Source organism: candidate division WOR-3 bacterium (assembly GCA_016934535.1).
In the GTDB taxonomy this organism is placed as follows: domain Bacteria; phylum SDB-A; class SDB-A; order SDB-A; family SDB-A; genus JAFGIG01.
Genome location: JAFGSQ010000056.1, coordinates 57,672 through 107,601, shown reverse-complemented (window position 1 = coordinate 107,601; position 49,930 = coordinate 57,672). Strand labels below are relative to the sequence as shown.

44 protein-coding genes and 1 tRNA gene (1 of these 45 running past the window's edge) are annotated in these 49,930 nt (G+C 43.5%); 33 read left to right on the top strand and 12 right to left on the bottom strand.

Annotated features, from left to right (window positions below; all coding sequences use genetic code 11):
* Window positions 1–8: 8 nt before the first annotated feature.
* The 6 genes from JXL83_08600 to JXL83_08575 all read right to left on the bottom strand — a co-directional run bounded on the left by JXL83_08600 (window position 9) and on the right by JXL83_08575 (window position 5,688).
* Window positions 9–81 (bottom strand) — tRNA-Gly (locus tag JXL83_08600).
* 42 nt (window positions 82–123) lie between these two features.
* Window positions 124–897, bottom strand: coding sequence for a hypothetical protein (locus JXL83_08595; protein MBN2364176.1), 774 nt, complete (start codon window positions 895–897; stop codon window positions 124–126).
* Entirely contained in the window at window positions 884–1,627 is a 744-nt protein-coding gene (locus tag JXL83_08590; protein ID MBN2364175.1) for a hypothetical protein, read from the bottom strand. Before JXL83_08590 ends, JXL83_08595 begins: the two co-directional genes overlap by 14 nt.
* Before the next feature lie 14 nt (window positions 1,628–1,641).
* The gene (locus tag JXL83_08585; protein MBN2364174.1) at window positions 1,642–3,093 is read right to left on the bottom strand and encodes a hypothetical protein; all 1,452 of its coding nucleotides are present in this window, start codon (window positions 3,091–3,093) and stop codon (window positions 1,642–1,644) included.
* Window positions 3,090–5,300 carry a type I DNA topoisomerase gene (gene topA / locus JXL83_08580; protein ID MBN2364173.1) on the bottom strand — a complete coding sequence of 737 codons (2,211 nt, stop codon included), beginning with the start codon at window positions 5,298–5,300 and terminating at the stop codon, window positions 3,090–3,092. The genes JXL83_08585 and topA overlap by 4 nt, the downstream gene beginning before the upstream one ends.
* Window position 5,301: 1 nt before the next feature.
* Window positions 5,302–5,688, bottom strand: a complete 387-nt coding sequence (locus tag JXL83_08575; GenBank protein ID MBN2364172.1) for a hypothetical protein — start codon at window positions 5,686–5,688, stop codon at window positions 5,302–5,304.
* A 151-nt stretch (window positions 5,689–5,839) separates the two neighbouring features.
* Here JXL83_08575 and JXL83_08570 point away from each other — a divergent pair, with 151 nt between their 5' ends.
* On the top strand, window positions 5,840–6,754 hold the full coding sequence (locus tag JXL83_08570; protein MBN2364171.1) for a prohibitin family protein: 915 nt from the start codon (window positions 5,840–5,842) through the stop codon (window positions 6,752–6,754).
* 11 nt (window positions 6,755–6,765) lie between these two features.
* Window positions 6,766–8,292 (top strand): aromatic amino acid lyase, encoded by a 1,527-nt coding sequence (locus JXL83_08565; protein MBN2364170.1) that lies wholly within the window; start codon window positions 6,766–6,768, stop codon window positions 8,290–8,292.
* A 10-nt stretch (window positions 8,293–8,302) separates the two neighbouring features.
* Here the strand turns inward: JXL83_08565 and JXL83_08560 are convergent, their stop codons facing one another.
* Window positions 8,303–8,908, bottom strand: coding sequence for an MBL fold metallo-hydrolase (locus JXL83_08560; GenBank protein MBN2364169.1), 606 nt, complete (start codon window positions 8,906–8,908; stop codon window positions 8,303–8,305).
* A gap of 67 nt (window positions 8,909–8,975) precedes the next feature.
* On the opposite strand from JXL83_08560, the gene JXL83_08555 reads away from it, so the two are divergent.
* From JXL83_08555 to JXL83_08465, 19 genes are all read left to right on the top strand, one after another.
* Entirely contained in the window at window positions 8,976–9,269 is a 294-nt protein-coding gene (locus JXL83_08555; protein ID MBN2364168.1) for a GYD domain-containing protein, read from the top strand.
* Window positions 9,270–9,336: 67 nt separating this feature from the next.
* Window positions 9,337–9,981: a (d)CMP kinase gene (locus JXL83_08550; GenBank protein ID MBN2364167.1), complete on the top strand. Its 645-nt coding sequence runs from the start codon at window positions 9,337–9,339 to the stop codon at window positions 9,979–9,981.
* Window positions 9,982–10,082: 101 nt separating this feature from the next.
* Window positions 10,083–10,595, top strand: coding sequence for a 1-acyl-sn-glycerol-3-phosphate acyltransferase (locus tag JXL83_08545; GenBank protein MBN2364166.1), 513 nt, complete (start codon window positions 10,083–10,085; stop codon window positions 10,593–10,595).
* A complete protein-coding gene (locus JXL83_08540) occupies window positions 10,586–11,443 on the top strand; it encodes a 4-hydroxy-3-methylbut-2-enyl diphosphate reductase (GenBank protein MBN2364165.1) in 858 nt (285 codons plus the stop codon). Before JXL83_08545 ends, JXL83_08540 begins: the two co-directional genes overlap by 10 nt.
* Window positions 11,434–13,164 carry a 30S ribosomal protein S1 gene (locus JXL83_08535; protein ID MBN2364164.1) on the top strand — a complete coding sequence of 577 codons (1,731 nt, stop codon included), beginning with the start codon at window positions 11,434–11,436 and terminating at the stop codon, window positions 13,162–13,164. Before JXL83_08540 ends, JXL83_08535 begins: the two co-directional genes overlap by 10 nt.
* Before the next feature lie 15 nt (window positions 13,165–13,179).
* On the top strand, window positions 13,180–13,932 hold the full coding sequence (kdsB, locus tag JXL83_08530; protein ID MBN2364163.1) for a 3-deoxy-manno-octulosonate cytidylyltransferase: 753 nt from the start codon (window positions 13,180–13,182) through the stop codon (window positions 13,930–13,932).
* Window positions 13,922–15,670 carry a CTP synthase gene (locus tag JXL83_08525; protein MBN2364162.1) on the top strand — a complete coding sequence of 583 codons (1,749 nt, stop codon included), beginning with the start codon at window positions 13,922–13,924 and terminating at the stop codon, window positions 15,668–15,670. The genes kdsB and JXL83_08525 overlap by 11 nt, the downstream gene beginning before the upstream one ends.
* A gap of 17 nt (window positions 15,671–15,687) precedes the next feature.
* Window positions 15,688–16,308: a hypothetical protein gene (locus tag JXL83_08520; protein ID MBN2364161.1), complete on the top strand. Its 621-nt coding sequence runs from the start codon at window positions 15,688–15,690 to the stop codon at window positions 16,306–16,308.
* Window positions 16,305–17,093, top strand: a complete 789-nt coding sequence (gene truA, locus JXL83_08515; GenBank protein ID MBN2364160.1) for a tRNA pseudouridine(38-40) synthase TruA — start codon at window positions 16,305–16,307, stop codon at window positions 17,091–17,093. The genes JXL83_08520 and truA overlap by 4 nt, the downstream gene beginning before the upstream one ends.
* Before the next feature lie 13 nt (window positions 17,094–17,106).
* Window positions 17,107–18,420, top strand: coding sequence for an adenylosuccinate lyase (locus JXL83_08510; GenBank protein MBN2364159.1), 1,314 nt, complete (start codon window positions 17,107–17,109; stop codon window positions 18,418–18,420).
* Window positions 18,421–19,590 (top strand): acyl-CoA dehydrogenase family protein, encoded by a 1,170-nt coding sequence (locus tag JXL83_08505; protein MBN2364158.1) that lies wholly within the window; start codon window positions 18,421–18,423, stop codon window positions 19,588–19,590.
* Between the two features lie 8 nt (window positions 19,591–19,598).
* On the top strand, window positions 19,599–20,522 hold the full coding sequence (locus JXL83_08500) for a phosphate butyryltransferase (GenBank protein MBN2364157.1): 924 nt from the start codon (window positions 19,599–19,601) through the stop codon (window positions 20,520–20,522).
* Between the two features lie 2 nt (window positions 20,523–20,524).
* Entirely contained in the window at window positions 20,525–21,505 is a 981-nt protein-coding gene (locus tag JXL83_08495) for a ketoacyl-ACP synthase III (protein MBN2364156.1), read from the top strand.
* The gene (locus tag JXL83_08490; protein ID MBN2364155.1) at window positions 21,478–23,811 is read left to right on the top strand and encodes a DUF2344 domain-containing protein; all 2,334 of its coding nucleotides are present in this window, start codon (window positions 21,478–21,480) and stop codon (window positions 23,809–23,811) included. Before JXL83_08495 ends, JXL83_08490 begins: the two co-directional genes overlap by 28 nt.
* A 3-nt stretch (window positions 23,812–23,814) precedes the next feature.
* Window positions 23,815–25,332: an Rne/Rng family ribonuclease gene (locus tag JXL83_08485; GenBank protein MBN2364154.1), complete on the top strand. Its 1,518-nt coding sequence runs from the start codon at window positions 23,815–23,817 to the stop codon at window positions 25,330–25,332.
* Window positions 25,329–26,735: a Sapep family Mn(2+)-dependent dipeptidase gene (locus tag JXL83_08480; protein ID MBN2364153.1), complete on the top strand. Its 1,407-nt coding sequence runs from the start codon at window positions 25,329–25,331 to the stop codon at window positions 26,733–26,735. Before JXL83_08485 ends, JXL83_08480 begins: the two co-directional genes overlap by 4 nt.
* Complete coding sequence (locus tag JXL83_08475; protein ID MBN2364152.1) at window positions 26,732–27,856, top strand: saccharopine dehydrogenase NADP-binding domain-containing protein; 1,125 nt, start codon at window positions 26,732–26,734, stop codon at window positions 27,854–27,856. The genes JXL83_08480 and JXL83_08475 overlap by 4 nt, the downstream gene beginning before the upstream one ends.
* Before the next feature lie 15 nt (window positions 27,857–27,871).
* Window positions 27,872–29,293, top strand: a complete 1,422-nt coding sequence (locus JXL83_08470; protein MBN2364151.1) for a phosphotransferase — start codon at window positions 27,872–27,874, stop codon at window positions 29,291–29,293.
* The gene (locus JXL83_08465) at window positions 29,290–30,003 is read left to right on the top strand and encodes an NTP transferase domain-containing protein (GenBank protein ID MBN2364150.1); all 714 of its coding nucleotides are present in this window, start codon (window positions 29,290–29,292) and stop codon (window positions 30,001–30,003) included. The genes JXL83_08470 and JXL83_08465 overlap by 4 nt, the downstream gene beginning before the upstream one ends.
* On the opposite strand, the gene JXL83_08460 is transcribed toward JXL83_08465, so the two are convergent.
* Both JXL83_08460 and JXL83_08455 read right to left on the bottom strand, forming a co-directional pair.
* Window positions 29,980–30,654, bottom strand: a complete 675-nt coding sequence (locus JXL83_08460; protein ID MBN2364149.1) for an HAD family hydrolase — start codon at window positions 30,652–30,654, stop codon at window positions 29,980–29,982. The genes JXL83_08465 and JXL83_08460 overlap by 24 nt on opposite strands.
* Complete coding sequence (locus JXL83_08455; GenBank protein MBN2364148.1) at window positions 30,647–31,081, bottom strand: GNAT family N-acetyltransferase; 435 nt, start codon at window positions 31,079–31,081, stop codon at window positions 30,647–30,649. The genes JXL83_08460 and JXL83_08455 overlap by 8 nt, the downstream gene beginning before the upstream one ends.
* Before the next feature lie 163 nt (window positions 31,082–31,244).
* Here JXL83_08455 and JXL83_08450 point away from each other — a divergent pair, with 163 nt between their 5' ends.
* The 3 genes from JXL83_08450 to JXL83_08440 are packed head-to-tail and all read left to right on the top strand — an operon-like array spanning window position 31,245 to window position 37,887.
* A complete protein-coding gene (locus JXL83_08450; GenBank protein MBN2364147.1) occupies window positions 31,245–32,531 on the top strand; it encodes a Glu/Leu/Phe/Val dehydrogenase in 1,287 nt (428 codons plus the stop codon).
* Between the two features lie 57 nt (window positions 32,532–32,588).
* Window positions 32,589–34,937: a PEP/pyruvate-binding domain-containing protein gene (locus JXL83_08445; protein ID MBN2364146.1), complete on the top strand. Its 2,349-nt coding sequence runs from the start codon at window positions 32,589–32,591 to the stop codon at window positions 34,935–34,937.
* Window positions 34,924–37,887 (top strand): pyruvate, phosphate dikinase, encoded by a 2,964-nt coding sequence (locus JXL83_08440; protein MBN2364145.1) that lies wholly within the window; start codon window positions 34,924–34,926, stop codon window positions 37,885–37,887. Before JXL83_08445 ends, JXL83_08440 begins: the two co-directional genes overlap by 14 nt.
* Window positions 37,888–37,905: 18 nt before the next feature.
* Here the strand turns inward: JXL83_08440 and JXL83_08435 are convergent, their stop codons facing one another.
* Entirely contained in the window at window positions 37,906–38,832 is a 927-nt protein-coding gene (locus tag JXL83_08435) for a hypothetical protein (protein MBN2364144.1), read from the bottom strand.
* Window positions 38,833–38,906: 74 nt separating this feature from the next.
* A complete protein-coding gene (locus tag JXL83_08430; protein MBN2364143.1) occupies window positions 38,907–39,233 on the bottom strand; it encodes a hypothetical protein in 327 nt (108 codons plus the stop codon).
* 115 nt (window positions 39,234–39,348) lie between these two features.
* Here JXL83_08430 and JXL83_08425 point away from each other — a divergent pair, with 115 nt between their 5' ends.
* Entirely contained in the window at window positions 39,349–39,945 is a 597-nt protein-coding gene (locus tag JXL83_08425; GenBank protein MBN2364142.1) for an RNA polymerase sigma factor, read from the top strand.
* A complete protein-coding gene (locus JXL83_08420; GenBank protein ID MBN2364141.1) occupies window positions 39,932–40,411 on the top strand; it encodes a hypothetical protein in 480 nt (159 codons plus the stop codon). Before JXL83_08425 ends, JXL83_08420 begins: the two co-directional genes overlap by 14 nt.
* A gap of 5 nt (window positions 40,412–40,416) precedes the next feature.
* Here the strand turns inward: JXL83_08420 and JXL83_08415 are convergent, their stop codons facing one another.
* Complete coding sequence (locus JXL83_08415; protein MBN2364140.1) at window positions 40,417–44,250, bottom strand: AAA family ATPase; 3,834 nt, start codon at window positions 44,248–44,250, stop codon at window positions 40,417–40,419.
* Window positions 44,251–44,366: 116 nt separating this feature from the next.
* Between JXL83_08415 and JXL83_08410 the strand changes: the two genes are divergently transcribed.
* The 7 genes from JXL83_08410 to JXL83_08380 form a co-directional block, all read left to right on the top strand.
* Window positions 44,367–44,720, top strand: a complete 354-nt coding sequence (locus tag JXL83_08410) for a DMT family protein (protein ID MBN2364139.1) — start codon at window positions 44,367–44,369, stop codon at window positions 44,718–44,720.
* Between the two features lie 77 nt (window positions 44,721–44,797).
* Window positions 44,798–46,021: a T9SS type A sorting domain-containing protein gene (locus tag JXL83_08405; GenBank protein ID MBN2364138.1), complete on the top strand. Its 1,224-nt coding sequence runs from the start codon at window positions 44,798–44,800 to the stop codon at window positions 46,019–46,021.
* Window positions 46,022–46,101: 80 nt separating this feature from the next.
* A complete protein-coding gene (locus JXL83_08400; GenBank protein MBN2364137.1) occupies window positions 46,102–46,383 on the top strand; it encodes a DUF503 domain-containing protein in 282 nt (93 codons plus the stop codon).
* Window positions 46,370–47,164, top strand: a complete 795-nt coding sequence (locus JXL83_08395; protein ID MBN2364136.1) for a DUF2520 domain-containing protein — start codon at window positions 46,370–46,372, stop codon at window positions 47,162–47,164. The genes JXL83_08400 and JXL83_08395 overlap by 14 nt, the downstream gene beginning before the upstream one ends.
* Window positions 47,161–48,255, top strand: a complete 1,095-nt coding sequence (locus JXL83_08390) for a methyltransferase (protein ID MBN2364135.1) — start codon at window positions 47,161–47,163, stop codon at window positions 48,253–48,255. The genes JXL83_08395 and JXL83_08390 overlap by 4 nt, the downstream gene beginning before the upstream one ends.
* Complete coding sequence (locus JXL83_08385; GenBank protein MBN2364134.1) at window positions 48,249–49,790, top strand: BatA domain-containing protein; 1,542 nt, start codon at window positions 48,249–48,251, stop codon at window positions 49,788–49,790. The genes JXL83_08390 and JXL83_08385 overlap by 7 nt, the downstream gene beginning before the upstream one ends.
* On the top strand, window positions 49,787–49,930 hold the 5' end (the start) of the coding sequence (locus JXL83_08380; protein MBN2364133.1) for a hypothetical protein. Its footprint extends 195 nt past the window's final position; only the first 144 of its 339 coding nucleotides appear in the window; the start codon lies at window positions 49,787–49,789; its stop codon lies off the right edge, out of view. Before JXL83_08385 ends, JXL83_08380 begins: the two co-directional genes overlap by 4 nt.

Genomic DNA, 49,930 nt, shown 5'->3' with positions numbered 1-49,930 from the left:
GAAATAAAAGCGGGAGACGGGATTCGAACCCGCGACATCCACCTTGGCAAGGTGGCGCTCTACCAACTGAGCTACTCCCGCGTTTAAAATTGATTTTATCAAAGGCTTTCTTCGTGTCAAGTTTTATCTGAAACCCAGGGCTTTTCCGGCGTCCTTTCCAAGGACGACAATAATCCTGTCTTCTCTGAGCCTGACAGAAGGTATTGAAGAAGCGAGACTTTCTCCAGCAAAAGAAGGATAACTCACTACATTCATGTACTGAGGCATGCTTTCTTCGGAACGCGAGGAGGCGACAGAAATTTTATTTATGCGCGACATAAAGAGAATGTTTTCGTCCCATTCTTTTCTGTGTCTCGGCCAGACACTCCCTCTCTCCCTTTCGATCGACCTGCATGCTGCGTGAATAAAATAAGGCAGGCTACTCATAGAAGAAAAAGAAAGTGCCGGTCTGAAAAAAATTCTGCCGGGAGAAAAATAAACGCACCTGCTTGCATTTATGTTCAACAAATATTTTCTCAAAAAAATTTCACAAAAAAAATCTATGCATTCTCCAGCTTGCGATGAATCTTCTTCGTCGGCAAGAGAGTATAGAATATAAGTAGCCGAACTTTCGGGAGGTGCAAAAAAACTGTTGGCCTTCTCAACAATATATATTCTTCCGGTCAAGCTCAGAAAAGAATCTATTTCTCTCGAGTTTTGATCGTAAAATGACGAAGCGACTGCTTGAAAAAGGCTCGAATTGTTCATGATTATTACTCTCAAAGTGTCTGAGCAGACATCCAAGCAGAGTGGAATTTCTTCTCCGTTGTCAATGCCGAGGTCGACTGGACCCGGAACAGAACAGCCTGATAAAGCGAATATGTATAAAACAAGAAAAGCCGGTTTAGTTTTCAGCAACAATCAGATCCCTTATGCATTCGTTGTCGAATATCCTTTTTCCTTCTCCATCGAGAAATCTGTAAAATGGGACTATTATGGGGAGCGGGTTTTTTTGAATGACGGTTTTGTAATGACCCGGTTTGTATTTGCCTTTTTTGCTTTTCACTGAATTTATTGAAATCGGATTTTCGTATGATTTTGCCCAGCCTGCCGAATGCACCGATTTGAGAAAATCTGTTGTTTCAGCACTGAATCCGTTTTTCTTTGCTATGAAATCCCAGTCAATCGGAATTTTTTTTATATTTTTATCATCGAGGTTATTGAACGACTCTATTGATTTTATCCATTTTCCCAGCCATTTCTTCTCTCTGTCTTCGAATATGTGGTCTCTTTGGATTTCTCTGTCCAGCCAGTTGAAAAAAACGTTTTCAGCCAAATTCTCACCTTGCGGCAGTGTTATTTTAACTATGCCCTTTATTTCGACAGATGTTTTTTTTCCCGTGATTTTGACGTTAGCGCGCGCGGCGAGAAAAAATTCGTTGTTTTTAACCGAAGAAATATTCAAATCTCCGGAAGCATACAGGATACTGTCTTTAAAAACTGATACTCCGCTTTCCTTTTTAGGGGGAATTTTTCTGTCGTTCAAAACCGGTTCACTTTTTACCGTTTTTGGTTTTGCAGAAACTGATTTATTTTTTATTTGCGGAGAAATCTTCTTTTTAACTTTTTTATTTTCATTTTTTTTCACTGCTTCACCTCTTTTCAGCTGATCCGGTAAATCTTGTATTCGTAGGGTTCCAGATCAAAATAAAGCCCCGAAGAAAGGATGCTCTCTTTTTCTCTGTCCCACACTTTGTCAGTAAAAACATCTTTGAAAGTTATTGTATTACCCGACGAATAAATCCTTTCAATCTTCGAGAATCCATTTTTATGAAAGGGGGTGTTGTTTACAACGGCAATTACATCGCACTCTTTAAGAGACCACATGAAAGAAAATACTCCGGAAAATTCGGGTTCATCCGGCAGAAAAGCGTTAAGAAGCGTCCATTTTCCCGAATGAAGAGTGTCGTCTGAAAGAAGGGACAATAAATTTTTGTAAAAATCCGATACTGCCGTATCAATTGTTTCTTCTGGCCATCTTGTGAATTGAATTGGAGACTTTATCTTTCTCCCCTGAAACTGTCCGTCAAAAAAAAGCCTCATGCCCGGAAGAAGAAAAGTCAAAATCGCCGCAGCATAGAGCCTTCTGTTTTCAAACAAAGCCGCAGATCGATCCTCGTCGTGATTTTCAAGAAATCTGACAAGTTTTTCATAATAAATCTTTTCCGCGTGCAGATGTCCGTAAACAGAAGAGTTTTCTCCGTATCTGAGCCTGTCGTAAAGTGTTTTATCGTATGTATAATCAAAACCCTGTTGCTGAAGGTCCCATTCCATCCCCCAGTAAACTTCGGCTATAAAAAGAAAATCATTTTTAATTTTTTTGATTTCGTTTATTGCCTTGCTCCAGAATTCCTCGGAAATCTCGATCTTCTTTTTCCATGTTTTTGAAAAAACATCGTTAGTGACAAGCATCGCCATGTCGCATCTCAGACCGTCGCAAAGACCTGAGATGTTCTTCAGGGTTCCGATCATAGTCTCTCTCGTAACACTTTTCGAGTAATCGAGTTGAGCAGTGTCGTTCCAAGCCGGAAAGTTTGGGTCTTTGCCCATCGCTACGGCTCTTCCGTCTATCATAAAAGCCGCGTTCTCCATCAGAAGTGATTCATCTGCAGCCATATAAATCTCAGGCTTTTCCCTCAGCCAAACACAGTCCCGGGAAGTGTGATTAGGAACAAAATCGAGAATTATTTTCTTTGGTTCGATATTATTTCTGAAATTCAGAAAACCTTCCGTGCTTCCGAATCGTTCATCAATGACATAGTCACAAATCGAATACGCTGAAGCGTCCAAATCTTTTTCGGGATCAAATGACTCAAGCAGTTTTTTTCCGGCCGAAATTAAATTTTTACAGTTCAGAGCCATTTTTTTTGCCTCTGTACTTCTCTTCCAAATGCCCATAAGCCACAAACCGTCAAAGTGGCTTTCTCTGATTTTTTCCAACTCTTTTTCGGGAAAATTGTCAAAATTTACTTTGTATCCGTTTTCGACGGAAAGATTGTCGAGCCAGATTTTCGTGTGCAGTTCGATAACGGATGGATATTTCCTCCAGTTCATTCAGACATCTCTCCCATGTATTCTTCCGGCGCGACCACTGCATTGCAAAGCGGGCATGTGAGTATCGTTCCTTTTTTTGTCTTTTTTTCAAGCATGGCGTTACTTTTACAGTTCGGACATTTCCTTGAGATTGGTTTAGTCCAGAATACGGCCTTACATTCGTCGCAGGTCCAGTAATTTCTTCCTTTTGCACTTTTCTTCTCTGCTATCTTACCCCGGCATTTATCGTGAGGGCAATCAACTCCAATATAATAAGGAGTAGTCGTGGGGCATTGGGGGTAATTCCTGCATCTCAGGTACTTTCCGTATCTCCCGTTCATCGAAATCATTTTCTGTCCGCATTTCGGGCACGCAATTTCAGTTTCGGTTTCATTGTCGTTTTCGGAAAAAATGTCCTTTTTACCTTTGCATTTCGGGTAATCGGTACACCCGAGGAAAGACCCGTACCTGCTGTTCTTTAACGCCATTTGTTTGCCGCATACCGGACATATTTTTTCGTTTTCAGGAATTTCTATTGTGATCTTTGAATTTTTTACCTGTTCCATTCTCGCTCCGAAGGGTTTGTAAAACTCCACGAGTACGGTCTCTTTTTTCGATTTACCCTGCTCTATCTCGTCAAGCCTTTCCTCCATCAGAGCGGTGAATTTTTCGTTGAATACTTCAGGAAAAGATTCTACGAGATACTTAAGCACAACTTCTCCGAGTTTGGTCGGAGAAAGGCTTCTGTTGGACTTCAGCACGTATCCGCGTTCAACAATTATTGAAATGATCGGTGCGTAAGTACTCGGCCTTCCTATGCCAAGTGCGTCGAGTTCTTTTATCAAAGACGCCTCCGTGAATCTCGCAGGAGGTTGAGTGAAATGCTGTTCCGCTTTTTCTGAGACGACTTTCATTTCGTCTCCTTTTTTGAGATCAGGAAGCTTTTCTGTTTCATTCTCTTCTCCGTTGCCGTCGAAAAAGTGCTTGAATCCGTCGAAAACCGTTTCGGTTCTTGAAGCCCTCAACTCCAAATCGGTACCGGCAGAAAATGTCAGAGTCGATATCTTCTCAACAGCGTCTCTGCATTGGGAAGCGATAAACCTTTTCCATATCATCGAATACAGATTGAGCATGTCTTTTTCGATTTTTCCCTTCAGGCTATCCGGTGTTTTAAATAAATCCGTCGGTCTTACAGCTTCATGCGCGCTCTGGACATTTTTCTTGGAGTCAGCGTATTTGTTGGGTTTTTCAGGCAAAAGGCGCTTCAATCCGCTTTCAGACATGAATTTCCTCGCTTGGCTGACGGCTTCGGGGGAAACTCTCACTGAATCCGTTCTCATGTAGGTTATCAATCCGACAGTTTCGTTTTCAATATCGACGCCTTCGAACAACTTCTGAGCCACCATCATGGTTCTGCTGGCGCTGTAACCGAGCCTCGTGACTGCGTCCTGCTGAAGCGTGCTCGTAGTGTACGGAGGTTTGGGCTTTTTCTTCCTTTCCTGAAAAGTCATATCCAGGACTTTAACAGTGTTATTTTTAACCTGCTCAGTTAGTTTTTCCGCCTCTTTCCCGCTTTCTATCTTTATTTTTCTTCCGGCTTTTTTCGAGAGAGCTGCGGTGACAAGCTTTCCGTCCTTTTCCAGGACAAACATTACGTCCCAGTATTCCTGGGAGACAAACTTTCTCCTTTCGTTCTCTCTTTCGCAAATCAGCTTGAGTGCTACCGTCTGGACTCTGCCTGCGGACAAGCCGCTTTTTATCCGTTTCCAAAGAAGCGGGCTCACTTTGTATCCGACCAGCCTGTCTAATATTCTCCTTGCGTTTTGCGAGTCCACTTTAAGACAATCTATTTCACCCGGGGTTTTTATGGCTTCGTTTATCGCTTTGGGAGTCATTTCGTAAAAAAGAAGCCTCTTGACCGATTTTCCTGACGGAAGCTCTTCGCTTATGTGTTGAGCGATGGCCTCTCCTTCTCTGTCGGGATCCGTCGCTATGTAAACTGTATCGGCTTTTTTTGCCGATTCCTTGATTTTGACTATCTGCTTGAGTTTTGTTTTATTGAGTACGAAGATCGTTTTGAAGTTGTCTTCAACGTCGACACCGAGTCTTGAGACGGGCATGTCTTTTATGTGTCCGAACGTAGAAAGAACTGAAAAATCCTTTCCCACAATTTTGGTTATCGTTTTCGCCTTGGTCGGTGATTCGACAATGAGAAGATTTTTAGCCATGTCACCCCTTGTTAATCAAAAGACAGTTGATAATTATTTCAACAGTTTTGACGTTCATTTTTTCTTCCGATCTGTTTTCAATCATTTCGAGAAAGAAATTTATGTCCTTCTCGTCGAGCATTCCGCTGTCCCAAATTTGCAGAAAATGCATCATTCCTTCTTCAGTGAGATTGTCTATGAGAGAAAGGAGCCTTTCGTCGCTGAAAATTTCGCCTTTCCCGCTCTGACGAAAACGCGGTATCAAGCTTAGTATTTCCTCTTCCAATTCTTCTCCGGTTATTCCGCTTATCTCCAGTTCAGACATGATCTCATTGATGCCGATCCCTTTAAGGTTCTTTCTGAGAAAATCCATGAGTACTCTCGCCTTGATGGTTTCCTCTTTCTTCAATAGAGCCTCCCTTGATTTCAAAAAAACATTTTGCATTCCTCTGCTGACGGCAAACGGGATATGCTGTATATTTTTATGCTTATAAGTTAAAAAGAAGGTTTATAGAAATTTCGTCATAAAATCAAGGAAAATATGAACAAGGGAGGCAAAAATGACTTTTCTATCGTTTCTTTTCTTTATTTTCGCGGTGTCCGGAGGTATTTCACTCATCGCCCTCAAGAAAAAAGGGCCTGGAATAGCCGTTTTTATAGTTTTTCTGGTGCTTTCTTTTTTCGCGCAGACTCTCACTGTTATTGACGCGGGTGAAATCGGGCTTCAGGTTCTTTTCGGCAAGGTTCTTGCAAAACCCATGACCGAAGGCCTTCACGTTAAAAATCCTTTTGCCAAGATAGTGACATACTCTATACGCCTTCAGGAATACACTATGAGCATCGCCCCCGGCGAAGGAATACGTTATAATCCCGACCCGATAACGGCGAGAACTCTCGACAACTCCGAAGTGACTGTCGATATAACAATATGGTGGTCGGTCAATCCCGATTCCGCAGCATCTATTTACTCGAGGGTAGCGACAAACACCGATCAGCTTCGCGATCTTTTAGTAAGACCTGCGTCGAGAGCAATACTCAGAGACGTTTTCAGCACGTACAAACTTGACGAGTGTTTCAAGCAAAGGGACGACATACGTCTTCAGCTTTTGAGAGACCTTTCTTTGTATCTGAATCCCAAAGGTATCAAAGTAGACAATGTCCTTTTAAGAAACATCACGCCTCCCACGAGCGTCGATCTCGCGATTCAGGAAAAGCTTTCTGCCGAACAGCAACTTCAAAGAAGAGAATACGAAATTGCCATTGCAAGACAGGATTCGATCAAGAGAGTGGTCGAAGCCGGTGGAATAGCTTCTGCGCAGTTGATAATTTCATCAAATCTCACGGACAGGTACATACAGTGGAACGCTGTCGAGGCAATAAAATTGCTCGGAGAATCTGGTAATTCGGTTTTTTACGTCATACCGACAAATCCCTCATCCTCCGGGATTCCATTAATTTTAAATTCTTCACACTGAAGGAGAAGTCAGTGCATCACGAATTGAACGGCAAAAACCTGACGGTTGAAACTTTGGTTGACGTGGCGAGAAATGGCGGCACAGTTTCTGTCCACCCCTCAAGCCTTGAGAAAATCGAAAAATGCAGGCATATGCTCGAAAATAAAATCTCTGCGGGTGAAACAATGTACGGAATTAACACGGGTATAGGCGAGTTTTCTGAAATTGTCCTCGATGAGCGTCAAATCAAGGATTTTCAGAAATACCTGATTTACAACCATTCGGCCGGAATTGGCGAACCCATGCCGGAAGAATACGTCAGAGGTGCCATGCTCGGCAGAGTCAACGTGCACGCCAACGGCAATTCCGGTTGCAGACCCGAAATCACAAAAACCATCGTCGAAATGCTTAACAAAGGCGTCACTCCTCAAGTATGCCAAAAGGGTTCGGTCGGCGCCTGCGGTGATCTCGCCCCCATGTCCCAGATAGCCCTACTGCTGATGGGCGAAGGGAAAGCCTGCTACAAAGGTGAATTACTTGAGGGTCGAGAAGCTATGGAAAGAGCAGACATCATAGTTCCCGGTCTCATGGCGAGAGACGGCCTGGCGACAATAAATGGCTCTAATTTCATAACCGCCATGAGCGCCATTTTTCTTTATGACGCCGACAGATTTTTAAAACAAGCCGAAATTGCCGCGGCAATGTCGTTGGAGGCTTTAAGAGCCAATCCCTCTCCCTACGACGAAAGGATACACATGGCAAGAGGATTCAAGGGCTCAATCAGAAGCGCAAAAGCTCTTAGAAAACTTATGACCGACGGCGACGTGTTTGAAAAAAGGATAAAATGCAAAGTTCAGGATGCCTATTCAATGCGCTCGACACCGCAGGTCATCGGAGCCGCTCACGACGCGATAGCGTACGCGAAAAGCCAGGTTGAGATTGAACTCAACGGAGTAGGCGACAATCCGATATTTTTCCCGGAAGAAAACACCCAGCTTTCAGGAGCGAATTTTCAAGGCAGCCCCGTTTCCGTTCCGATGGAACTTGCAGGCACCGTGATAACGATGGTCTGCGTTTTGTCCGAGAGAAGGATGAATCGCCTGAACAATCCGGCTCTTAACGTCGGGCTTCCCGCTTTTCTGTCGAAAGGCGCCGGCATGTTTTCCGGCTTGATGCTCAGTCAGTACACCGCCGACTCCCTGATAGTCGAACAGAAAATCCTGTCTTCTCCTGCCTGCATTCAGTCAATACCTGCGGCTGCGGATCAGGAAGATTTTGTTTCCATGGGCATGAACACAGCCCTGAAAAATTTTCAAATACTCGACAACGCCTACGGGATACTCGGCATAGAATTAATGGCGGCGGCGCAGGCACTGGATTTCAGGGAATACAAAACAGGCAATGGGACTTTAACCGCGAAAAAGACGATAAGGAAACACGTGGATTTTCTCGACATCGACAGACCTCTTTACAGCGATCACAACAAAATGAAAGAACTTGTCAAATCCTGCGAAATTCTCACGGAAGTTGAAAATGTGACGGGCAACCTTTCGGAATGAAATAAAATTTTCAGAGAGAAAAAACGAAATCTCTTTCGCTTTCGAGATCCGTTTCCTCTCCGTGACCCGGCAAAATTCTGTAATTGGTTCTCAGCCCGTAATATGACTTGAGCGATTTTACGAGTTTGATGCAATCGCCCGACGGCATGTCGCACCTTCCGACGCCGTTTTTGAAGAGAGTGTCGCCCGAGAAAAGAACGTTTTCCGTAAACAAAGAAACCGAACCTTCCGTGTGACCGGGAGTGTGCAAAAGAGAAATCTCACGCCCGGCCAGTGTAAGTTTTTCATTTCCTTTCAAGACGAAGTCGGGAATTATTTTTTTTGGATGCGCACCGAAAAGAAGTGAGCCGTTGTAAAAAGGGTCGTTGAGACCCGCGGCGTCATTTTCGTGTATCGTAATTTCGGCTTCCGGAAAAAGACTTTTCATCTTCAACACGCCGGCAGTGTGATCGTAATGATTGTGCGTGAGAAAAATATACTTGCATATAAAATTCTTCCTGAAATCGGACATTTTCTCGGAAAAGCCACCGGGATCGACAATCAGAAGTTCATCCATTGAAGTCGCAAAATAACAGTTGGTTTCAATCTGGCCCACTATAAAACGCGTTATTTTCATGATTCGTTCTTCCCGTTTGATTTTGTGATATAATATCATTCAAGTTGTTATTTTCAAAGGAGGTGTTATGACTTTCATTCTGATGACAAAACTCTCCCCCGAAGTCTCCAAACAAGTGAAAAACAGATCTTCGGCCGGCAGAGACTGGCTCGAACAGGTTAAAGATAAATGTCCGGAAGTAAAATTTGTCTCTCATTACGCTTTGCTTGGTGAATTCGATTTCATGGACATATACGAAGCTCCCGACGAAAATACAGCCGCCAAAGTATCCATGATAAGCCTGCTTAACGGCGCTTTTGAATCCCAGAGCTGGACCGCCATCCCTTACAAAGATTATCTCAAACTGACGAAAGAAATCTGAACCATCATTGTATCATCCTTAATAATTGAATTGACACGCCGATTTCGAATCAATAAACTGCCTGAACATGATTTTGATAACAATAGACGGACCTGCCGCCGCAGGTAAAAGCACTGTGGCTAAAATCATCGCCGAAAAACTGGGATTTTTGTACCTCGACACCGGCGCAATGTACAGAGCCGTTACGCTTTTTCTCATCGAAAACGGCATAGACGTGAACAACGAAACAAAAATTTCTTCCGTTTTGGACGATATTGAAGTCAAATACGAAAACGGCAGGATTTTTCTCAACGGGAAAGACGTCGAAAACAGAATTAGACGACCCGACGTCAGCGAAGCTGTGAGCCCGGTCAGCGCGATTCCTGAAGTCAGAAAAAAAATGGTCGAACTTCAGCGAAGTATTTTTCATGAAAAAGGAATTGTCTGCGAAGGCAGAGACATGGGTTCGGTTGTTTTCCCGGAGGCCGAACACAAGTTTTTTATGACGGCTTCTTTGAATCAAAGAGCAAAAAGAAGAAAAAAAGACCTTCTCGTCATGGGTGTTGAAATGGACTGCAGAGAGGTCGGAGAAAAACTCTCGGCCAGGGACAAATACGATTCTGAAAGAAGCATCTCCCCCCTGAAAGTCCCTGAAGGGTCAACTATAATAGACACAACCGAACTGACAATATGCCAAGTCGTAGAAAAGATAACAGCCGACATAGGACTCTGATTCCCCGACCTTCTGCTCTTTGGTCTTTTTCACATTTTGTAGCAAGCTTCTTTTTCAGACATGTTCTCGGCTTGAGAATACAAGGTTCGGAAAACCTCCCTTTGGATAGAGCATTCATACTTGCGCCGAATCATCAAAATAATTTCGATCCTCCGGTGGCCGCATTCAGCATATATCCGAGAATGTGTTATTTTCTCGCTAAAAAAGAACTTTTTTTGGTTCATCCTCTTTACAGCGCGGTTTTGACTTTATACAATTCGATCAAAATCGACAGAACTGGTAAAGACTTATCGGCAATTAAAAAAGCGCTTTCCGTCCTGAACAAAGGGTACGTTCTGATGGTTTTTCCTGAAGGCACAAGGAAAATCGACAATCAGTTGGAAGAAATCAAATCGGGAGCGGCTTTTCTTTCTATAAAAACTAAAGTTCCGCTGGTTCCTTGTTTTATAAAATACAAGAATCCATTGAAAGAAGACTTGTTGAAAGGCAAAATGCGCGTAGATGTAAAGTTCGGAAAACCGATACATCCTTTTTCAGGAACAATGCCGGCGTCCAGAACAGCAGACACAATGGCGGCAATCTGGAAGAAACAGATGAAAGAATTATGCAGGTAATAATAGCTGAAAATGCAGGTTTCTGCTTCGGCGTCAAAAGAGCGGTGAAAATGGCGGAAGAAGTGCTCGATTCTTCTGAAGCAAACGAAAAAATCTACATACTCGGAGAAATTATCCACAATCCGCAGACCGTGAAAATGCTCGAGGAAAAAGGGGCCGTAACCATCGACGAAAAGGATCTCGAAGCCGTCGAGCCGGGAAAGCTTATTCTTAGAAGTCACGGAGTTCCGCTCGAAGTCATTGAAAAGGCGAAAAGACTTCACTTCAGCATAGTAGACACAACATGTCCTTTCGTAAAAAAAGCCCAGATAATCGCAGATCAGAATTCTAAAAAGGAAAACCAGCTTATAATCATTGGAAAAAAAGAGCACCCCGAAGTCAAAGCCTTGCTTTCTCACAGTCTTTACAACGCTATCGTGATCGGCTCTTTCGACGAAGTAAAAAATTTAAACTTCAAACCGGACGTCAAAACTGTAATAATAGTTCAGACGACTTTTTCCGGAAACGAATTCAAAAAAATCACCGGTGAAATTGTCTTGCTTTATAAGGAGATTTTAGTCTACAATACAATATGCAACGCGACATATATCAGAAGAACAGAGTCGCTGAGCGTAGCTGAAAAAACAGACGTAAATATAGTGGTGGGCGGAAAAAACAGCTCTAACACGAGAGAGCTTACGAATTTCCTGCTTGAAAAAGGCTACAAGGCTTTTCAAATAGAAAGCCCCGAAGAGATACGTCGTGAATTTTTCGACGAAGCCGGATGCGTTGGAATAACCGGGGGGGCTTCTACCCCTCTCTCGGTGATTGAAGATGTAAAAAGAGCTGTCGAAGAATTTTGCCTTTAACAACCGCTGATAAATGCAGTGACAGAGAAAATGTTTCTAACAATCTAACCGTATGTCTCGTGGAGGAAATATTGGACAATCAGAACGTTGTGGAAAGCGAAAAACAGAAGAATTTTGAAATCTGGGACATAACCGATGACGAGCTTTCGGTTCTCATCGATAAATATTCTCCCACTCTCGAAGAAGGAAAAATAGTCAAAGGAACTGTCGTCAGGATAGGGCCCAAAGACATCGTTCTCGACATTTGTCAGAAAAGCGAGGGAGTTCTCTCGGCATCTGAATTCCCTGAAGATTTTGCGCTGAAAGTCGGCGATACGATCGAGGTTTTTCTTGAAGAACTCGAAGGAGAAGAAGGCTTCGCAGTTGTGTCCAAACAGAAAGCCGATTTTATTAAAGTCTGGGACGACATTAAAGCTGCTTACGACGACAAGTCACCGGTCGAAGGGACTGTAACAAGAAGGGTCAAAGGCGGAATGATTGTCTCTGTTTTCGGAGTGGAAGCTTTTCTGCCCGGAAGCCAGATAGATCTCAGACCCTGCAAAGACATGGACTCACTAGTCGCCAAAAAATTCCTTTTCAGGATAATCAAATTGAACTGGAAAAGAAGAAACATAGTCGTGTCTAGAAGACAGATACTCGAAGAAGACAGAGAACAAAAGAAGAAACAACTGTTTCACGATCTCGACGTGAACTCGGTTCTCGAAGGCAAAGTCAAGAATATTACTCCCTTCGGAGCCTTCATAGACCTCGGAGGAATTGACGGCCTTCTTCACATCACCGATATTTCCTGGGGCAGGATTCAGCATCCCAGCGAAGTGCTTTCCATTGGAGACACAGTTCAAGTCATGGTAATCGGTATTGAGAAAGAAAAAAACAGAGTTTCTCTCGGTATGAAACAACTCGTCCCCGACCCGTGGAAAAACATAACAGAAAAGTATCCCGAAGGAACAAAGGTCAACGGAAAAGTAGTCTCGATGACAGACTACGGTGCTTTTGTCGAAATTGAGAAAGGGGTCGAAGGTCTCATTCACATTTCCGAGATGTCGTGGACTAAACACATCAAAAAGCCTTCCGACATTTTAGACGTCGATCAGGCCGTAGAAGCTATCGTCCTCAATATAGACGCCGACAAGCAGAGAATATCTCTCGGTCTCAAACAGGTGCATCCTGACCCGTGGGAAACCATAGAGGAAAAATATCCGGTCGGTTCAATCGTCGAAGGCAAAATCCGAACTATTACCAACTTCGGCGCCTTCGTTCAGCTTGAAGAAGGCATAGACGGATTAATTCACGTGTCCGACATGTCCTGGGTGGAAAGAATAGAGACTCCCAGGCAAATATTAAAAGAAGGAAAATCCGTTCAGTGCAAAGTCCTCAAGATAGACAAGGAATCGAAGAAAATTTCTCTCGGTATAAAACAACTCGAAGAAGACCCGGTTCAGAAATTCATCTCTTCCCATCAACCCGGAGACAACATAATTGGCAGCATTGTCGAACTCAAGGACAGAGGCATCGTTGTTAAAATTGAGGACAACGCGAGAGGTTTCGTTCCTTTTTCTCATCTCGTCAACGACAACATAAAGAAACCCTCCGATGTTTACAAAATTGGAGACAATCTGGACCTCAAGATCATAGAGATGTCCTCCGACGGCCGCAGAATACTTTTATCAGAAAAAGAAGCGGCTCCGTCAGATTCTCAGAGTAAAGACACAGAATCCTGATGCTTTGAGGGTTTAGTGAGAGAAAGCATGATCCTCGGCGTCATACCCTTGAGGATTGGCTCTACAAGGCTTCCCTTCAAGCCTCTTTTGGAGCTCGGCGGGAAGCCTCTTTTCTTTTGGGCGGCTGAAAATGCACTCAAAAGCGAAACTATTGACAAAATCATTATAGCTGCAGATTCCGAGAAAATAATTGAAAAAGCTTCGTCCCTGAAAAACGTCGAGTGCATATTAACTCCGGAACTGCCGAGTGGATCAGACAGAGTTGCATGGGTGGCCCGTAATTACCCTTCTGCTGAAATAGTGGCGAACATTCAGGGAGACGAACCGTTTCTAGATTTCAGGGATATTGACAAAGCCGTGAGCGCTCTTAAGGAAGACCCCGGGGCCGACGTTTCCACTTTATTTGTTCCTTTTTCTGAAAACGACAATCCCTCTTCTCCCTCGACTGTCAAAATAGTCGCAGACAAAAAAAATTACGCCCTGTATTTTTCAAGAGCTAAAATACCGTTTTCGAGAGACGGGAAACCTGTCAATTATCTCCGCCACCTCGGACTTTACGTTTATAAAAAAGAATTTTTACTCAGATTCTCCGACACTCCGACAGGAGTCCTCGAAGATATCGAGAAACTGGAACAGCTGAGAACGCTCGAAATGGGCGCGAAAATAAAACTTGTGGCTGCGGAAAAACCTTCTTTCGGTATAGATACTGAAGAGGACTTCATAAAAGCCAGTAATCTAATAAAGGGAGAAAATTTTAATGGCAAATAAATACGTCGTTGTCGTTGGAGGCGTCATAAGCGGAGTCGGCAAAGGCATCGCATCCGCTTCCATAGCAAAAATCCTCATAGAGTATGGATACAGGACTACCGCCGTTAAGATCGATCCCTACATAAATTTCGACGCCGGCACTCTTAGACCCACTGAACACGGCGAAGTCTGGGTGACAGATGACGGCGGCGAGATAGACCAGGATCTTGGTAACTATGAAAGATTTATCGGCGAACAAATTCCGAAAAAAAATAACATAACAACCGGCCAGGTGTACTGGTCTGTCATTGAAAAAGAAAGAAGCGGCAAATTTTTAGGCGAAACCGTCCAATTCATTCCTCACATCCCGGATGAGATAATACACAGGATTGAAGAATCTACAAAAGATCACGACATAGCGGTAATAGAAATCGGCGGAACGATAGGAGACTATGAAAACATACCTTTTTTGTTCGCATTAAAAAGCCTGGAAAGGAAACTGGGAGCAGGCAGTTTTTCTTACGTGCTCCTGACCTACCTGCCGATCCCCGGAAACATTGGAGAAATGAAAACCAAACCTACTCAGCAGGCTATCAAACTTCTCTCTCAACACGGCATTTTTCCCGACATTATTCTCTGCAGAGCCAAGACCGAGACCGATCAGGTCAGAAAAAAGAAGATTGAGATTTATGCGAACATCCCGGCTGACATGGTCATTTCTGCACCGGATATTTCTTCTGTATATTCAGTGCCGTTGAATTTCGAAAGGGAAAGCCTCGGAAAAAAAATTCTGATGACCCTCAATCTCAAGCCGATTAAAGAAGGAAACTGGGCAGAATGGCAAAAACTCGTTTCACGCATAACCAATCCGTCTAAGGAAATATCTATGGGGATGATAGGCAAATATATCGAAACGGGAAATTATCAGCTCGAAGACGCTTACATTTCTGTCAAACACGCTCTCGAACACGCCGGAGCGAATCTCGATTGCAGGGTGAAAATATGCTGGATCAACGCCGGATCTGTCGAATCGGGAAGCGAATGCAGATCAGTTCTGGAAAATCTCGACGGAATAATAGTTCCGGGAGGATTCGGTAAACTCGGAGTCGAAGGAAAAATCAATGCAATAAATGTTGCCAGGACATGCGGCATTCCTTATCTCGGCCTTTGCCTCGGAATGCAGCTCGCTCTGGTTGAAACCGCCAGAAACATTTTGAATCTTGATAACGCCGATTCGACGGAAAACGAACCCGGCACACCTCATCCCGTCATCACTCTTCTGCCTTCTCAGGAAGAGGCAATGCAGCATTCCAGATACGGAGCGACCATGAGACTCGGTGCTTATCTCGCCAACATAAAAAAAGGCACTAAAGTCGAATCGCTTTACCTTGAAACAGAAAGAGTAAAAAAGGACGCGCTGATAATAGAAACGCTTTTTAAGGGATCGGAAAGCTTCAGACTGGGAGCGGTTCCCAAACAAGACAAATTCACTGAAATCATAGAAAGGCACAGACACAGATATGAAGTCAATCCGGATTACATATCCAGGTTCGAAAAAGCCGGCATTGTTTTCTCGGGATTTCATCTTCGTCATGAGAACGAAGAGCCTCTCATGGAATTCATTGAACTGAAAAACCATCCATTCTTCATAGCCACCCAAGCTCATCCGGAATTCAAGTCGAGTCTTATAGACCCCTCTCCACTATTTAAAGGATTCATTCAAGCCTGCCTTGAAAGACATTACCAAAAAGCGGTTTAAGTTTGCCTTTTTCATCTATGTCAAAAATCATTTTCGTTTTTTTTTCTTCATTCTTATTACTTTGTTCTCCTTCTTTGCTTTTTTCTGCTTTAATTTTTTCTTCCGTCGCTATATTCCTTTCACTTTCAGGCTCCATAAAAAAGGCTTTGCACCCTCTTTTCGGAACGCTGGTTTTTATTGTCCTCCATAATATGGGTTTCCCCGCAAAACCGGAAGTTTGGAAGCTGATTTCAATGCTTTACTTTTCTTTCTTTTTCGCGGGAATATTTTCTGTAGACGATTTGTTGTCTCTCCCATTTACGGGCAAATCTGCAATAATGAAGAGCCTCTACATGATTTGTGAAATCTCGTCGAGTTTCGCTCCTTTTATCAGATCAGAATTGAAGGGAGCTGTCTTGACTGTAAAAATCAACGGGCAAAAAATACCTGGTAGTATGACTCTTTTCCCGATGCTCGCAAACTGGAGCGTTCTGAAAATAGAACACCGGAAGCGTGACTTGTTTCTGTCTCTCAGTTCGAGAGGATTCCGTGACACCGACGATTTGAACTTTCCCGGCAAAACCGTTCTGTTCCGTTTGGGTGACACTCTGTTGTATTCGTTCATAATTCTCTTTTCGTCTTGGAGATTCCTGTTTTGAGAAGAATACGGATAAAAACATCTTACGTCGGCAGGCAATTCTACGGCTGGCAGTTCCAAAGCGGTCTCCGAACAGTGCAAGGCGAATTGGAAAAAGCCGTTCTGACAATTACTGACGAGAAATCACGCGTTACAGGAGCCGGCAGAACGGACACAGGCGTTCACGCTATCGGACAAACCGCTCACTTTGACTCCTCTACGAGCCTCGGTGATACGGATCTTCTGAGAGCTGTCAATTCAAAATTGCCGCAGGATATGACAGTTCTTGAACTCTTTACAGAAAATCCGTCTTTTCATTCGACAAAAAGCGCGAAAGAAAGACAATATGTTTACAGGATAGAATATTCAAACGGAAATCCTTTCACAAGAGGTCTTGTATGGCAGCTGAAAAAAAGACTCTGCGTTGAAAACATGAAAGAGGCATTAAGCGGTATAACCGGGAAACATGACTTTTCGTCTTTTTGCATCGCCAAAAGCCTCAAAAGCAACACTTTTGTCGACCTCAGGAAAGCAGAGATACACGAAATCCGAAACGGACTTTTATTTTTTTTTGCCGCAGACAGGTTCCTTCACAAAATGCTGAGATCCCTGGTAGGAATGCTGTACGATATCGGAAGAGGAAAAACAGCGACTTCTCAAACGGCTCTCTCATTGTCATTGAGAAGTAGAAAATACGGAGGATTCACAGCCCCGGCAGATGGACTTTATCTTTACAGAGTCATATACTCGGATGAGGATAGGAATTTTTACGCGGAAAGCTTCACAAACCTGTTTACCGGAACGTAAAGAGAGGACAGACATGAGCCTTTTGGACAGATACACGCTCCCGGAGATGAAAGAACTCTGGTCGGAAGACAACAAATTCAGGACATGGCTGAAAGTCGAAATAGCCGCCTGCAGAGCGAGAATGGAAAAAGGATTGATTCCTAAAGAAGAATTCAACGTGATAGAGGAAAAGGCCGGTTTCGATCTGAACAGAATAAGAGAAATTGAAAATGAAGTTCAGCACGACGTCATTGCTTTCCTCAGCTCCGTATCCGAAAAAGTCGGAGAACCTTCCAGGCACATACACTTCGGCATGACTTCTTCCGACGTTCTCGACACGGCTCAGGCTTTAATTTTAATCGAAGCGGGAAACATAATCCTGAAATCCCTCGAATCTCTCATAGAAAAAACGAAAATAAAGGCTCTGGAGACAAAACATCTGGTTATGATGGGAAGAACCCACGGTGTTCACGCCGAACCTGTCACGCTCGGAGTGAAGCTTCTGTCACACAGGGAAAATTTCAAACGATCCCTCAAAATACTGAAAGAAGCAACTGAAAACGTCAGGTACGGCAAAATATCAGGGCCTGTAGGTATTTACGGAAATCTCGATCCTTCCCTTGAGGAAAGGACTCTCGACATCCTCGGACTTAAAACAGAACCGGTCGCCACACAGGTTGTTCCGAGAGACCGCCATCTTTATTTTGTCATGGCTCTCGCTCATTTGGCAGCCGCTCTTGAAAGGACGGCTCTGCAGATAAGGCTTTTGCAGAGAACGGAAACAGCCGAACTCGGAGAACCTTTCTCTGTCGGCCAGAAAGGATCCTCAGCGATGCCTCATAAAAAGAATCCGGTTATTTGCGAAAGAATTTGCGGACTCGCAAGGCTTTTCAGGGGTTATACTTCCGCGTCTCTGGAAAACGTGTCTTTGTGGGATGAAAGAGACATAAGCCATTCGTCGGTGGAAAGAATTGTTTTACCGCAAGCGACGAGTATATTGCTTTATATGCTCAGAAAAATGGAGTATATTATTGAGAACCTCTCAACGGACGCAGGCAGAATGAAACAGAACAAGGAAAAGTCCGGGCAGAGGTATTTATCCGGAGCGTTTCTTTTAAAACTATGCGAAAAAGGGGTAAACAGGGACGAGGCTTACAGGATAATTCAATCTGCTGCGCTGAAAGCGCAGGAGAATGGAATTTCGTTATCTGAAATTCTGGAAAAGGACAAAGCTTTTTCCGGATTTTTCACAATTGAGGAGATTCGACGTACAGCCGACGAAGATAAATTTATAGAAAATGTTGATTTGATTTTCAAAAGGATTCTCGATTCGGAAAAGGAGGAGTGAATGAATTCGCCGACAGATTTTTTTTACACCGAGGAGCAAAATGAAATAAAATACCTGACGAGGAAAATCGCCGAGGAAAAAATCCTTCCAATTCGCGCGGAATTCGACGAAAACGAAACTTTTCCGAGAGAAATACTCGCCGAATTGGCCCGAGCCGATTTGTTCAGGGTCTTTATCCCTGAATCTTACGACGGACTCGGCGGTGGAGCTTCCGAACTTTCGATAGTGACCGAGGAGCTTTCGCGTATATGCGGCGGGATAGCGATTTGCTATGCCGCGAGCGGACTTGGATCCATGCCTCTTCTTCTTCATGCGAATGAACAGCAGAAAAAAAAGTACCTTCCTCAAATCGCAAGCGGTGAAAAATTAGCCGCATTCGCTATAACAGAAGCTGAAGCCGGTTCGGATTCGGCAAACATTAAAACAAAAGCCGTTTTAAAGGGGAACCGGTATATTTTGAACGGCACCAAACAGTTCATAACCTCAGGCAGCGAAGCTGACATTTACGTCGTCTTCGTTACGACCAATCCCGGTAAAGGGATAAGAGGACTCTCCGCCGTAATAGTCGAAAAAGGAGCCGCTGGTTTTTCGTTCGGAAAAAAAGAAAAAAAACTGGGAATTAGAGCTTCAATAACCACGGAACTCGTCTTCGACGATTGTGAAATACCTAAAGAAAACCTCATCGGAGGCGAAGGAAGAGGTTTTAGGATAGCGATGGATACTTTCGATCACTCAAGACCGGGTGTCGCCTCCCAAGCCATCGGAATAGCTCAGGGAGCTTTTGAAGCGGCCGCAGATTACGCTTCGAAAAGAATCCAGTTCGACCAGGCAATAATCAATTTTCAGGGAATAGGTTTTATGTTAGCCGACATGGAAACTTCCATTCAGGCCGCGAGAAGTTTCAATTACACCGTCGCCAAATACATAGACTCCGGGGCGAAGGACATCGGCAAGTTTTCAGCCATGACAAAAGTATTTGCAAGCGACGTCGCAATGAAAGTGACGACTGACGCCGTTCAGATCCTCGGTGGTTACGGATACATGAAGGACTATCCCGTGGAAAAGATGATGAGAGACGCAAAAATTACTCAAATATACGAAGGTACGAACCAAATACAAAGGTCCATCATAATGACCAAACTCATTCACGAGTTGGCACAGAAAAAATAGGAGGCAGAATGGAAGTTATACGAACATTCGAAGAACTGGTAAATAAAGCAAAATCATGCCGCAAACAGACAGTCGCGGTCGCCTGCGGAGACGATCCCGACACTATCGAAGCTATTGCAAGGGCGGCAAACGAAGGATTCATACACGCTATCATGGTCGGAGACAGTAAAGCTACGCAGGAACTTGCCAAGAAAGTCGGTATTGATCCAAAAGTATTCGAGTACGTCGAAGAAACCGACAAAAAACTGGCGGGTCGAAAAGCCGTAGAAATCGTCAGAGAAAAAAAAGCGGACATAATAATGAAAGGAATGATTTCGACGTCTGATTACGCGCGGGCTATTCTCGATAAAGATAAAGGCCTTATGCCTCCGAAATCAACGCTGACGCACGTCACAATAGCAAAAGTCGAAACTTACCCTAAATTCTTGATTCTTTCGGACGTCGCCATTCTTCCCCAGCCTGACCTCAGTCAAAAAGCTTTGATGATAGAATACTGCGTCGAGATTGCCAATTTCCTGGGTGTCAAAATGCCCAAAGTCGCAGTTCTTTCCGCTTCGGAAAAAGTGGAACAAAAAATACAGTCTTCGGTTGACGCGGCTCTTTTGACAAAAATGGCGGAAAGGGGTCAGATAAAAAACTGCATAGTCGACGGCCCGCTCGCCCTCGACATATCGGTTAACACACATTGCCTCCAGAGTAAAAAAATCAATTCACCGGTCAACGGCGAAGCCGACGTTTTAATATTTCCTGCAATAGAAGGTGCAAACGCTTTTTACAAAGGACTTATACATCTTGCCAAAGGCCAGGTGGCGGCTATAATCGTCGGCGCATCGGCTCCCGGAGTTCTGGTTTCCAGATCGGACAGCGACGAAACAAAATATTATTCAATAGCTCTGGCCGCAATCGTATCCGCCGCGCGAATGGAGAAGTGAAAATGTACAGGGCAAAAATTTACGGAACCGGCTCTTACGTCCCGGATAAGATAATAACGAACAAAGACTTCGAGAAATATCTGGACACATCGGACGAGTGGATTACGGAAAGATCCGGAATTAAAGAAAGAAGATGGGTCAGAGACGATCAGGCAACATCAGACATGGTCATTGAAGCATCAAAAAAAGCGATAGAGAGCTCCGGTATTGATCCGGACAAGATCGACATGATTATAATCGCTACAATATCCCCCGACCATCTTTTTCCTTCAACCGCATGCATAGTCCAGAATAAACTGCACCTCAAAAACATCCCCGCTTTCGATATTTCAGCGGCCTGTACAGGTTTTATTTATGCGATGGAAATCGCCCGGAATTTTATAGCCAATAAAACAGCGAAATACATACTTGTAGCCGCCGCTGAAATTCTGTCCAAAATAGCCGACAAAGAAGATAGAAGCACGGTGGTCCTTTTCGGAGACGGGGCTGGTGCTGTAATTCTAGGTCCTTCGGAAGGCAAAAGCGGCATCATATCAACAAAAATATATTCCGATGGAAGCCTGGCAAAACTTCTCGAACTCCCTGCCGGCGGATCTAGGCATCCTTCGACGGAAGAAACGGTCAAGAACAGAATGCACTATCTTAAAATGCAGGGAAACGAAACATACAAGCACGCTGTCACAAAAATGGGAAATGTTGCAATAGAGGTTCTCAAACAGGCCGGCTTGACGGGTAAAGACGTGAAGGTATTCATACCTCATCAGGCCAATTACAGAATAATGGAATCCACAGCAGTACGAGCCGGAATAGACATTGATAAAGTTTACATAACCATCCATAAATACGGCAACATGTCTGCGGCGACAATTCCGGTCGCTCTTGACGAAGCCGTCAGAGAAGGAACCATAAAACCCGGAGACGTCGTTCTTCTCGACGCTTTCGGCGGCGGACTGACTTGGGGAGCCACGGTCCTGAAGTGGTAAAAAATGACCTGGATGATATATTACGCAAAGTAGAACATCCGACCAGATACATAGGCAGCGAATTCCATTCGGTTAATAATCCCGAAGATGCTCTTGTCCTTCTTTGCTATCCTGATATTTACGAGATAGGAATGTCAAATCTCGGTCTTCAGATACTCAGACGAGTCCTGCTGAACAACGGATATGGCGTCGAACGAGTTTATTGCCCGGCACAGGATCTCGAGAAAGCGTTGTTGTCGGGTAAATTTCCTCTTTTTTCACTCGAAAGCAGAATCCCGGTCAGCGATTTTTCAGTTTTGGGATTCTCTCTCGAATGCGAACTCGACATAACCAATATTATTAACATTCTTTTTCTGGGTGGAATCCCTGTTTCGCGCCTCGACCGCTCCGATGGAGATCCCGTTGTCATCGCCGGAGGAGCCTCCGTTCTGAATCCGTCGCCGTGGTCTCACTTCATAGATGCTTTCGTAATCGGCGAAGCCGAAGACGTAATTCTTCATATCGCTTGTTTAGCCAGACAATACAGACAAAAGCTGCTGCGAAGGACAGAATTCGTCGAAGAATTATCCCGTCTCAAGGGCGTTTACGTGCCGGGTATCACTAATACTGACGTCGAATACCTGCGGGTTGAAGAATTAAAATACGAGCAGGCTCCGCTTCCGCCTCTTCTTCCTCACATGCAGATAATCCACGACAGACATGTCGTCGAGATTACAAGAGGCTGTGCTAGATCCTGCAAGTTTTGCCAGGCAGGCTGTGTTTCAAGAAAAGTCCGGCATAGAAACGCCGAAGACGTAGTGAGAATAGCGAAAGAAGGACTGGAATCGACCGGATGGGAAGAACTTTCCCTTTTGAGCCTTTCAGTCAGCGATCATCCGGAACTCGGCTCGATACTTGGCGAACTGTTCCCCTATCTGAAAAAAAATCACATCTTCCTGTCCCTGCCTTCACTGCGCGCCGACAGCGTCAGTGAAGAAACACTAAGAATAGCAGGCATTCTCGGACACAGAACACTCACTCTCGCTCCTGAAGCCGGAAACGAATCTCTCAGATCAGACGTCGGAAAAACGATGAAAGACAATGACATATTCAGTTCAATTGAAAAAGCTCTGCGAAACAGTTTCAGCAGGATCAAATTCTACTTCATGGTCGGACTTCCCGGAGAAACTGATAGAGACGTAGAAGACATAGCTGATTTGGCAATCGAAATTTCCAAAGCCATGAAAAAAAACAGCTTCAAGATATCTATTGCTCCTTTCGTACCGAGGCCTCATACTCCGTTTGAAACATGTCCGCAGTCAACTCCCGAAGAAATCACCGGAAAATACCGCCTGATATCCGAAAAATTGAAAAAAATCAGAAGATTCGTCAATTTCAGGGATCCCAGAACCGCCGCCGTAGAAGGCATCATAGCAAGGGGGGGGCACGAAATCTCAACAGTCGCGGTCGAGGCTTTCAGGAAAGGATCGAGGTTCGATCAGTGGATTGAAAATTTCAGTTTCGACGTCTGGCGTTCTTCCATGGAAAAAGCCGGAATAGACTTTTCAGCGGAGCTCAGGAACACAAACGGCGGGTCAGGAAGATGGGATAAAATCAGAACCGGTTCACGAAGCGATTTTTTCAACGTTCAACGGAAAAACGATTCCGCCATTTCAATGCCCGTAAAATCGTTTTTAAACGTAACCGAAGCCGAAGAGACGATCTTTCACTACAGGCTAAAATATTCAAAAGAACTCCCCCTCCGTTTTATTTCACATCTTGAACTGACAACAGCAGTTTTGAGATCTTTGAAAAGAGCCGGTATCAAAATGCCTTACACAAAAGGCAAAAGACCGAAACCCGCTGTAAATTTCGGACCTCCTCTTCCGTGCGGTGCCGTGTCAAATACCGAACTTTTAGATTTTTCATCGACGAACTTGCTCGAAAAGAGCGCTCATAAAAAGCTGCAAGAGCATTTTCCTGTGGGCATATCTCCTCTCGATATATTTTTTTTCGAGAAAAGCCACCCGCCGATAACGTCTTCCGAACTCGAAATAAAATACTTGTGCAGAAATTATGAAGCAGACAGACAAACGGTGGAAGATTTTTTCTCGAAAACTTCTTGCACTATAGAAAGGAACACAAAAGGCAGAAAAAAGACTTTGGACATGAAAAAATACCTGATGAAAATTGAAAACACCTGCGAGGGTACTGTTTTCAGCGTTATATACAACAGCACCGGATCAGTAAGGCCAGCGGAATTGGAGAAATATTTTGGAATCGAACAAGACACGATTTGGGAAAGAACGGAAATAATACAGAGGTAAAATATGGAAAATGGAATATTCATCAACTCATTCGATGACGAATTGCGTGTAGCAGTAATAGAGAACGGGAGGCTGTCGGACATATTTATTGAGACTTTCGACAAAAAGAAGCTTGTCGGTGATATTTACAAGGGAATTGTCACTCAGGTCAATACAGGATTGAACGCCGCCTTCATCGATATAGGGCAGGAAAAAGCCGCCTTTCTGCCCCTTTCTGAAGTCATGTCGGATTCGATAGAATTTGAAGGCGAGGTTCCCGAAGAAAAACAACGGCTTGAAAAAGGAAAAGTAATATACCTTCAGATTACCAAATCCCCGATGGGGAAAAAGGGACCGCGAGCGACCACATACATTTCGATACCCGGAAGATATTCAGTACTTATGCCCGGCAGAAAAATTGTCGGTATATCGAGAAAGATCAAAAACCGCGACGAGAAAAAAAGACTGAAATCCCTTGGTCGCGAATTGATATCAAAGGATTTCGGAATAATATTAAGAACCGAAGCGCAAAACAGGACAAAAGATGAAATCCTTTCCGACCTCGATTTACTTAAATCCAAGTGGAGGGAAATTGAAGATCTTTCTAAAAAGAAAGAAGCCCCGGCTTTGCTTCACACGGAAGACGATCCAATCATGAGGATATTGCGAGATCACCTTCTGGGTTCGACGGAACAGCTCGTCATAGACAACCCTCAATTGTTCAAAAGAATACAAAGATATCTTTCTTCTACAAACAAATCCGGTGACCTTCTGAAAAAAATCAAGCTTTACAATGAAAGATTACCCGTGTTTGAACATTTCGGGATAGAAGACGAAATAACAAAACTTTTCTCTCCCGTGGTCCCCCTTCTGTCGGGCGCTTATCTTATATTTCAGCACACCGAAGCTCTGGTCGCCATAGACGTCAACAGCGGCAGATACTCTACAATAAACAACCCCGAAGAGCTCGCGTACAAGATAAACCTCGAAGCCGCAAGAGAAATAGCAAAACAAACGAGATTGAGAAACCTCGGAGGCCTTATTGTCATTGATTTCATTGACATGCAGTCGGAAGAGCACAGAAGGGCTGTAAGGGCTGAATTCGAAAAGCATTTGGCAAAAGATAAAACCAATTATTACACGCTTCCCATAAGCGAACTTGGTCTCCTTCAGATGACTCGTAAAAGAACAGGTCCTTCCGTCGTTCAAAATCTCCAGAAAAACTGTCCTTTCTGTAAAGGGTCCGGACTCCTCTTCGAAGATTATTACATTACAGGCTCGATGAAACGCTGGCTGAGAAACATTTCCGCAAAACTGTCAGGCAAAATAATTCAGATAAGGTGCCCTCGCAGGCTTTACGAATTCATATCCAACCAACTGTCCGTATTTTTCGTTTCGCTCGCAAAAGAAAAAAACATAAGTGTGGAAGCCGTTCTCGATCCTTCGGCGGCTGGAGATCAAATATCAGTGTGGTGCGTCAACGACAACATTGAAATCAGCCGCTGGGACGGAGGATTTCTTCCTGACATAGAAGTCAAATGAGAAAGGATTCGTTTATGACACCCCTTGAAGAAGCCCTCGAATCAGTGAAAGATGGTTTACTTTCAGACATCATGAAAATACTTGAAATCCCAAGCCTCAAAAAAGAACCCCTTCCCGGAGCTCCTTTCGGCTCCGAAGTCGCCCGGGCCTTCGAGACTGCTCTTTCTATAGGAAAAAAACTCGGGTTAAAAGCTTTTTCGAAAGACGGACATTACATCTATTTCGAAATAGGCGAAAAAGGACCCCTGGGTGCAGTTCTATGCCATCTGGACGTCGTTCCGGCCGAATCCGGATGGATTCACCCTCCCTTCAAGGGCACCGTAGCCGACGGAAAAATGTTCGGCAGAGGTGTAGAGGACAACAAAGGCCCGGCTGTCTGCTCTCTTTATGCTCTTCACTGTATTCAGAAGACTTCAGGAATAAAAGGCAGGCTGAGAGTCATACTCGGAGGCGACGAAGAATCGGGCTGGGAATGTGTAGACAAATATAAACAAAACGAAGAGATTCCCGCCTGGGGACTGACGCCTGATTCACAGTTTCCCGTCATTTTTGCTGAAAAAAACATAGCGAGAATATCTTTGACAGCTCCTTTCAGATCCGATTCGCTTTATTCTGTCTCGGGAGGCAAGGCAGTAAACATGGTTCCGGAAAAGGCTACGGCTGTTTTCCAGGACACCTTCCCCGAGAATGAGATCAGAAAAATTGTTGCCGACCGGTTCGAAGACTCCATCTCTTTGACAAAAGAAAACGGCAGAATTATCGCGTCCGTGAAGGGAAAGTCCGCTCACGCAAGCGTTCCCGATAAGGGCATCAACGCTATTTCGGTTCTCTTCGCTTTTCTCGGTTCTCTGATGCCGAAAAACGACCTGTTCCGGCATTTTGTTGACTTTTACAACTCTAAATTTCAAGACGATCATTGGGGGGAAAAACTCGGTGTAGCGCTGGAGGACGACGTCTCTGGAAAACTTACGATCAATCCGGGAGTTTTGGAGACAAAAAACGGACATGTCACTCTTTTCAACGACATCAGATGCCCGATAAAATACTCGGCCGAAGAAATCATCGGCCTGTTTAACAAGATTGAATTTCCTGAACTTAGAATAAATCTCGAAAAATTCGTCGACGGTCTTTACGTACCGGAAAATTCCGTTCTGATCGCGACTGTCCTTGAAACATACAGAAAAATCACAGGAGACGATACGCCTCCCGTAGCCATAGGCGGCGGAACATACGCACGGGCGTTCGACAACACGGTGGCATTCGGCCCTGTTTTCCCGTGGAGAGAAAATATGGCTCATCAGCCCGATGAATATATGCACACGGAAGATATTTTCCTCTTCACCCGCATTCTCGCCGAATCGCTTTGCGAACTTGACCGTAAATTCGCGGGTGAAGAAAAATGAAAAAGGTCACGGTTCTCGGTTCAGGCATCGTAGGGGGATTGATAGCAAAGGAACTCAGCCGATCTTTCGAAGTGACATGTGCTGACATGAACTCCTCGCGTCTTGAACAGCTGTTCTCGAACACCTGCGTCAAAATCATTCAATGCGACCTGTCGGAAAGAAATCAGATTATAAAAGCGGTTTCCACTGCGGACCTGGCCGTCCTCGCCCTTCCGGGTTTCATGGGCTACAACACGCTCCGTACGCTGATAGAAAACCGCACAAACACAGTTGACATATCTTTTTTCGAAGAGGATCCTTTTTCTCTGGACGAACTGGCGCGTAAACAGGGAATCTCCGCTCTGATAGACTGCGGCATCGCGCCAGGGCTGTGCAACATAATATTGGGACACCACATCGGTCTCGGAAAAGTCCGTTCCTATAAATGTCTCGTCGGCGGCCTTGTCCGGGCCAGGTTTCTTCCTTTCGAATACAAATCAGTCTTTTCTCCTTCTGACGTGATAGCCGAATACGTTCGGGAGGCCAGGATTGTTGAAAACGGTGAAATCAGAATAAAACCGGCGTTGTCAGAACCGGAACTTGTAGACTTCGAGGGAGTTGGAACTCTCGTCGCTTTCAACACAGACGGTTTAAGGACGCTTATCAAGACCGCTGACGTGCCTTTCATGACGGAAAAAACTCTGCGTTACCCGGGAACATACGAATACCTGAAGGTACTTAAGGACACGGGCTTTTTTTCAGATAAACCCGTCCATATCAAAGGCGTCAACCTGAAGCCGTGTGATTTCAGCGAAGTTCTTCTTTCTGAAAACTGGAGAATAACGGAAAAAGACAGAGACATCACCTGCATGAAAATAACCGTCGAAAACAATCCCGGCTCCATCTATGCTTCGCACGAATACTATCTCTTCGATTCGTTCGACGAGAACAGCAGGGAACTCTCTATGGCGAGAACAACCGGATTTACCTGCTGCGCTGTTTGCATGCTTTTTCTTGAAGGAAAGATAAAGGAACGAGGCGTCCTCGCCCCTGAATTTATAGGCCGCGATGAGGGCTGTTTTTCTTTTATTCTGGATTTCCTCAGAGAAAAAGGCGTGCAGATCTCTGTAAAAAATATTTAAAGCAGGCGAAAATCTTTGACAAACTTCAGATCTGAAGCCTCTTCGCTTTTTAAGAAGCACTTCGGCGCCGAAGCCGAAGAATTTTCCTTTTTCAGCTCCACCGACTCATCCAAGTTGTTCGCCAGAATAAAAAGAGGCGACCAAGCGGCTTTTTGCCAGTATTTTAAGAGCAAAAATGAAGGGAATGTTTTTTCCTATCTGACGGGAGTTTTGAAGGATTCCTCTGTCAGCGTCCCCGAAATATACATAGAAGACAGAACCGGACGAATATTTCTTTGCGAAGACGCCGGTGAAGAATCACTCCTGTCATTGTCAAAAAAAACCGATTCTCATCATTTAAACGCCAAAACAATGTCGCTGTACAAAAAGGCTCTCGAATTTCTCGCTCTGATGCAGACGGAAGTTGATAAAAAAATTGATTACAAAATGTGCCGGCCGATAAATAAATTCAGCAGGCATTCAGTGCTGTGGGATCTTTATTACTTTAAATACTGTTTTCTTAAGCTTTTCGAAGTTACTTTCGACGAACCGCGACTCGAAAAAGAATTTTCACTCATGTCTTCTCTGGTAAACAAAATTCCGCAACGAGCTTTCGTGCACAGGGATTTTCAATCGAGAAACATAATATTCAAAAACGAAAAAATATACGTATTAGACTTCACCGGCGGCCGGAATGGACCCCTTCTGTACGACGCCGCTTCCCTTATATTTCAGACAAGAGCCAGCTTGAAAAAAAGCGAACGAAAACAGCTTTTTGATTTCTATTCACATACAGACCAAATAAGACCTTTCTCATCTTCTCCCTGTTTTTTGGAAAACTTTTTTTTGTGCGCTCTTCTCAGAATACTTCAAAACTTGGGTGCTTACGGTTTGAGAGGCTATCACGGGCAGAACGCTTCTTTTAAAAACTGTGTCGGTGAAGCCGTAGAAAACGCCCTGGAAATAATCCGTGAAATTCGTTCCGGATTATTTCCCGCCGTAGAAGAATCCCTGAATGAATCTCTCGAAAAGATAGCCGGGCTCACGCCTTCTCTTGAAAAGGGCAAACTCACGGTCAGGATAAAGAGTTTTTCATACAAAAAAGGGATACCTCGGGACCTTGGAGTTCACGGAGGGGGGTTCGTTTTCGATTGCAGGCATCTGATCAACCCCGGAAGAGAAGCCGGACTTGCATCTTTGACAGGCAAAGACGTTGAAGTCGCCCTTTTCCTCGACAAGGATCCAGGGGTTTCATCTTTTATCGCCAACATGAAAAAAACGGTGGACGGGGCTCTGGAAAACTACATAGAACGAAACTTTGAACAGCTCGACGTGTATTTCGGGTGCACCGGAGGAAAGCACAGATCAGTCTACTGCGCAGAAAAACTGAAAGACCTCCTAAAAGGCGACAAAAAAGTATTTGTCCAGATATCTCACCTCGAAACGGATTTCAAGTGAAGGCAATGATTCTCGCCGCAGGATTCGGTAAAAGACTGATGCCGATGACGCGAAATACTCCAAAAGCTCTCGTCAGAATCAAAGGTATTCCTTTGATTGAAATCGTCGCTCGCAAGCTCGTCAGCCAGGGTTTCAAAGAAATTGCAGTAAACGTCCATCATTTCGCCGACGACGTGATCTCATACGCTGAGTCCAAAAAATTTTTCGGGGCCGAGATATCCTTCTATAGAGAAGAGAGTTTCCCATTGGGTACGGGAGGAGGTATTTTCAATGCCAGAAATTTTTTTAAAGATTCCAAGCAATTCCTCGTCCACAATGTCGACATCATATCAGACACGAACCTGCTTTCTCTTTACGATTATCACGCCGGTTCATCAAACCTGGCTACACTGTCCGTGAAAAAACGCGACACAATGAGGCATCTTCTGTTCGACGAAAACGGATTCCTTCTTAAAAGAAAGACATCTTCCAGCAAGTATTCAAATCCCGGGTACAGAACTTACGCATTTTCAGGTATTCAATGCGTAAGTTCATCGATTTTTTTTCACGCCTGTCCCAAGCTTCCTTTTTCGATTATCGACTTCTATTTGTCAAAACCATTCCGTGGAAAAATAGGCTTTCAGGAAGATGATGGATCAATGTGGTTTGACGCAGGCAAGAAAGAAACCGTATTCAAAATTGAAGATTCAGATCTGAAGTTTTGCATCTGAAAGTCTTTTTTCAAAAATAGGCTTAATCTCAAACGGGCTTTCAGCACAATTTTCGGCTGTCTCTATCTCTTTCCTTCCGAAACCGTAAAGAGCTCCGATAAATGCAAATCCGTTTTCAAAAGCCGCCTGCATATCGTGAATCCTGTCTCCCACCATAAAACCTATTTCCGGAGAAAACTGATCACTGATTTCTTTCAGCATCTTTTTTTTGCTTTCAGAACCCGCAGGGACTCTCACTGCCGAAAATAGTTCGGTTAGTCTGAACTTCTCCAGTACCGTATCAATATAAACTTTTGTAGCGTTTGAACAAACGGCCAATGTGAAACCGTTTTCTTTGAGCCAGTCAAGAAGAGAGAGGACTCCGTCATACAATTCTCCCCTTTCTCTTACCATGTTCAATTCGCTTCTTTGAAATTCATTGTAAAGAGAGTCAGCGTTTCCGTTTGAAGATAATTTCGCCAGCCAATCAATAAAAACGCTGTCGGGCTCCCCAATGAAAGAAAACAGGAAATCGTCGGCCGGTACTTCTAAGCCGTTGTTCGAAAGAAGAGATTTTACGGCGGGAATAAACGAAGCATCGGATCTGTAAAGCGTTCCGTCCATGTCGAAAACGGCGAGAAAAGGGGTTTTAATCCGAAACATTTCAGACATCGCCGGCAGGTTTTTTGACAAAATATTTTATGTGGTCTTTCAGAGAGTAACCCATTTTTTCAAAAACTCTCTTGGACCTTTCGTTTTCCTCATTTATCAGGCAGGCGTAAACTTTTATGCTTTTACTTCGGAACCATTCTTCTGCTTTTTCCACGAGCAGTCCGGCGATACCTTTTCCCCCGAAATCCGGATCGACTGCGAGCCTGTTGACCCATCCTTTCCTGCCGTCATGCGTCGCGAAAACACTGCCCACGACTTTTCCATCGATTTCAGCGAGATAATAACAGACATTTTCAAGAAGAGACTGTTTCAGGGTCAAGCTTTTTCCGTCCCTGCCGCTCAGTTTGTACGGTAAACCGCTTTTTTCCCAAAGCTTGACAAGATTTTCGTGGTCGCTGTCTTCATATTTTCTGAATACAATATTCATTATTCACTTCTCCCGGTATACTGTAAGTTACACACATAATTTAAAATACTATTCCGGAAATATTTAATCTTTTAAAAATTTCTATTCCTATTAACTTATTCGACAAAATATCATAAAATTGCATAATCTGCATATTTATTTTTAACTTTTTTAGGAGGTGTTTGTGTCTGAAAAGTCTTTCAACGCGTACAAAATGGCTCAGCAGCAATTCGACAACACGGCCGAAAAACTCGGTTTAGATCAAGCCACAAGGGACTTGCTGCGCACTCCCCTGAGAGAATATTCATTCAGCATCCCGGTAAGGATGGACGACGGTTCGGTCAAGGTTTTCAGAGGGTTCAGAGTCCAGCACAACGATTCGAGAGGACCTTGTAAAGGCGGAATCAGGTTTCACCCGCTTGAAACGCTCGACACTGTGAGAGCTCTGGCGATGTGGATGACATGGAAGTGTTCGGTTGTGGACATTCCTCTCGGAGGGGGAAAAGGGGGAGTTATTTGTGACCCGCATCATCTTTCAGAAAGAGAACAGGAAGGTATTTGCAGAGGATGGGTCAGGCAGATATCATACGAAATAGGTCCTCTGCAGGATGTGCCGGCTCCTGACGTGATGACCTCCGGTCAGCACATGATATGGATGCTCGACGAATACGAGAGAATTCATTCCGGAAAATATCCAGGCATGATAACCGGCAAACCTGTCGGCGTAGGAGGCTCTCTCGGCAGAACGGAAGCCACCGGATACGGCGTTATGTACACTGTCAGGGAAGCCCTCAAGGATCTCGGTCTCGACATAAAAAAAACGAGAGCTTCATTCCAGGGATTCGGCAACGTCAGCCAGTACGCAATCCGTCTGTACGTCGAATACGGAGGAACGCCTGTTTGTGTCTCCTGCTGGGATCAGGAAGATCAGACCTCTTATTCATTCAAGAAAACAAAGGGATTCGACATAGATGAACTGCGTGACATTACGGACAGATTCGGAGGGATTAACAAGGAAAAAGCCAAATCTCTCGGCTATGAAGTCCTTCCCGGAGAGGCATGGCTCGAACAGGAAGCTGAAATACTTGTCCCTGCGGCCCTCGAAAACCAGATAACCGGTGACAATGTCGCAAAGATCAAACCTTCAGTCAAACTCATTGCGGAAGGAGCCAACGGACCCACTACTCCTGAAGCAGACAAATATATGAAAGAAAAAAACATATACATCGTGCCTGATTTTCTGGCCAATGCAGGCGGAGTGACCTGCAGTTACTTCGAGCAGGTTCAATGCAACATGAACTATTTCTGGACTAAAGAAGAAGTTCTCAAAAACCTGGACACGAAAATGACAGCGGCATACCGCGCCGTAGCCGACCTTGCCAAAAAACAGAATTTATACATGAGAGACGCCGCCTACATGATTTCTGTCCAAAGAGTCGCCGAATCATGCAGGGTGAGAGGCTGGGTCTGATCCAATTTTTGGGGCGGATATTTTCCGCCCCTGTTTTTTCTCAACACGGAGTGAACAATGTCCTCAAATAAACCTGAGTGGAGAATAATAATAGATCTTCTCGAAGAGGCGAATCCTGTGCTGTACAAGAGGCTCGGCAGAAGAATGATGAACTACCTGTTTAAAAAAGACATTACGAAAATTGAAAACATAGTCCTTAACATAGACAAATCCGTGACTATGTTCGATTTCGAGGAAAGCCTGGACGACAATCAACCCCATCCGCGAATAAACACACAAACTCTGGAAAAAATGATAGGAGAAGTCTTTAAAATTGCCGAAGATGAAATCGGAGATGAAGAAATTACAAATGTGATAAGGATGTGGATAAAAAATGAGAACCTGAATTTCCTTATGAAATCAGCTGAGAAAAGAGACGTCGCTTTCGATGAGATTCACAACGCCTTGTACACTTTTTCCAAACAGCCTCACCTGAAAGACGCTCTGACTCAGGAAGACAGACTGGGAGTGAGGGTGGCTCTGATAAGAAGATTTTTGAGCAACAATCTGTCTTACATAAACACTCTTAAGGACCACATTACAATCGATGACTTCATTGACATCCTCAACAAAACCATTGGCCCGTCGAAAGGCAACGGCAAACTGGGAGGAAAAGCCGCGGGAATGATAAGGGCGAAACAGATACTCAAAAGCAAGTCCGAAGAATTCAGCGTGCTCGGTGAAATCCAGACTCCCAAGACATGGTTCATAACTTCAGACGGCATTTTTGAATTTCTTCATTCCAACGCTCTTGAAGAATTCCAGAGGATAAAGTACCACGACCCGCTTGAGATCAGGAAAGAGTATCCCTACATCGAACAGATTTTTAAAAACTCGATAATGCCACTCGAATTCATTTCGATGTTCAGCGTTGCTCTTGACGATTTCGGAGATTCCCCAATTATAGTCCGCTCGTCGAGTCTTCTCGAAGACAGCCCCGAAGCTGCATTCGCAGGAAAATACAAAAGCCTTTTCGTTTCCAACCAGGGGACAAAGAAAGAGAGGCTGGAAGCTCTCATAGATGCAATAGAGGAAGTTTACTCCAGCGTATTCAGCCCGGACGTCATAGAATACAGGAGAGAGAACGGCCTGCTGGATTTCAACGAAGAAATGGCTTTGATGATTCAGGAAGTCGTCGGCACAAAAATCGGCAAGTACTATCTTCCGGCTTTCGCCGGTGTAGCCTTCACAGACAACGAGTTCAGATGGTCGCCGAGGATAAAAAAGGACGACGGAATAATAAGGCTCGTCGCGGGACTCGGAACCAGAGCCGTCGACAGGCTTGGTGACGACTATCCCCTTCTTTTGTGTCCAGGCCAACCGGGCTTGAAAGTCAACTCCACTCCCGAAGAATCCTTCCATTATTCACAAAAATACATTGACGTCATTAACCTCGAGACCAGAAAATTCGAATCCATATCACTCGAAAAACTCATTGAAGACGCAGGAACAAATCTGCCGGGATTGCCCGACATAGTTTCGTTGTTTTCAGACGGACAGCTTCACCAGTCTGTCGGAAGCCTCGTCGATCTCTCAAAAGGCGAACCTGTAATCACCTTTGCGAATTTGATAAAAAAAGGCAGGTTCATAAACTATATTAAAACGATACTCGATGTTCTCAAGAGAGCTCTCGGTTATCCTGTTGACATCGAATTTGCATTCAACGCCGCAACCGAGAAGTTTTACCTGCTCCAGTGCAGACCTCAGAGTCATTCAAAAGAGATAATTTCGGTATCAATGCCGCGCGACATACCTCGGGACAAAATTCTTTTCACGGCTAAAAAATATGTCACCAACGCACTCGTAAAAGACATCCGGTACATAGTTTTCATAGACCCTTTCGCATACGACTCCATGGAAGAGCTCAACGATCTGATCACTGTGGGAAAAATAGTTTCACAGCTCAACTCGGAACTACCCAAAAAGAAATTTATTTTGGCCGGACCCGGAAGATGGGGAAGCAGGGGTGATATCAAACTCGGCGTCAGAGTGACGTACAGCGACATAAACAACACCGCCATGCTCATCGAAATAGCAAAACAGAAAAAAGGATACATGCCGGAGCTGTCTTTCGGAACCCATTTTTTCCAGGATCTGGTCGAATCACAGATAAAATACCTCCCACTTTACCCGGACGACGAGAACTCTGTTTTCAACAATGATTTTTTCACTTTATCAAAAAACAGTCTTTCTTCACTCGTCAATCTCTCTCCTGGAAAAAAAGAGCTCTTCGAAAGCGTGATAAGGGTTATTGACATTGAAGAACAGGCCAAAGGTTATTCAGGCGAAATAGTCATGGATGGCGATTCTTCTTACGCAATTGGTTTTTTAAAACTAAACGGAATCGATACCGATGTCAGACTTTGAACTCACTCAATACGAGGAAAATCTCAGGATAAGCTCCGACATAAACCGTGGACTTTCTCCTTTCAAGATAAGAGAAATTCTACTCGTCGCGACGTTGTACGATTCTTATATTCTTGAAGAAGAAGGACTTCTCAGTGACATGCTGTTCGAAGAGTATTTCAAAATCAGCCTGGCGGACGCGCCGAGAATAACTTCTGTCTATTCCAAGGAAAAAGCTGTTCAGGCGATAAAAGAAAAAAAAATCGATCTTGTAATACTGACAATGAGAATAGACGACTTTCAACCTTACGAAACCAGTCTTTCAATAAGGGAATTAGATCCCGATTTGCCGGTGTTTCTTCTGTTAAACGACAATTCCGACATAAAGATCGTCGAACAGTGGAAAGACAGACCAAGCGCCATAGACAAGATTTTCATCTGGAACGGCGACGCGAAAATATTCCTGGCGATGAGCAAATATGTCGAAGATTATAAAAACGCTTTAAACGACACCTCTCTCGCTTCTGTCAGGATAATCCTTCTTGTCGAAGACTCGCCGGTCTATTATTCAAAATATCTTCCGCTTCTGTACCGTGAAATAATAAAACAGACACACACTCTGATAACCGAAGAGAAATTCGACGAAACGAGAAAGATAACAAGATACAAGACCCGGCCCAAGGTCCTCCTCGCCATGAATTTCGAGGAAGCCCGGACAATTTTTACCAATTTCAAAAATTACCTGATGTGCCTTATTACGGACCGCCGTTTTCCCAAAGAAGGTTTTCTGGACGAATCGGCAGGCATTTCCTTGATCGAAGAATTCAGGAAAACTTCTCCCGACCTCATAGCTCTTCTTCAATCTTCGGAACCCTCGACGGCAGAAAAAGCGAAAGATTTGAAAGTTTCTTTTATTGACAAAAATTCTGACCGGCTCTCAACCCAGGTCAGAGATTTCATCAAAAATGAACTCGGTTTCGGCCCTTTTTTGTTCAAGAATGATACGGGTGATATTCTCGACGAAGCTCTCAATTTGGACGATTTCGAGAAAAAAATAGAAAAAATACCCGAAGATTCCATTTTTTACCATTTCGAAAGAAATGATTTTTCGACATGGTTCGCTGCCAGAGGCGAATTTAAAATTGCCGAAAGCTTGCGCAGGATGAAAACAGTCGATTTTGAAAGCCCCAGAGAAATCAAGTTCCATTTGTCCAATATGACAAAGCTTGTAGAATACAAAAAATCGAAGGGAAAAATAATCAATTTCGACGACAAATACCTCACCGAAGGAGACAGCATTGTGAGGCTTTCGGCGGGAGCACTCGGAGGCAAAGGAAGGGGAATCGCTTTTATCAGTTCACTTCTTCAAAACAGCGCTCTTGAAAACTCAGTGCAGGGTGCAAGCATCAGAATACCGAAAACATACCTGGTCGGTACGGATTCATTCGACCAGTTCATCGAAAAAAACGACCTTCTGGAATTTGCCATTGAAGAGGACGACCATGAAAAAATCAAACAAAAATTTCTTTCTTCTTCGCTTCCTGAGGATCTCGAAAAAAAATTCAGGATACTTCTTCAGAAAATCAACCATCCTCTCGCAGTCAGATCTACAGCGGTTTTCGAAGACTCGATATCCCACCCCTTTTCAGGCATTTACGAGACATACATAATACCAAACTCCAATTACAATTTCGAGATCAGATACAAGCAGTTCACGGACGCTGTAAAACTTGTTTACTCTTCGGTTTATTCCAAGGTCGCCAAGACCTATTTCGAATCCATCGGCTACAACATAGAAGAAGAAAAAATGGCTGTTGTCATACAGAAACTGGTCGGAAATTCGGTTAACGGAAGGTTTTATCCGTCATTTTCCGGAGTCGCCCAGTCATACAATTACTATCCTGTTTCCTATATAAAACCGGAAGACGGCATCGCGGTCGTTGCTCTTGGCCTTGGAACATACGTCGTAGACGGCGACAGGGCTTTCAGGTTCTGCCCCAAGCACCCAAAAATCGACTTTTATTCATCTGACGACCAGCTTAAAAATTCACAGACCTATTTCTGGGCGCTCGATATGGGAAAAAGCGATTTCGATCTTTCTCTCGGCGAAGACATCACCCTTGTAAAATCCTCCCTCGAAGACGCTGAAAAAGACGGCGCTCTGAAAGATGTTGCTTCAGTCTGGGACTGGCAGAACAACAGGTTTTCCGGATACCTGGGAACCGATGGACCGAGAATAATAAATTTTGCAAACATATTGAAATACGAATCTTTTCCACTTTCTGACGTTCTTCAAAAACTTCTCGCAGTCTTTAAAACCGCTCTCGGAACACCCGTTGAAATTGAATTCGCGGTCGAACTCGGTAAAAAACCCGTTTTTTACATTCTCCAGCTCAAGCCTTTCATAAGAAATTTCGACAATTACGAAATTGACTCCTCGGAGCTCGAAGGTAAAAACGTTTTCATATCGACAACACAAACCCTGGGAAACGGCAAAGTGGAAGGAATAAAAGACGTAGTTTTCGTTTTTCCCGAAAAGTTCAAAAAGATGGAAACGCTCAAAATCGCCGAAGAAGTAGAACACTTCAATCAGAAGCTAAAAGACGCGAAAAAGCCTTATCTCCTGATAGGCCCTGGAAGATGGGGGACGAGCGACAGGTTCCTGGGGATACCTGTCAAATGGAACCAGATTTCAGGCGCCAGAACGATAGTCGAATACGGAACAAAGGATTTTCAGATAGATCCTTCGCTGGGTTCTCATTTTTTTCACAACATTACCACTCTCAACATAGGTTATCTGACAGTTCCTTACAACAGCGAAAAAGATTTCATAAACTGGGATATCATCAAAAAGAAGAATATTACCTGTGCAAAAGAATATTGCGCCCACGTGGAATTCCCCGAAGGATTGACCGTCCTCATGGACGGCAGAAACGGATCCGGAGCGGTTTTTTCAGGTAATAATTACTGATATAAATCAAAAAACCGTCTATTCACTCTTCGAATAAACAAGAGAGAAATCATCGGTCAGTTTTTTTGACAAAAAAGCCTTGATCTTCCAAAAAGTAAAAGTTTTCCTTTTAAAAACCGATCCCTCGTGCCAATTGCCTGCCTCGTCGAGGCATCCCTTCTTCTGGCCGTCGAGGGATTGAAAAAGTTCGACACTTTTCTTGAAACAAATAAAACTCTTGTTCAGGCTCAGTTTTACTCCGAAAAGCCAGCCTTTTTCGAGAAATTCGGTAATTTTGTCGGGAGTGACGGACAAAGTTACCATCAGGGCTGAAGAACCGGGTATCTTTCTTATCTCTTTTTTTGAAAAATAAAGCCTCAGGGTCTGGGAATTGCTGTGTTGGATAAAATCTATCTTTTCCGGGACGATGGTCTCCCTTCCGTACCTTCTTTTTTTGGCGAACAATGAATATAACGTCAGCGTGGAATGCTTTTCGAGCTGAAATCTGTAATAATTCTCGACCATCCTGACTGTCATTTTTTTCGTGAGATTTATGAGAATGTTTTCTATGTCATCCCATATTTCTTTCCCTATGAGGTAAGAGCCAATGACCGACACCAGCGATTCGACAGACAGGAGATCTTCGGGTTTGAATATCGCAAAAATTGCAATGATGACAACACCGAGGAAAAGCCCGAAAAAATTTCCAAACCTGTCTGTCATTTCAGCATAAGCAGATCTTTGTTTGACCAGAATGTCGCGGACGTATTCCTCGTACGGAGTAAATACAAAATCCCTGGACGAGACTTCGTCCGAATAAGGATACAAAACCAGATGGCATTCCACGGAATTGTATTTTTTCATACTTTCGATTTTGTCGAGGATTATTTCGAAAGTACCATTTTTTTTATTATCGCTGACAAGTCCGACAGAGTCGGCCGTTTTCTGAAATTCATCTTTAGTCACCTGAATATTCTATCAGAATCCAGGCAAAAAAAAACCGGGGGATTCACCCCCGGTCAAACGGCAGGAACAGAGGATTATTTTTTCTTTCTGTCAAGAATCTTGCTTATGACAAAATACACTATCATGCTGAAGCCGCTCAGTCCGAGCATCATTGCGCTTGTCGCTTCCATCCTGATTTCAGGGAAGAAAAGAAATCCCAGCAAAATTGCAGCAGCCAGGGATATGAGGATCATCGCCCACATAAGAACTGCGTACCCGGGACCGTTTTTCGACAAACTGTTGAGATCGAAATTGTTGTCTCCCTTTTCTATCAGTCTCTTTTTTATTTTGTAGTCCATCGACAGCTTCACTATGCCGTAAATCGTTCCTAAAAAGACAGCCATGGGTAAAAAATCGTTCATCTTCACACCTCCTTTTGAACAATAAGACAATCGGGGAAGCGAAATGGTTGCATAAAATTTCAGATCAATATTCTGCAACAAAACACCGTCTGCTTTTGTCTGATATAATAATCAAATGGATCAAAAAGAAGAAAAAGAATTAATCCGGCGAATAATGTCGGGAGACGAAGAAGCTCTCGTTTTTTTCATTGATTCATACAAAAAACTGGTCTTTCACGTCGCGGGAAAACTGATTGAAGACAGCGACGATCTCGAGGACGCTTGTCAGGAAATATTCATAAAAATCTATGAAAACCTCGGCTCTTTTAAACACGGTTGTAAACTTTCTACGTGGATAGCGAAAATATCATACAATCACGCGTGCAACTTGCTTAAAAAAAGAAAAAAAACCGTATCTTTCAGCAAAATGAATTTTGGAGAAAAAGAAGAGATATTTTTGGATGAAAAGTCCTTACAAAATTCTCATAAAGAATCCTCTCTTAACCGGCAAAGGGAGGAGTGCAATCAGCTGGTAGAAAAATGCCTGGAGAGGCTTCATCCTGTCCAGAGAGAGATAATATCCCTTTATCATACGGAAAATTTTTCATACGAAGAAATATCTTACGCTTTATCGATGCCCTTAGGAACGGTAAAAAATTATCTATTCCGGGCTCGAAAAAACCTGAAAGATATGGTATTAAGAACGCAGGAGGCGGCAAATGAAGCATGTTGACGAAGACATTTTTCAGGAATTTCTCGACGGGGGGAAAAAAGACGCATCTGTGACAGACCATCTCTCCCACTGCGCGTCCTGTTCAAAGAAACTAAGTGAATACGAGACTCTTTTCAAACACCTCTCTTCTGAGAGGACTGAAATACCTAGGGACTTCACAATCAAAACGGTCAAAGCCGTTTCGGCAAGAAGAAAAAAGATCAAAACCGAAGAAAGGCTGTTGAACTGCTTGTATTTCTTGGCCGTGGCGGCTTGCGCTGTATTTTATCTTGTAAGAATTGACGTTCTGACCCAAGCAAAAAGTTGGTTTGAGCCCATAAAGACAATTTTCATTGTTCTGTTTCAAAATCTTCCCGAAGTCAAAGGAAGTTTTTTTAGACTCGAAACATTTACAATTTTTGCTGTTTTGACAGCCGCCTTTTTATCAGACCTGATTTTTTTACAAAAACGCCGTCAAAAGAACTAACCCAGCTAAGAAGTCAATTCTTCATACTTGTCAATATAGGACAGCTGTTTGTACTCTCCGGTTTCCTCTTCTATCAGTTTTTTGTATAGATATGCAGCCCTTTGCCTGGACTCGCTTGTCCGTTTGATTTTCCACATCAAGTAAAATATTTCCGCCTTTTGGATCGTATTTCCCCATTTTTCGAGCATTTGATTCAGTTTTTTTTCAGCGTTTTCTGCGTCACCCCGCTCGTAAACCAATTCGGCTGAGTTTATCTCATACCTGAAAAGCAGATAATCATTTTTAAGTTTTCCGTGCATCGCAAGAAGGGCTTCGTTGCTCTTTTCGGCTTCTTCATAGTCCTTTTTCAGGATATTGATTCCAAACCTGATGTCGTAATGTTCCGCAAGAAAAAGGTCTTTGCCGCATTTATTCACTTTTTCAATTGCTTCGTCCAGCAACGCGAGAGCTTTATCGTACCTGCCCCTATTTCTCTCGACACTGCACAAATTGATAAGGCAGAGTATTTGTACAGGAATGTCTCCGATTTCAATCGATATTGAATGAGCTCTTCTGAACAATTCTTCGGCCTTTTTTAATTCTTTTTTGTGCAGAGCAATCAATGCCATGTTGTTAAGTGTCGTCACCGATCCGTTTCTATCCTGGAATTCTTCGTATAGTTCCAGGGCTTTTTTAAAATTAAACATGGCTTTATCCGCGTCGAGTTTTATCTCCATGTATGAAAGACCGAGATTACCGTACAAAACAGCCTTGGCGGGTTTACTTTCAATTCTTTCAGCGATTTTAAGAGCTCTGTCCAGATACTCAAAAACCCTGTCAAGGCCGACTTCCCTTCCGAAAAACACGGATATTATGCTGTAATTTTTTGCAAGTATATTGAGATACTGTCTGTTCTCCGATGAATCTGCAAGTTTTTCTGCCTCTTCCAAAGCCCTCTTTGCGTAGACATAACCCTGTTCTTCATACCCGGAGTGATGATGATACATGGCAATATTGTCGAGAGTGTTGATCAGAGATACAGGGTCGTCTGTGTTCTCCAGAAGCTCTTTTAATGCGTCGAACTTTCTTCTGATTTCTTCCCTGTCTCCGACGTGAAGCTTCACTTCGAAAATCAAATTGACCAATCTACTGTGAGATTTTTTGTCATGATCTTTTTCAGCTTCAATGAGAGCTTCCTCAGCCACGGCAATCGCTTTTTTGAAATTCGAAGTATTATAAAGGGTCTGCGCCCACTGTATTTTGTTGACAGTCTTTTCCGAACCGGTCAAATACCTGTCCATAGTTTCATAACAGGTCAGAGAGTCTTTTTTCATACCTTTTTCAGCGGCATGTTTGACGGCGTCTCTCCCGGTTTTAATAACTCTATCGGCGTTTTCAGCCCTGTCCCAGTGCTCAATAAGTTCGACATAATGACTTGAAATATCTTCGGCGTATATCTCTTCGATTATGCTTCCTGCGAGGTTATGAAGAGATCTCAGTTTCTCTTTGAGTATCATTTGATAGACTGAATCTCTTATGAGAACGTGCCTGAACATGTATCTAATTTTTTCAATCCTCGTCCATATCTGTTCGTTTTCTCCCGACCTTAGGTCGCGGGATATCCTTTTATTTCTCAGCATCCGGGACAAAACATCGACGGCAAATTCCTTGCCGAGAACAGACGCGTTTTTGATGGCTTCTTTCAAATCATCCGTCAGCCTGTCGAATCTGGCTGTTATGACCGAATTTATATCAGAGGGAATACCATCGGTTTGGCCTGCTATGCTGAAATCTGGACTTAAAAGTTTATTTTCCATGAAATAAAGCGCGAACTGTTCTATAAAAAACGGATTCCCACCGGTTTTTTCGTGAAAAAACTCAATAGTCTTTTGGGGCAGTTTTTCTGACTTCCATGTGTTTTCAAGCATTTTTCCCGTCAGTTCTACGCCGAAATGTTCTATTAATATTCTTTTGACAACAGGAAATTCAGTCTCCGGGTCAAAGACCTGACCGTCGTCTTTCAATCTGCAGGTAGCTAAAAAGACATAAGGGAATTTTTCGACGTTTATCGAAAGCACCCTCATAAGATCTATAGAATCTTCATCCACCCATTGAAAATCATCCACGGTCAAAATGATCGGCTTAAATGAAGAAAGCGCTTTGATCATCGCTTTAAAAGCGTAAAAAAAATTTTCGCTTATTTTTTCGGGTTTGATTCCCGGGTAATTGATCAAGTCTTTTTCAACACCGGTGAAGTAAGCCAAAAAATCTCTTCCCCGCAAAAGCTCTTCCCTCAAAACTCTGTCTCCGGTTTTTTCAGCCAGTTCACTCAAAACAGCGTCGAAATCGTTTTTTGCACTGAAAAAGTAGTTTTTCAAAAATTTTACGAAAGGCGACAGGCTTTCACTCTGCGAAGGTTCAAATGATAAAAATACAATCGTGAACGAATCTTTTATTTCCTCTTCGTTCAGAACTTCAGACACGAGTCTGGTCTTGCCCATGCCAGGTTCTCCGTCGATGAAAATCATTCCTCCGTTGACCTTTTCTTTCAAAGTCTTTTTCAGAACATCAATGATCTGATTTCTTTCCTTTTCTCTTCCTACAAAAAGGTCGTCAAAATTTCCCGTGATTTCTTCTTTGCCCGCCTCATCAACTGAAAACAAATCCATTCTTTCCTTGATTCCTTTGAATTTCCGCTTTCCTTCAGTCTTTAGAATGAATCTGTCCGTTAACGCCTGTGCTGTTCTTTCATCAATCAGAATTTGCCCTTTTTTACCTTTTACCATCAATCTTGCCGCCAGGTTGACGCTTTTTCCCATCACAGTGTATTCGCTCATATCCGGGGATCCGACAAATCCAGCGTAGGTCACTCCTCGGGAAATTCCCGTCTTCACAGAGCGTTTTGACACCGAATTGAGCTCAAGTGAGAATCTGACGGCTTTTTCAAGAGGTTTCTCGACCGCCGTCGGAGCGCCGAAAATAGTCAGGGCTACAACCCCTTTGTCGCCTGCGATTATTTTGTTCATGTACCCACCGAATTTCTCTGAAATGACGACGGCGTTTTTTATTGCCTGATCAATGTCTTTAACTCTTTCCAGAGAAATGAAGCACGCCACTGTGTCCCTGAATTCACCCGTTTCTTTTTTGGAAAGAACACTCTTTGGAATGAATTTTTCTGCAATTCGGATCGAAATCTTTTTCGACTGTTTTTTCAGCTCTTTGTTTTTTTTTAATCTAATATCCGCGGCAAAAAAATTTTCGGTTTTCTTTATAAACTTGTATCTTTTGTCAGTTTTTACGGCTTTTTTTATTTTTGTATTCGCCAAAACTTCATTGTCACCACATTTTTTTTGCAGTTCAGCCGTCTCGTCAAACGGTTTTCCCTGAAAATAATACAAGTACCGTCCGCCGCAATCGATTGTCTTAAAAATGATTTTACCAGACGATAGGGCGATTTTAGGCGAGAAAACGAAATCTCCAAACCTGGTTTTGACGGGATTCAAACCGGTGAATTCACTCACAATCTCGCCGGCGGCTAAAAGAGCGGACACTGTGGAGGATTTATTAATTTTCTTTCCGGCTGGAAACACGGCATAAAACGCGTCTCCTGCAAAAACTGGGACGAACCCGGAATGTCTTTCGACGGCGGATATCGCCGGAGTGAAGACGTCGTTTATTATTTTTGAAAGTACCTCAGCGCCTTCTTTTCCGTTTTTCATCAGCTCTTCCGTTGTCGAAGTGAAGCCGGAAATGTCGAGGAACAAAACCGCTCCTTCAAACTCTTTGAACTGTATTTTATTGAGGAAAAAATCTTCGACAATGTTTGGGACTAACCTTCTTGTCTTCATTGAATTTTTCATCCGTCCTCTCTGCCGAAATTCTATCAGAAAGAATTTTTCTCCGCATTAAAATCGGCGCAAATAATACTTTGCAGGAATAAAAAATCCCTTATAATTTCCGGCTAAAAGGATTTTATATGCATTATTTAATTACGGTAATTCTATTGATCTGCAGCAACATCTTTATGACCTTCGCCTGGTATGCACACCTCAAAAATTTATCGCAAAAACCCTGGATAATAGCCTCAATTGCCAGCTGGGCAATCGCTTTTTTCGAATACCTTATTCAGGTTCCGGCCAACAGGATTGGTCATCAGGCGATGAACTTAGGACAGCTTAAAATCCTCCAGGAAGTCATAACACTTTCCGTTTTCATTCCTTTTTCTGTTTTCTATTTCAGAGAAAAACCCGACATTGATTTTCTCTGGGCCGGACTCTGCATTCTCGGCGCCGTTTTTTTCATTTTCAGAAAGACGATTTTCGGTGGTTGAGACCTCAGTTTCTTTTTTCAACGCCTGTAATTATGTTATAATTAATTATATTAACCGTAACGAAAAAAGGAGGAAAAATGAAGCGTTTAATCAGTGTCATGTTTTTGTTGTCTCTTCCCATCATGATTTTTGCAAATCAGGAAGAGGCTGAGATGTCGGGTATCAATCCTTGGACAGGAAAACAAGTCTATGAGAAATCTTCTATGCCCAAGGCGTCGGTTCTTCTTATCCCGGATTCAAACGCCGACGTAGTAGGCATGTTTTCGCCCTACGACGGAACATACATCGGAAACATAATTGTAGACGATCCCACCGGACTCAATTACGACCTTCAAACACCTATCAACGCCATACAGGGACCATCTAATATTATTTTCCTCTCAGATCAAGTATCAGACGCCGTATACGCTTTCGATTCTCTGGGAAATTTCTTGTACATAGCGGCAGACGCCTCCGACGGATTGGACAACGTCAGGGGAATCGCTTTCAGAAACGACACTCTGTTCGTCACATGCGGAGGAACCGGCAACAAGGCTATTTTCATGTTCAGCGGTCCTCATTCGTCTGCGGGCTTTTTCGTCCCCGCAGGAACCATAGATCCTTTCGACATATTTTTCCTCTCGGACGGAAGCGCTCTTGTGGCCGACATAGAAGGATCTTCAGACAACGTAAGACTCTACGACGCTTCGGGGAGTTTCGTGAAACAAATTATATCTATTAATTTTCCCGAGCAGATAATTTCCGATCCGGTTCAGCCAGGAGAATTTCTGGTAGCCGGATTTTCCGCGAACAACGTCACTGATTTTGACACGAGCGGAACTATATTCAGGACACTGCCTTTCAGCGGCGCCAGAGGCGTTTACAGACTCGGAAACGGCAACATTCTTGCGACAAGTTCTGTCGGAGTTGTCGAGCTCGATTCAGCCACAGGTGCGCAGATTGCAGTAAAGTATTCCGGACAGTGCAGGTTCATTGAACTTTACGAGACAGGTCTCGGAGTGGAAGAACCTGTCGAACAACACACTGGAATAAATGTATTAAGATTATTCCCAAATCCTTTCGCCAACAGTCTCGAAATTAATATCAGTTTGACATATCCGCAATTCGTATCGGTTTCAATATATTCCGTCAACGGTTCAAAAGTAAGAGTTCTCAACGAAGGAATGCTTGACGCCGGAAATCATTCATTTTACTGGGACGGACACGACGGCACTGGAAACGACTGTATCAACGGAACATATTTCATAACTTTATCCACTCCCGAAGGAGAGATGAGGGAAAAAGTCGATTTTATAAAATAAATTTTTTTCAAGTCGGCCATTCGTAGTGTTTCAAACATTCCGGATGGCTCGCTCCTCGTAAATGAAGGACGTAAAATCTTATGTGTCTCGGCGTAGTAAATTTTACTTTGTCAATAGAATGGGCTTATTCGCTCAAAGACAAAAGACAGGCGGTGAGAAGCATAAAGGAAAGACTTAAAAACAAATTCAACGCCTCCGTAGCCGAGACCGACAACCACGACTTTTTCAACAGAGCGACACTTTCTGCGGCAATAATCGGAACCGACAAGAGTTCCGTCGAACCGCAGATACACTCCATGATAAAGTTCGTCGAAAACGACAAAAACGTAATATTAGAAGGGGTGCGCGTTGAATATTACTGAAAAGAGAATAGGGATCATAGGCGCCGGAAAAGTCGGAACGACTCTGGCGTCTGTTTTTAAGAAAAAAGGTTTTCAGGTTTCCATAAAAACAAAAACAACGCCTCCCCGTTATGTCAGCGACTTTTTGAAAGAAATGAAAATTCAGCTTTTCCGCGACTCGGGAAAATTTGCTGAAAACAGCGACGTGATAATTATATGCACCCAGGAGAAAGACATTGGCGGCGCGCTGTCTGAAATAAGCAAATTTTTGAACAAAAAGCATTTGATAGCCCACACCAGCGCTTCTTTCTCGGCCAACGATAAAATTCAGAGCGTTTCTGTTTTTCATCCCTTCATGTCATTTCCTGCCGTAGATACCAAAATTGAAGACTTCAGCGGTTTCATCTTCGGTATCTCGTGCAAGGACAAGTATTTCAATGTTTTTTCAGAACTCGCCAAAAAAATCGGCGCCAGACCAGTAAAAATTCGCGGTGATATGTTACCGCTCTACCACGCTTCGGCAGTTATACTCGTCGAAGGTATGATAAAATCAATAAAAAACGCCGCAGAGATTCTTGAAAAATCCGGTGTTGACAGAAAGACCGCCCTGAAGACTTGCACTTTTTTTTCAGCCGACATAATCAGCAACATAGAAAAGATGGGAACTGAAAAAGCGGAGACCGGACCACTAGCGAGAAAATCCGAAGACGTCATCCGGAAGCACATAAAGGCGCTAAAAAAACATTGTCCGGAAAAACTCGACCTCTACCTGACTTTGGTGAAATCGAAGGCAGAGTCTTGAAGCCGTTAACTCCTGTCAAATTCGAAAGATACGGAATAAACGTCATTCCGGTGACTGGATTTGCAGGCTGTTCTCAGCCTCCCAAATCGGCCCAGTACATCCTTTCTGAACTTGAAAAAGAAAAAGAATTGGGTAAAGTTACAGACTACGCCTCGGGACCTGGTTTTGTGTCGCTTCCTCTTTCTAAATTTTGTGATAAAGTTGTTTCTGTTGAATGGAATCTGACAGCTTACAGAACTCTCAAAGATAACATTTCGGCCAATTGTCTGAATAACGTCACGCCTGTCCTGTCAGACGGATTTAAGCTTTCTGAAAAATCAGACGCCGTCATCGTAAATCCTGACCCTCACGGCGGAAGAGAACTGACAATTTCGATGTTCGAGAACTCTCTTTCTTTCCTGAAAGAAAACGGAAAACTTTTTTTTATATGCCGAAGAGATTTCGGCGCAAAATGGTATCAAAAATATCTGAAAAACCTTTTCGAAGAGGTCGAAGTTCTCGGGATTTCAGGAGGATACAGGACCCTCAGGTGCTGTCACAAAAAAAACTTCACTCCCGGAGATTTTTCAAGAAAAATCAATTTCGGTCAAAACGTCTTTAAAACCGTTCCGGGCGTTTTTTCGAGAAAGAAAATTGACGAAGGAACCAAACACCTAATTGAAAATGTTTCGCCGATAAAATATTCTTCAGTGATCGACTTCGGATGCGGATACGGACCAATCGGAATTTGCCTCTCCAAAACATCCGAAAAGTGTTTTTTGATTGAAAATAATCTTATCGCTGTCAAATGCAGTTGGAAAAATGCAGGTATCAATTCGGCCGGCAACTGTGAAGTCATATTCGATGACAGAGTCCCGGAAAGACTTTACGCCAGTGCAGATTATTTTCTTTCGAATCCGCCCACTCATTTCGGAGGCAACGCTGCCGATTTCATACTCGGTCAGGCGTTTTTATCTCTCAAAAAAGGCGGAACCGCGGCTTTTGTCGTCCACAGAACGGCCGGGTATGCTCAGAGGATGAAGCATATTTTCAAGAACGTGTCGTCAGTAGAAAAAGGTTTTTACACCGTTTTAATTTCAGAAAAATGTTAATAAACCCTCTCTATTTGCTGATATCCTCAGCCGCTGTATTCCCAGTCATTTTTCATCTGATGAGAAAATTCGGTAAAAAAGAGATTCTCTTTCCAGCCGCCTGCCTCATAAAGGACTCGGGTGTCCCGCTTAAGAAAAAATTCCGTTTGAGAGAACTGATTCAGCTCATTTTGAGAATACTTGTTATTTTTTGCACGGCAGCGGCTTTTTCCCGGCCGGCGACAAAAATAAAATTTCCTTTCAGCAGGACGATTTCCCAGGTCGCTGTCGTTGCGGACATATCTGAAAGCGTCACAAGAAGCGGAATATACGAAAAAGAATTTTCAGGACTTCTCGATTACGTATCAGGGGTCTGCGTCACGGGTAAAGGACAGACCGATTTTATTGATGAAGACGCTTTTGACAGATCAGTGTTTTGTCCACGCGAAATAGACGGTTCAGCCGATATACCTTTTTCGCTTCTACTGTGCCGTGAAATGGGGTGCGGTGAACCACTGCTGATTACAGACAGACAGAAAATTTCATGGAGGGGCATGGAATCGCTTTGCGAGGATTTTGACGCCGTAACATTTCCCGACTCCCAATACGTTTTTGCCGTGAAATCCGTAATTCTTCCCGAATGGTTTCTCAGCGATGACACCGCTTACATATTTCTCTCGACAAACCCTGGGTTTTACGCCGGGGTTCATTCCCAGAAAACCGACACCGTTGTAGAAGCCGAAGACGGTATTTTCCTGCCTTTGTTTGTCAGCTCATCATCCGATACGGTTTTAATTTCCTCAACGGCCGACAGTTTATTTGTAATTTTGCATTCAAAAAACCAAATAAAAATATTTTCTAACAATGAAGAGATATTCAGAAGAATTTTTTCAGTATTCCCCGAAGGAAAAGCCGTCAAAACTTTTTTTCCCGAAAGCGCTTCCATCGCCTTCATAGACGAATCTGAGTTTCTTGATTTTACGCTTCCCGGCTCAGGTGAAGTCAAAGTCTTCGTTTTTCTCGACGACGCATCAAAACTGGGAAATTACGTCGAGGTTCTTACCGGGGTATCATCGTCCCCTTTGCCGGATAAACCTGCGGTGATCCGTCAGGGTTTAACAGGTTTTCTCGGTACGACAGTTTTGTATAAAGTCTTGCTGACCCCTCCGAAAGACTTAGCAAATTCTCATTCAGTCATAAACAGATTTGAAGACGGCAATCCGGCCCTGATAAAATGCGGAAATAATTTCGTATTCGCATTCAGTCCGGAAAACTCGACAATTTTCTCGCTGAAAAACTTTCCCGTTTTGTTGCTGAATCTCGCGCTTGGATCCGGGGAAAGCCATTCGATCTCCCCTTTCGTTCCGGACGAAGAACGGGCGTCCGATTATTTAAATGATGATTTCGCCTCGTCGAAATCGTGCTCTCTCGATGAAATGACTTCTCTTGTAAAAAAAAGCGCTCTTTTCGACATGAGTCCTTTTTTGACGTATATACTTATTTTTCTTCTTTTAGCCGAAGGTTTTTATTCTTTTTATCTGGGAAAAAGAAATTGATAGAAAAATATGTTTTCGGAGAAATCACAATAGATTCAAAAAAGTACAGAAAAGACGTCGTCATTCTCGGAGACGCCGTTTTAAGCCCTTGGATAAGATCGGAAGGTCATATGTTTTCTCTGGCCGACGCCGGGGATATA

Bases quoted from the DNA above. Each gene is read 5' to 3' on its own strand.
- JXL83_08485 (MBN2364154.1), top strand. From the start codon at position 23,815: ATGGAAAATGGAATATTCATCAACTCATTCGATGACGAATTGCGTGTA.
- JXL83_08420 (MBN2364141.1), top strand. From the start codon at position 39,932: ATGAAGCATGTTGACGAAGACATTTTTCAGGAATTTCTCGACGGGGGG.
- JXL83_08410 (MBN2364139.1), top strand. From the start codon at position 44,367: ATGCATTATTTAATTACGGTAATTCTATTGATCTGCAGCAACATCTTT.
- JXL83_08585 (MBN2364174.1), bottom strand. From the start codon at position 3,093: ATGAACTGGAGGAAATATCCATCCGTTATCGAACTGCACACGAAAATC.
- JXL83_08520 (MBN2364161.1), top strand. From the start codon at position 15,688: ATGTCAAAAATCATTTTCGTTTTTTTTTCTTCATTCTTATTACTTTGT.
- JXL83_08475 (MBN2364152.1), top strand. From the start codon at position 26,732: ATGAAAAAGGTCACGGTTCTCGGTTCAGGCATCGTAGGGGGATTGATA.
- JXL83_08460 (MBN2364149.1), bottom strand. From the start codon at position 30,654: ATGTCTGAAATGTTTCGGATTAAAACCCCTTTTCTCGCCGTTTTCGAC.
- JXL83_08560 (MBN2364169.1), bottom strand. From the start codon at position 8,908: ATGAAAATAACGCGTTTTATAGTGGGCCAGATTGAAACCAACTGTTAT.
- JXL83_08385 (MBN2364134.1), top strand. From the start codon at position 48,249: ATGTTAATAAACCCTCTCTATTTGCTGATATCCTCAGCCGCTGTATTC.
- JXL83_08510 (MBN2364159.1), top strand. From the start codon at position 17,107: ATGAGCCTTTTGGACAGATACACGCTCCCGGAGATGAAAGAACTCTGG.
- JXL83_08570 (MBN2364171.1), top strand. From the start codon at position 5,840: ATGACTTTTCTATCGTTTCTTTTCTTTATTTTCGCGGTGTCCGGAGGT.
- JXL83_08495 (MBN2364156.1), top strand. From the start codon at position 20,525: ATGTACAGGGCAAAAATTTACGGAACCGGCTCTTACGTCCCGGATAAG.
- JXL83_08440 (MBN2364145.1), top strand. From the start codon at position 34,924: ATGTCAGACTTTGAACTCACTCAATACGAGGAAAATCTCAGGATAAGC.
- JXL83_08400 (MBN2364137.1), top strand. From the start codon at position 46,102: ATGTGTCTCGGCGTAGTAAATTTTACTTTGTCAATAGAATGGGCTTAT.
- JXL83_08500 (MBN2364157.1), top strand. From the start codon at position 19,599: ATGGAAGTTATACGAACATTCGAAGAACTGGTAAATAAAGCAAAATCA.
- JXL83_08405 (MBN2364138.1), top strand. From the start codon at position 44,798: ATGAAGCGTTTAATCAGTGTCATGTTTTTGTTGTCTCTTCCCATCATG.
- JXL83_08505 (MBN2364158.1), top strand. From the start codon at position 18,421: ATGAATTCGCCGACAGATTTTTTTTACACCGAGGAGCAAAATGAAATA.
- JXL83_08480 (MBN2364153.1), top strand. From the start codon at position 25,329: ATGAGAAAGGATTCGTTTATGACACCCCTTGAAGAAGCCCTCGAATCA.
- JXL83_08525 (MBN2364162.1), top strand. From the start codon at position 13,922: ATGGCAAATAAATACGTCGTTGTCGTTGGAGGCGTCATAAGCGGAGTC.
- JXL83_08430 (MBN2364143.1), bottom strand. From the start codon at position 39,233: ATGAACGATTTTTTACCCATGGCTGTCTTTTTAGGAACGATTTACGGC.
- JXL83_08445 (MBN2364146.1), top strand. From the start codon at position 32,589: ATGTCCTCAAATAAACCTGAGTGGAGAATAATAATAGATCTTCTCGAA.
- JXL83_08425 (MBN2364142.1), top strand. From the start codon at position 39,349: ATGGATCAAAAAGAAGAAAAAGAATTAATCCGGCGAATAATGTCGGGA.
- JXL83_08555 (MBN2364168.1), top strand. From the start codon at position 8,976: ATGACTTTCATTCTGATGACAAAACTCTCCCCCGAAGTCTCCAAACAA.
- JXL83_08455 (MBN2364148.1), bottom strand. From the start codon at position 31,081: ATGAATATTGTATTCAGAAAATATGAAGACAGCGACCACGAAAATCTT.
- topA (MBN2364173.1), bottom strand. From the start codon at position 5,300: ATGGCTAAAAATCTTCTCATTGTCGAATCACCGACCAAGGCGAAAACG.
- JXL83_08540 (MBN2364165.1), top strand. From the start codon at position 10,586: ATGCAGGTAATAATAGCTGAAAATGCAGGTTTCTGCTTCGGCGTCAAA.
- JXL83_08415 (MBN2364140.1), bottom strand. From the start codon at position 44,250: ATGAAAAATTCAATGAAGACAAGAAGGTTAGTCCCAAACATTGTCGAA.
- JXL83_08550 (MBN2364167.1), top strand. From the start codon at position 9,337: ATGATTTTGATAACAATAGACGGACCTGCCGCCGCAGGTAAAAGCACT.